Below are 49,637 nucleotides of genomic sequence, written 5' to 3' on the forward strand. Positions count from 1 at the left end.
GGCCTTCGGGCGTGTGGGCGGTCACGACGAGTTGCATCGATGCTCCTTCTCTGCGGCGGCCGGTCTACCAGACCTTCGCCGGCCTCGCGACCGCGTGAGCGCGGGCCGCGACCGCTAAGCTGCCGTCAGCGCGAGGAAATCCGGCGCAAGATGCCGCCCGGTGCAGACGCGATCGAACCCCGGACCTTCGGCAGGTCATCGGAATCATCGCCCGGCTTCGTCGTGACGAGAGGCAGTCTCGCCGCCCCGCGGACGAGGGGTGCTCGGAACGATGGTCTGAACTGCTCTTTGTCAGAGAGCCGTATCACACTCTATGCAAGGCTCCGTGCGTTCCGCGCGTCCCGTTAGCCCAGCGCGGGACAGCGGGCCGGGTGGTGGATCTTGCAGCGGTCGCATGCCCGGCCCGCACGGTGCGGACGTCCTCGCCGTCGGGTTCGGATCACCGGCGGGCCCATGACGAGCCGGGGCGCCGCCGGCCGGTTCGGAGCGAGGCCATGATCACGCTGTACTCCTATCCCGCCCTCTTCGGCGTGGCCGACAACAACGGCTACGGCCTGAAGGTCTTCGCCTTCCTTCGGCTCGCCGGGGTGCCGTTCGTCCATCGACACGTATTCGACGCCGCGGGCGCGCCGCGCGGGCAGTTGCCCTACATCGTCGATGAGGGCGAGACGGTCGGTGACAGCGACACGATCCTGGCGCATCTCGCGCGCCGCCGGGGCGTGGCCCTCGATGCCGCGCTCACGGCGCAGCAGTGCATCACCGCCCTCCTGATCTCGCGCCTGCTCGACGATCTCTACTGGGTGATGTCCTATTCGCGCTGGAAGGACGAGCGGTTCTGGCCGGCCTTTCGCGACGCGCTGCTGCGCGAGCATCCGAGCCTGACGCCGGCGCAGCTGCAGGCGGCCCGGGAGTTCAACGCCCAACGCTACCATTTCCAGGGCATCGGCCGCTACGAGCCGGAGGCGGCCTACGCGCGCGGCCTTGCCGACCTGCAGGCGCTGGCGGGCCTCGTCCCGGAGGCCGGCTACCTGTACGGCCCGCGGCCGGCGAGCAGCGACGCGGCCCTCTACGGCTTTCTCGCCAACATCCTGTTCTCCCCGATCGACACGCCGCTCCGGGGCTTCGTCGCGGCGCAGCCCAACCTCGTCCGGCACTGCACGGCGATCCACGCGGCCGTCGCCTGATCCGCGCGATGCGCAGAGCCGGCCCTGGTTATCGATCCAATTCCCGCATCGATCGATGCCGACAAAGAGTTGGCCACGGGAGAACGGCGGTCCTATGCAGGGGGCAGAATAAAGGGCGCGCCTGCGAGACGGAGCCCGCCCGCGCAGACCATCCGGGCCGCCGCCGTCGCGGGATCCGGATCCGTCTCGCCCCGCCAGGGAGGATCCGGTGCCGGCCGCATCACACGTCCAGAGGACAGGCGACGAGCCCCGGATCATCCGGCTCAGCGAGACGGACAATGTCGCGATCGTGGTCAACGCCTTCGGGCTGCCGCCCGGGACGGTGTTTCCGGACGGGCTGACGCTGCGCGAGTTCGTGCCCGAGGGCCACAAGGTGGCGCTCGCCGACATTCCCGAGGGCGGGGCCGTGCGCCGCTACGGCGAGGTGATCGGCATCGCGCTGCAGGAGATCCCGCGCGGGGGCTGGGTCGAGGAATCGCGCCTGCGCACGCCGCCGGCCCCGCCCCTCGACGCGCTGCCGCTCGCCACCCGCGTGCCCGCCCCGCTGCCGCCCCTCGACGGCTACACGTTCGAGGGCTACCGCAACCCGGACGGCTCGGTCGGCACCCGCAACATCCTGGCGATCTCGACCAGCGTGCAATGCGTCGCCGGCACCCTCGACGTCGCCCTCCGGCGCATCCGCGAGGAGCTGCTGCCGCGCTATCCCAACGTCGACGGCGTGGTCGGGCTCACGCATGCCTATGGCTGCGGCGTCGCCATCAACGCCCCCGAGGCGGTGATCCCGATCCGCACGCTCCAGAGCCTCGCCCGGAACCCGAATTTCGGCGGCGAGGTGATGGTGGTGGGCCTCGGCTGCGAGAAACTGGTCTCCGAGCGGCTGCTGCCGGACGGGCAGAGCGACGGGGTGGTGCGCCTGCAGGACGAGCGCCACCACGGCTTCGGGGCGATGCTCCAGAGCATCATGGCGATGGCCGAGGCGCGGCTGGAGGTGCTGAACCGCCGCCGCCGCGAGACCTGCCCGGCCGCCGACCTCGTGGTCGGGCTGCAATGCGGCGGCAGCGATGCCTTCTCGGGCGTCACCGCCAACCCGGCCCTGGGCTACGCCGCCGACCTCCTGGTGCGGGCGGGCGCCACCGTGCTGTTCTCCGAGGTGACCGAGGTGCGCGACGCCATCCACCTCCTCACGCCGCGGGCGGAGACCGAGGAGGTGGCGCGCGCGTTGATCCGCGAGATGGCGTGGTACGACGCCTATCTCGCGCGCGGCGAGGCCGACCGCAGCGCCAATCCCTCGCCCGGCAACAAGACGGGCGGGCTCAACACCATCGTCGAGAAGGCGCTGGGCTCGGTGGCGAAGTCCGGCACCAGCGCGATCCGGGGCGTGCTCGCGCCCGGCGAGCGGGTGCGCCAGAAGGGGCTGATCTTCGCCGCGACGCCGGCGAGCGACTTCGTCTGCGGCACGCTGCAGCTCGCCTCCGGCATCACCCTCCAGGTCTTCTCCACCGGCCGCGGCACGCCCTACGGCCTCGCCCAGGCGCCGGTGATCAAGGTCGCGACCCGCACCGAACTGAGCCGGCGCTGGTCGGACCTGATCGACCTCGATGCCGGCCGCATCGCCACGGGCGAATCGACCATCGAGGAGATGGGCTGGGAGCTCTTCCGGCTGATCCTCGACGTGGCGAGCGGGCGGCGCGAGCCCTGGTCGGACCATTGGGGCCTCTACAACGACCTGACGCTGTTCAACCCCGCGCCGGTGACCTGAGCCGGGCCGGCCCCCGGGCCTGATCCGCCGCAGCGGCGAGCGCTTCGGCGAAGACCATCACAAGAAGACTGCCTGAGCCGCCTTGTCGCTAAGGAGGAGACGATGGAACACGCCCCCAGCGAACTCGAATCACGCACGATCCGCAAGGTCGCATGGCGGCTCTTGCCGCTCATCGTGGTGATCTACCTCGTCGCCTACATCGACCGCACCAACGTCAGCTTCGCGGCGACGGGCGGCATGTCGCAGGCGCTCGGCCTCACCGCGAAGGATTTCGGCTTCGGGGCCGGCATCTTCTTCCTCGGCTACTTCCTGTTCGAGGTGCCGAGCAACCTCTTCCTCGAGAGGACCGGCGCGCGGCGCTGGATCGCCCGCATCATGATCTCCTGGGGGCTGGTCGCGGGTGCGATGGCCTTCGTCGGCGGGCCGACGAGCTTCGTCGTCATGCGCTTCCTGCTCGGGGTCGCCGAGGCCGGCTTCTTTCCCGGCGTGATCCTGTACTTCACCTACTGGTTCCCGAAATCCTACCGCAGCCGGGTGCTGGCCTCGCTCTACGTCGCGGTGCCGGTGTCGAACGCCGTGACGGCGGCCCTCTCGGGGCTGCTGCTCGGGCTCGACGGCTGGCTCGGGCTGGCCGGCTGGCAGTGGCTGTTCCTGATCGAGGCGGCGCCCGCAATCCTGCTCGCCTTCGTGGTGCTGCGCTACCTCACCGACACGCCCGCCGCCGCGGACTGGCTCGCCCCGGACGAGAAGGCGTGGCTCTGCGCCGCCATCGAGCGGGAGCGCCAGGACCTGCTGCGCCGGGAGCAGGGCCACATGACCCTGCGGCGCGCCTTCACGGACCTGCGCGTCCTGTCGCTGGCGCTGATGTACTTCACCATCGTGACGGCGACCTACGGCATCACCTTCTTCCTGCCCCAGATCGTGAAGGGCCTCGGCGGCTCCCACCTCCAGGTCGGGCTGATCAGCGCCGCGCCCTACATCGTCGGCACGGTCGGGCTGCTCGTCTGGAGCTGGTCGTCCGACCGCATGCGGGAGCGCAAGTGGCACTACATCGTGGCCTGCCTGCTCGGCGCGGCCGGCCTCGCGGCCGCGGGGCTCTACGGCAGCACCCTGATGGCGGTGGCGGCCATCGCGGTCGCGACCATCGGGCTCTACGGCTGCAAGCCGGCCTTCTGGACCATGCCGAGCGAGTTCCTCACCGGCACGGCGGCCGCGGGCGGCATCGCGATGATCAACTCGATCGGCAATCTCGGCGGCTTCGTCGGGCCGGTCGCGGTCGGCTGGATCAAGGATGCCACGGGCGGGTTCGGGGCCGCGCTCGGCTTCCTCACGGCCTGCGCGGTGGTCTCGGCGCTGATCGCCTTCCTGATGGCGCCCGCCCGCTCCCGCCCGGCCCGGGCGCCGGCGGCCCTGCCGACGACCTGAAGCCGCCCCCGCGCCCGCCCCGCGACGGGGCGGACTCCCGTCTCCTCCCGCCGGAGCGTGAACCATGCCGGAATCCCGCGAGACCGTGAGCTGGATCGGGCTGCACGCGGTCACCCTGACGCTCAGGACACTCATCAGCGACGCCAAGGTACTCACCGGCCGCACTTCTGGTGGCTCGAACCGCTGTTCAACGAGCGCCTGGAGGTGCGGGACGGCCGCATGATCGTGCCGACGCGCCCCGGGCTCGGCCTCAGCCCGAGCGGACAGGCCGCCGCCTGGAGCCGGGAGGCGGCGGAGATCGGCCGCCGGGTGCAGGCTCAGCCTCACCTTCGGCGGGCCGAAGAACAACCGCCTCTACAGGGCGAGTTCGCACTCGCTCCACGCGCTCACCGTCGAGGCGCATGGCAGCGGCGGGTGAGGATCAGGCGGGGTCCGCGTCGCGCCCCTCCGTCGCCCGCGCCAGCGCGTCGACCACCGCGGCGACCGCCTCCTCCTCCGAGCCGCCCCCGCGCGTCGCCGCCTCGTAGGCCGCGAGCTGCAGGTCGGCGCTCGCACCCTCGGCCAGGATGCGCCGGGTGCCGGCGAGCGCCTCGGCGCAGCCGAGCGCCGCGGCGTCCTCCGTCACGAGGGCGAGCACGCCCTCCAGGATCTCGGGCAGCGGCACCGCCCGCTCCTGCGCCTGGTCGATCAGCGCGGCGCGCACGCCGTCGCGCTGCGCCCGCCACAGGTTCTCGCGCAGGATCGCCCGGGCCACGCCGTCGAGCCCGGCATGGAGGTCGGGCCGGCGCTCGGCCGCGCGCACGAGGCAGCGGTAGAGCGCCGCCAGCGCCAGCGCGTCGTCGAGCCGGGTGCAGCTGTCGGCGATGCGCAGTTCCAGCGTCGGGAAGCGCACGGAGGGGCGCAGGTGCCACCACAGGAAGCTCGCATCCTCGATCGCGCCCGCCCGCGTCATCACCCGCACGTAGCGCTCGTAGGCGCCGGCATCCGCGAACAGGTCCGGCAGGCCGGTGCGGGGCATCTCGCCGAAGGCGCTGAGGCGGTAGCCGGCGAGCCCCGTCCGGCGCCCCTGCCAGAACGGCGAGGAGACCGAGAGCGCGAGCAGCAGGGGCAGGAACGGCAGCAGCCGGGTCATCAGGTCGATGCGGGCCTCCGGCCGGGCCACCTCGACGTGGACGTGCATCCCGCTCACCACGCTGCGGCGCCCGACCATCTGCACCGCGTCGAGGATGCCGTGGTAGCGCGCGCCGTCGGTGGCGCGCTGCTCGTCCCAGGCGGCGGTCGGATGGGTTCCGGCGGCGAAGACCAGGAGCCCGTGCGCCCGGCCGATCTCGGCGAGCCCCCGGCGCAGGCCCCCGAGCGCCGCGCGGGCGTCGGCGACATCCGACAGCGGCGGTGTCGCGATCTCGATCTGGCTCTGGAGCAGCTCCCGCTCGGCGGCCGGCAGCAGCGCCCGGGCGGCGGCGTGGAAGCCCCTGACCCCGGCCCGCGGCGTGCCGCGGGTCTCGGCATCGGCCAGGAAGAACTCCTCCTCGATGCCGAAGCGGTAGGCCGGGTGCGTCATGGGAGCGGGATCCTTGGCGTAAAGGGGTCGGGGCGGATCCTCGGCATCGCTCGCCGGAGGGGCCGCCGGTTCGGCGGATGATGCAGGATCAGGGGCCGGCGCGCAGGAGGAGAACGGCCGCGAGCATCAGAACCGCGGCCGCGACGACCGCCAGCACCACCGCCCGGTGCACCCCGCGGCCGGTCGGCGCCGCGGCCTCGGCGGCGCGGGGCGCCGCACGCGGCACCGCCGCCGTCTCGAGCGGCACGGATGGGGGCGGCGCCTCGGCCTCGCGCCGTCCGGCGTCCGGGAGGGCGGGGCCGGTCGGCCGGGAGCGCGCCGGCCCCTCGGCCAGCAGGCCCTCGTCGAGGTCGACCGGCACCCCGGCCTCCTCGATCTCGATCACCACCAGGGCGATGTCGTCGGGGCTCATGGCGGCTATCGGCAGCGCGCCGCGCAGATCCCCGGTGGTCAGATGGCCCTGCGCCCGGCCCCTGGCGATCAGGCGGTCGAGGGTCGGCCGGTCGAGGGCAGGCGGCATCGCGAGGGTCCTTCGGGATCGTTCTGGAGCGACCGTCCGGCGGTAGTCCCGGTCAACGCGGCAGAGCCTGGGGCGTTTCGCGCCGGACGGCCACGCCGGCGCCCAGATGCGCAGCGAAGCTCGCGGCATCCCTCCGCCCGACGGGCGGCAGCACTCCGCCCGATGGCGGCGAGGACCCCATGACCGCGCATCCGACGCCCCCCCGCGACCTGCCGCCCGCGGCCCGCATCGATCCCCCGGCGGCGCCCCTGCCGCCGCTGCGCTTCATCCGCACCGTGGTGCGCAACCCGGTCGAGACCTGGCCGCAGGCGGTCTACCGCGAGCCGGCCTACCGCTCGTCCTTCCTCGGCCATCCCACCCTGTTCGTGATGGATCCGGCCCTGATCCGCGAGGTGATGGTCGATCAGGCGGACGCGTTCGAGAAGTCGGAGGTGCTGCGCCGCTCGCTCTCGCCCGCGCTGGGCGACGCGATCCTGACCGCGGACGGGGCGCGCTGGCGCTGGCAGCGCCGCGCCGCCGCGCCGATCTTCCGCAACGAGCGCATCGTCAGCTTCCTGCCCGCCATGATCGGGGCGGCGGAGCGCACGCGCGACGCGCTCGCCGCCCTGCCGGCCGGCAGCGAGGTCGACCTCGCCCGCACGATGATGCGCACCACCTTCGACATCATCGTCGAGACGATGCTGTCGGGCCCCGGCGCCATCGACGCCGCGCGGGTCGAGCGCGGCATCACCGACTACCTCGAATCGACGAGCTGGATCTTCGCCCTGACGCTGATGCGCCTGCCGTCCTGGACGCCGTTCCCGGGCCGCCGGCGCGCCGAGCGGGCGCGCAGCTATCTCCGGGACGAGTTGCTGCGGCTGGTGGCGGAGGGGCGGCGCACCGGCACGGAGGGGCGCAACGACCTGCTCAGCCTGCTGCTCGCCGCCCGCGACGCCGAGACCGGGCAGGCGATGACCGACCGCGACGTCGCCGACAACCTCCTGACCTTCGTGACCGCCGGGCACGAGACCACGGCGCTCGCCCTCACCTGGACCCTCTACCTGCTCGCCCGACACCCCGAGATCGAGGCGCGGGTGGTGGCCGAGATCGCGGCCGTGACGGACGGCGGTCCCCTGCTGCCCGGTCACGTCGAGGCCCTGGCCTATACCCGCCAGACCATCCAGGAGGCGATGCGGCTCTATCCCCCCGCCCCCGTGGTGGTGCGGGCCGCGCTGCAGCCGGTCGAGATCGGCGGCGAGCGCATCGACGCCGGCACTCCTGTGACGGTGCCGATCTACGCCATCCATCGCCACGCGCGGCTCTGGGACGATCCCGACCGCTTCGACCCCGACCGCTTCGCGCCGGAGGCCGTGCGCGCCCGCGACCGCTACGCCTACCTGCCCTTCGGCGCCGGGCCGCGCATCTGCATCGGCATGAGCTTCGCGCTGATGGAGGCGGTGGCGATCCTGGCGGTGCTGGTGCGCGCCCTCGCCTTCCGCCTGCGCCCGGGCTTCGTGCCGACGCTCAAGCAGCGCATCACCCTGCGGCCCGCCGAGGGGATGCCGCTGCGGGTCGGCCCGCGCTGATACAAAAGGTCGTTTTCAACGACCGTTGGTATCCATGGCCCGATGCGTCAGCATCCTGGGCCGTTGGTGCGAGTCATGCGCCCGTCACGGGATCCGCCGAAGGAGGAGCCCGGATGGGGCCGGACCGGCCGGCGCGCCGTCCCGGAGGATGGCCCGCCATGCTGATCGCCCAGATCACGGACCTGCACGTGCGCCCCCGCGGGCGCCCGGCCTACCGCGTCGCCGAGACCACCATGCTGACGGCGCGCGCGCTCGATGCGCTCGCGGCGCTGCACCCCCGCCCGGACGTGGTGCTGGTCACCGGCGACCTCGTCGACCGCGGCCTGCCCGAGGAATACGCGGTCCTGCGCTCCCTGCTCGGCCGCCTGCCGATCCCGGTCTTCGTCGTGCCGGGGAACCACGACCGGCGCGGCCCGCTGCGCGAGGGATTGCCGGCGGCGTGGCTGCCGGGGGCGGACGGGGAGTTCGTGCACTACGTCGTCGACGACTGGCCGGTGCGGCTGATCGGCCTCGACACGGTGGTGCCCGGCGCCGACCACGGCGGGCTCTGCGAGGCCCGCCTCGCCTTCCTGGAAGCGGCGCTCGCCGCCGGGCTGAGCCGCCCGACCGTGGTGTTCATGCACCATCCGCCCTTCGCCTGCGGCATGGCGGCGATGGACCGGATCCGCCTGTTCGACGGCGAGGCGCGGTTCCGGGCGCTGATCGAGGCCCACGGCACCGTCGAGCGGGTGCTGTGCGGCCACCATCACCGGCCGATCCAGACCCGCTATGCCGGCACGCTCGCCCTCGTGGCGCCGGGCGTGGCGCATCAGGTCGCCCTCGACCTCGCCTCCGAGCGCGAGGACCTGCTGGTGCTGGAGCCCCCCGCGTTCCAGCTCCACCGCTACGCGCCCGAGACCGGCCTCGTCACGCACATGGCCTACGTGGAGCGCTTCCCGGGTCCCTACCCGTTCGCAGCCGATCCCGCTTCGTCCTGACCGGACCCCGCCGCGCGGCGCTCGCGCGCCTCGCGCAGGCCGGTCGGCTTGAACACCCCGCTCGCGCTCGCCACGAGGGCATTCGTCTCGGCGCTGCGCACCTCCGCGTCGCAGAACAGGATCGACTGGCCGGCTCGCGCCACCCGCCCCTCGGCCAGGAGCACGCCGCGGCCCGGCGCCAGGAAGCGGGTCTGCATGTCGAGGGTCACCACCGGCCGCCCGGCGGTGAGCCGCGCCACGGTGCCCATCGCGATGTCGAGCAGGGTGCAGAGGATGCCCCCGTGCGCGATGCCGAGGTTGTTGGCGTGCTCCGGGCCGAGCGCGAGGCGAAGCCGCGTGCGCCCGTCCCGGAAGCCGAGCGCCTCGACCCCGCAATGGCGCGCGAACGGGATGTCCGCCCCGAAGATCATGCCGTCGTCGCCACCGTCCATCCGCCCCGAGCCCTCTCCCTGCGTTCGAAAGGACGGTATGGAGAGTTCGCCGTTCTGGCAATCCGATCGAGAGAGATGCCCGAGAGATGTCGATGACCAGCCCGCCCCCCCATGCCTTCGTGCGCACCCGCTGGTGGTGGGTGCGCCACGCCCCCGTGCGCGGCGATGGCGGGCGCATCTACGGCGGCTCGGACATCGCCTGCGATTGCGGCGATGCCCACGTCTTCGCGGGTCTCGCCCCGGTGCTGCCGCGGGGCGCCGTCTGGGTGTCGAGCCATCTCGGGCGCACCCGCCAGACCGCCGAGGCCCTCTGGCAGGCCGGCGACTTTTCCGAGGAGGGCGCGGTCCCGCCGCTCACCGCCCTGCCGGCGCTGGCCGAGCAGAATCTCGGCGACTGGCAGGGCCAGGACCGCGCCCGCTTCTTCGCCGAGCGCCAGCCGATGGCGGCGAGCTACTGGTTCGCGCCCGCCGACGAGCGCCCGCCGGGCGGCGAGAGCTTCGTGGAGATGTGCGGGCGCGTCCACGCGGCCATCGCGGCGGTCACGGCCGCGCATCGCGGGCGCGACATCGTGGCGGTGGCGCATGGCGGCACGATCCGCGCGGCGCTCGCCCTCGCCCTCGCGCTGCCGCCCCAGGGGGGCCTCGCCTTCGCGATCGAGAACTGCTCCCTCACCCGCCTCGACCATTACGATGGCCCGGACGGGACGGGCTGGCGCGTCGGCATGGTCAACGGCCAGCCCTGGCTCGGCGCCGGCCCGGAGGGCGGGCCGGCGGCCTGACGGCTACAGCTCGACGAAGGGCTGGAAGCCCCCGAAGATCATGCGCTTGCCGTCGAACGGCATCTCGGCCATGTCGGCCTGGAGGCGCGGATCGCTCATCACCTTGGCGTTGATCGCGTCGCGGTCGGCGCGCGAGGCGTAGACGATCCACGAGAAGGCCACGGTCTCGTCCTCGGTCGCCTGCACGGCGCGCGGAAAGGAGGTCCGCTCGCCGTAGGGCACGTCGTCGGCGAGGCATTCCACGAAGGCGAGTGCCCCGTGCTCCTTCCAGACCGCCCCGGCCCGGCGCGCCAGCGCCTTGTAGGCCTCGACCTTGTCCTTCGGCACCGCGACCACGAATCCGTCGACGTAGGTCATCCGCGTCTCCCCTGTCTGGGCTTGGTTGCCCGTCCGCAGGACGATCGGCCGGGACCCGATCCGACGCCGGGCCTGGAATTTTCTCGTCAGGCCGGCCCGACCGTCCACGCCGCCCGAGGTTCGGCGCGATCCGAGAGGTCGCGCGCCAAGCCCAGCAGAGCCGACGCCTTCGCGGCATCCGTGTCCGTCCTGAAGCCGTGCACGATCCGGTTCGTCAGGCCGCGCCAATCCGTCAGGTGGCGAAGCTCGCGGTCCGAGATCCTGTCCTCGTCGTAGGCCCGGCGCAGGAGCGTGCCGGGCGCGCTGTCGCGATCGTCCGCGAGCATGCGGCGCAGATTCGCCTCGACGGCGACCCAGGCGAGCAGGAGCGCGTCATCGCCATGTCCATCCGCGATGAGCCGGTCGGCCAAGTCGAGGCGGTCCCGGATCTCCTCGACGGCCACTCGGTCCGTCGCGGCGGGCGCGTCGCTCGGCACAAGCTTCACCTCGAACCGCCAGTCCGGGTGCTGCTCGACGGCTCGCCGCAGGGCGGAGACGGAGCGACGCGGGAGACCGCCGACCTGACCCACCTCGATGACGAGATGCCGGTCCCCCTTCCGCAGCACCACGTCCGGCAGGAAGCCCACGACGTCCTGTGCGGCCCGCGGGTCGCCGACCTGCCAGCCTTGATCGAGGTAATCCTCGATGACCTCTCGGACGGCGATCTGCTCCAGGCTCATGCCCGCTGCTCCTCGAATGCGGCGACGCTGACGACGATCACTTCGCCGAACCTCGTGAACCGCTCGTCATCTTGGATGTCGGCGAAGGCGACGTCGAGATCCGGGGTGGCGTTGACCGATCCCTTCTGCGCCAGGATCCGATGCACCTGCCGATCATCGCCGATGACGGTCCCGTTGAGCGCGTCGATGAGCGGCTTCAGCATGTTGTCGACGTCCGGCTGGGACGGGTCGAAGGGATCGAGGCTCAACCAGTCGATCCGTACCTGCACGGGGGCGGTGACGAGACGTAGGCCCCGCCCCTTCGTGGAGGCCTCGACCGCCTCGGTGAGAGCGGTCGTCACCGTCCCTCGCCACCGCGGCAGCGCCGCGGGCTTGCTGCCGTCGTCGTTGCGCGTCGACACGGGACGGCCGAAGACCCAGTAGGTGAACGGCAGGTCGTGGCCGACCGGCGGTCTGCGTCTGCCCAAGGCGCCCCCCACACCGCTCCGCCCCGGCAGCGTCATCTCGCGATGAAGGACGCGCCGCATGGACGTTCAGCACGACCCTACCGCATCACCTGCCCCTGCGTAAGCAGGAGCGCATGGGCATCGTGCCCGCGCGATCCTCTCATCGAATTCGCGAAACGCCGTTCCGCACCGGTTGACAAGCCGCCGCCGGCCCCCGAACCATGGCGCCAGGGCCCGACGAGAGGCCCGCGCACAAGGATGAACGGGGTGAGGACAACGCTCTTGACCGTGCTGTCGGCCGCAGCACTCGCCGCCGCGTGGCACGGCCCGGCCTCCGCCCAGCAGGCTGCGGCACCGACGCGCTCCGATCAGGCGATCTCCGACAGGGTGGTGAAAATCGGCTTCATCCTCGACATGTCGGGGATCTACGCCGACGTCACCGGGCCGGGCAGCGCCGCTGCGGCGCGCATGGCGGTGGAGGATTTCGGCGGCAGCGTGCTCGGCGCGCCGATCGAGGTGCTGGTGGCCGACCACCAGAACAAGGCCGACGTCGCGGCCGCCACCGCGCGGGCGTGGTTCGACACCGAGAAGGTGGACGCGATCCTCGACGTCGCGGCCTCCGCCACCGCACTCGCCGCCGCCGACATCGCCCGGGCCAAGAACCGGATCATCGCCTTCAGCGGCCCCGGCGCGGTGCGGCTGACCAACGAGGCCTGCTCGCCGGTCTCGATCCACTGGGCCTACGACACCTACGCGCTCTCCAACGTCACCGCCCAGGCCACCGTGAAGGCGGGCGGGGATTCGTGGTTCTTCATCACCGCCGACTACGCCTTCGGCCACGAGCTGGAGCGCGATGCCACCGCCGTGGTGAAGGCGAGCGGCGGCAGCCTGAAGGGCAGCGTGCGCGCGCCCATCAACACCCCGGACTTCTCCTCCTTCCTGCTCCAGGCGCAGGGGTCGGGGGCGAAGATCGTCGGACTGGCGAATGCGGGCCGCGATACCACCAACGCCATCAAGCAGGCGGCGGAGTTCGGCCTGACCCAGAGCGGCCAGAAGCTCGCCGGGCTCCTCGTCTACATCAACGACGTCCACAGCCTCGGGCTCGGCCCGACGCAGGGCATGCTGCTCACGGAAGGCTTCTACTGGGACCTCGACGAGGGCACCCGCGCGTGGTCGAAGCGCTTCTTCGAGCGCACCGGGCGCATGCCGAACATGTCCCAGGCGGGCGTCTATTCCACCGTCACGCACTACCTCAAGGCCGTCCGGCAGGCCGGCACCGACGAGACGCAGGCCGTGATGAAGGTCATGCGGGAGACGCCGGTGAACGATTTCTACGCAAGGGGCGGGCGCATCCGGGAGGACGGGCGCATGGTCCACGACATGTACCTGTTCGAGGTCAAGACGCCCGCGGAATCCACCGGGCCGTGGGACCTCTACAAGCGCGTGGCCACCATTCCGGGCGACCAGGCGTTCCAGCCGCTCTCGGCCTCCCGCTGCCCGCTGGTGAAGAAGTGAGCCTGCGCTGGCGCCGCCGCCCGGAGGGCTCGACCTGGGGCGACTGGGGTCCCGACGACGAGATCGGGCGGCTCAACCTGCTCACCCCCGAGAAGGTGCGCCAGGGCGTCGCCGAGGTGTGCGAGGGCCTGACCTTCTGCCTCAGCCTGCCGCTCGACTATCCGGGCGGCAACGTGCTGAACCCGCGCCGCCACCCGCCGCGCCTCACCCCGACCGTGCGGGCGAACGGGCGCCCGAACATGAACTTCCCGGTCTGCGAGGAGGTGCCCGAGGCCACCGACGTGATCAGCGACGACGTCGCGGTGCTGCACCTGCAGTATTCGACGCAGTGGGACGGCCTCTGCCACGTCGGCTCGCTGTTCGACGCGGACGGGGACGGCGCGGCCGAGCCCGTCTACTACAACGGCTTCCGGGCGGGTGCGGACATCACCGGCCCGTCGGCGCCGGGGGATGCGGCCGCGCCCTCGCGCGCCAAGGCGCTCGGCATCGAGCGGCTGGCGGAGCGCGGCATGCAGGGCCGGGGCGTGATGATCGACCTGCGCGCGCATCTGGGCGATGCGCGCCGGGCGGTCGGCTACGACACGCTGCAAGAAATCATCGACGCGGACGGGGTGGTGGTCGAGCCCGGCGACATGGTCTGCCTGCACACGGGCTTCGCCGAGCGGCTGCTCGGCATGGACCGCGCGCCCGATCCGGCCACGGTCCACGCGCTCGGCGCCGGTCTCGACGGACGCGACGCCCGGCTCCTCGACTGGATCACCGATTCGGGGCTCTGCGCGCTCATCGCCGACAACTACGCGGTCGAGGCCTACCCGGCCGGGCCGATGCGGGGCTGCTGCGCCACGCTGCCGCTGCACGAGCACTGCCTGTTCAAGCTCGGGGTCAATCTCGGGGAATTGTGGCACCTCACGCCGCTCGCGACGTGGCTGCGCGCCAACGGCCGCTCCCGCTTCCTCCTCACCGCCCCGCCGCTGCGGCTGCCCGGCGCCGTCGGCTCGCCGACGACGCCGATCGCGACGGTGTAGGATCCCGCATGACCGCCCATCTCCTCTCCCCCGCGCGCCTGCGCGGCGTCACCCTGCGCAACCGCATCGTCGTCCCGCCCATGTGCCAGTACTCGGCCGAGGACGGGCTGGCGGGCGACTACCACCTCGTCCATTACGGGCGCTTCGCGCTCGGCGGCGCCGGGCTGGTGATCCTGGAGGCCACCGCGGTGGTGCCGGAGGGCCGCATCACCCACGGCGATCTCGGCCTGTGGTCGGACGCGCACGGGGAGGCGCTCGCCCGCACCGCCCGCTTCCTCAAGGGCCAGGGCGCGGCGGCGGGCCTGCAGCTCGCCCATGCCGGGCGCAAGGCCAGCATGCAGCGGCCCTGGTTCGGCAACGGCCCGCTCGGCCCCGACGACCTCGCCCGCGGCGACGCTCCCTGGCCCGTCGTCGCCCCGAGCGCCGTGCCGGTGGACGAGGGCTGGCTGGTGCCGGGCGAACTCGACGCCGCCGCGATGGCGGCCCTGGTGCGGGCGTTCGAGGCCGCGGCAACGCGCGCCGACCGCGCCGGTTTCGACGTGATCGAGCTGCACTGCGCCCACGGCTACCTGCTGCACAGCTTCCTCTCGCCGCTCTCCAACTGGCGCAGCGACGCCTACGGGGGCGACCGCGCCGGGCGGATGCGGTTTCCCCTGGAGGTCGCCCGGGCCCTGCGGGCGGCGTGGCCGGAGGACAAGCCCCTGTTCGTGCGGGTCTCGGCGGTGGACGGGATCGAGGGCGGGCTCACCCTCGACGACACGCTGGCCTTCGCGGGCGAACTGAGGCGCGCCGGCATCGACCTGATCGACTGCTCCTCGGGCGGCATCAGCGGCTCGGCCACCGCCGCGCGGGTGCAGCGGGATTACGGCTATCAGGTCGATTTCGCCGCCCGGATCCGCCGCGAGGCGGAGATTCCCACGATGGCGGTCGGCCTGATCGTCGATCCGCGCCAAGCCGAGGCGGTGCTCGCCGAGGGCCGCGCCGACCTCGTCGCGGTCGGGCGCGAGGCGCTGGCCGATCCGAACTGGGCCTTGCGGGCGCGGCAGGGCTTCGAGGGCTGGCCGGCGCAGGCGGGCTGGTGGCTGGAGCGGCGCGCCCGCGACATCGACCGGCTCGGGCCCTGGGCGCCGTGAGGCGGGGCACCGCCCCGCACCGGGGCGGCCCCGGACCCGCCGTCAGACGAGGGAGGAGAGACATGACCGAGATCGCCGTGATCGGGGCCGGGCTGATGGGGCACGGCATCGCGCTGGTGCTGGCGCTGGGCGGGCACCGGGTGCGCCTCACCGACAGCCGCGCCGAGACCCTGGCGCAGGTGCAGGGCCTGATGGCCTCCGCCCTCGACACCCTGCGCGAGGCCGGCGCCGTCGGCGCCGACTGGACCGCCGAGCGCCTCGCGGGCGCCGTGCGGCTCTCCCCCGACCTCGCCGAGACGGTCGCGGGCGCCCGCCTCGTCATCGAGGCGATCACCGAGAACCCGGAGGCGAAGCGCGCCCTGTTCGGGGAACTCGACCGCCTCTGCCCGCCGGAGACGATCCTGGCGAGCAACACCAGCTACCTCGACGTCTTCCCGCTGATCCCCGCGGCGCGCCAGTCGCGGGCGATCGTCGCCCACTGGTACACGCCCCCCTACATCGTCGACCTCGTCGACGTGGTGCCGGGGCCGCAGACCGATCCGGCGGTGGTGGAAGAGGTGCGCGCCCTCGTCGTCGGCCTCGGCCAGGTGCCGATCGTGCTCAAGCGCTTCATCCCGGGCTACGTCGCCAACCGCATCCAGTCAGCGATCTCGGCGGAGGTCTACCACCTGCTCGACGAGGGCATCGCTACCCCGCGGGAGATCGACGACGCCATCGTGCACGGGCTCAGCCTCCGCATCCCGATCCTCGGCCACCTCGCCAAGGCCGACTTCACCGGCATCGAACTGCTGCGCCACGCGCTCGCCAACGCGAGCTACAGCCCACCGCCCGCCCGCACCCGCTCCGAGGCGCTCGACGCGCTGGTGGAGGAGGGCCGCACCGGCGTGATGGCGGGCCGCGGCTTCTTCGACTGGGGCGGGCGCGACCCGGCCGACCTCTTCCGCGACCGCGACCGCCGGCTGCTGGCCCTCAAGCAGGCCATGAAGGCGGTCGGGCGGATGGAGGGGCGCTAGCGGAGCCGGCGCGGACGCGCCGGCTCCCGGCGCTGTCGCAAGCCGCCGCGGCGACGCTATAACGGGGGCGAGATCACCGAAGGGGGCGACGCCCCCTCCCCATCCCGGGCGGCCCATGTTCGACTTTCCCGTGCTCATCGGCGACATCGGCGGCACCAACGCGCGCTTCGCCGTGCTGGAGCGGCCGGACGATGAGCCGGCGGCCCTCGCCCATGTCCGCACCGGCGACTATCCGGACCCGAGCGCCGCGATCCGCGCGGCCCTGACGGGGGCGCCCACGGCGCCGCCCCGCTCCGCGCTCCTCGCGGTGGCCGCGCGGGTCGACGGGCCGGCGGTGCGGCTCACCAACGCCGCCTGGGTGATCGAGGGCGCGCGGATCGGCGCGGATTTCGGCCTCTCCGCCTGCACGATCGTCAACGATTACGTGCCGGTGGCGGCGGGTGCCGCCGCCCTCGACCCGGCCGGGCCGGATCGCGGCATCCTCGCCCCCATCGGTCCGGTGCTTCCGCCCGGGCGCGGCGCCCGGCTGGTGCTGGGGCCGGGCACGGGCTTCGGCGCCGCGGCGCTGGTGCCCTACGGCGAGCAGCTCGCCATCGTGTCGACCGAGGCCGGCCACACCGATTTCGGCCCCAGCGACGAGGCCGAGGCTCAGCTCTGGCCGCACTTGGAGCGGGTCGAGGGCCGCGTCACGGTCGAGACCCTGCTCTCCGGCCCCGGCCTGTCGCGGCTCTACGCGGCGCTCGGCGGCGGGCGCCACGCCGACCCCGCGGCCGTCACGGCGGACGGGCTCTCGGGCCGCGATCCGGCGGCCGTCCAGGCCCTGGCGCTGTTCGCCAAGCTGCTCGGCCGGCTCTGCGGCGACCTCGCCCTGATCTTCCTGGCCACCGGCGGCGTCTATATCGGCGGCGGCATCGCCCCCCGGATCCTGCCGGTGCTGAACCAGGGCGGATTCCGGCGCGCCTTCGCGCACAAGCCGCCCTTCGCGGCTCAGATGGCGCAGATCCCCACCTGCGTCATCACCATCGCGGACCCGGCCTTCACGGGCCTCGCCGCCCTCGCCTCGCGCCCGGCCTGCTTCGCCTATGACGGGCAGGCCTGGCGCGCCTCCGCCTGATCGGCGTCGAGGGCGACCACGTCCGGGCAATCCTCCTCGCCGGGCCGGCGGGGCAGGCGCCGGATCGCGAGCGCGGCCGGGCCGAGCAGGCGCACGAAGCGCTTCGAGGCGGCGAGGTCGAGAGCCTCGCGCTTGGCCCGCCCCTCGATGCGCGCGAGCGCGTTCATGGCCGGCCCCAGCACGGTGAACTCGGCCCGGTGGCCGTCGTCGAAGACGCCCACCAGCACCTCGCCCGCGTGCAGCACGGCCGTGAGGTCGAGGGGCGGCAGGCGGCGGGCGGCGCGGGCCCGGTTGACCTCGCGGATCTCCGCGCGGATCGCCCGCGCGCAGGCCAAGGCCGCGCGCGCCTGCGCCTCCGGCGGACCGGCGAGGAACAGCGCCAGCACCCCGTCGCCCACGTACTTGTCGACGATGCCGCCCTCGCGCGTGACGGCGGCGTGGGCGGCGGCGCGCACGGCAAGCAGCCAATCGGCCACCTCGCGCCCGCCGAAGGCCCGGGTGAGGGCCGAGAAGCCCCGGATGTCGAGGGCGAGCAGGCAGGCGTGGCGGGCATCGAGCGGAGTCGCGCCATCCGGCCGCACGAGGTCGATGCCCGCCGGCACGAAGCGGGCGAGCTGCGCCCGCTCCTGCTCCAGGCGCAAGGCCCTGGCGACCGCGCCGCGCAGGCGCACCACCCCGTCGATCACGAACAGGCTGGCGGCCACGAAGGCGAACAGGCCGAAGGCCTGGTGCCCGAGGGTGACCGCCGGCCCGAACACCGCGAGGTCCGGCCGCGCAAGCCCGACGATCAGGACGGAAGCCCAGGCGGACGAGACCACGAGCGCGAACACGACCGTGTGCCAGACCCGCAGGGTCAGCCCGGTCTGGAGCAGGAGCAGGAAGGCCGGCAGCCGGCTCACCGTGTCGGCGGGGTCGCCCGGCCCGTCCGAGCCCGCCACCATGTGCTCGATCACGACGTAGACCGCGAGCCCCGCGTCGAGCAGCGTGGAGAGCCAGGCGAGGCGCTCCCCGTCGCGACGCGGCGCCGTCAGCGCGAGCCAGACCGAGCTGACGGCGTAGCCGGCGAGCACGAACCAGTGGCTCCCGGCATGGATCGAGCCGTCGTGGGTCTGGGCGGCGGCGAGCAGCACCAGGAAGGTGACGAGGCGCAGCGCCAGCGCGCGGGGACCCGATGCGGCCGCCAGCGCGACCGCCAGCGTCTCCCGCGTCCTCTGCTCCCGCACGTCCCGTCCTCCGCCCGAAGCGACGCTCTTACGCTGCGTCGCCCCGCGGCGTCGAGTGCGCGACCCGGCCTCGGGGACGCGTGCGGCGAAGCCGCGCTGCGGCGACGAAGGCGCCGCCAGGTCAGTAGCCCTTCCAGAGGCCCGGGGTCGCGAGTTCGACGAGGTGCCCGTCCGGGTCGCGGAAGTACAGGCTGGTGCCGCCCCGCGGCCAGGTGGTGCGGCCTTCGATCTCGATGCCGGCGGCGGGAAGATGCGCCTCCCATTCGGGCAGGGCCTCGGCCGGGATCGACAGCGCGACGTGGAGCGGCCCCTGGCCGTCATGGGGCGGGATGGTGCCGCCGGGCGTCTCGATCGGGTGCAGGGAGCCGCCGCGCGGGAACAGCAGCAGCACGCCGCGGCCGGCGACGTCGAAGGCGCGCATGCGGTGGTCGGCGTGGAGGCAGGGCAGGCCCATCGGCCCGCCCCAGAAGGCGGCGGCGCGCTCCAGGTCGTCCACGTACAAAACGGTCTCCAGGACGCCTGCGATCGTCGGCATCGTCTCCTCCGGGCGGTCCGGAGGGCGTCCCTCCGGCCATGCAGCCTGCGCCGAGATGGGGCCGGTTCGGCGCGCGGTGCAAGCACGAGCGCCTCGGCGGGGTGGCCTGCGCCGTTCCGCCGAGGGCGCGGGGGAGCCGGGCTCCCGCGCGCGTCAGGCCGCGGCCGGGTTCACGGCCTCCTCGGCGAGTTCGGAGAGAATCTCGTCGGTGTTCTCCTCCTCGACCAGGGTCTCCTTGATGAGCCCTTCCGCCTCCGAGAGGCCGAGCTGGCGCGCCCAGGCCAGCAGGGTGCCGTAGCGGGTGATCTCGTAATGCTCCACCGCCTGCGCGGCGGCGATCAGGCCGGCATCCCCGGCCTCGTCCCCGCCGAACTCGCGCATCACCTCCTCGCCCTCGGCGAGGATGCCCTGGATGGCCTGGCAGGTGACGCCCTCGGGCTTCTGGCCGAGGAGGCGGAAGACCTGATCGAGGCGCTTCACCTGCTCGCGTGTCTCCTCGATGTGGACCGCGAAGGCGCCGCGCAGGGCCTCGGTGCGGGCGGCCTGGGCCATCTTGGGCAGCGCCTTCAGGATCGCGGTCTCGGCGAAGTAGGTGTCCTTGAGCTGGTGCAGGAAGAGGGCCTTGAGGTCCTTGCCGGCCATCGTGGTACTCCCAATGGGTACTGTGCACCCCGGCAACTCGGGCTCCGGGGGATCGTTCCGGGCATCGGGCCGCATCGGCCTTGACCGCTCGCCCGCGGCAGGGCGTCGTTGCGGAATCACGCGTGCTCACGAGACCCGCCGAGAGACCCGACATGCCCTCGCTGCCCGATCCCGACACTCTGCTCGCCCTGCTGCGCCGGGCGGCCGGGCAGGTCCGCGCCTCCACCGCACGCGCGCTCGCCGCCGAGGCGCGGGCGGAGGCGATCGCCCGGCAGGTCGATCCCCTGCTCGACCGGGTGGAGGCGGAGCTGCGCGAGGCCGCCCAGCGGGTCGAGGCCGCGCGGCGCGAGGCGGCGGAGGCGCAGGCGCGGGTCGGCGCGGCCGAGGCGCTGCTCGCCGCCGAGCGCGAGCGGAGCCGCTGTCTGGAGGTCCGGGCCGAGGCGGCCGAGGCGCGGATCGCCCGGGCGCAGGCCGCGCTCGCGGATGCGGCGCCCGCCCGCGGCAACGGCCTCGACGCGGGGCTCGCCCTGCACTGATCCCACACGGGGCCGCCGCACCACAACGGCACGGCGGGCTTGCGGTCATCCGGCACACCCACACGTCGAGACTCCGCCGAGGCACGGCGCGCCCTCCTCGGCACGCGGGCCGAGAGCGGCGGCCGGGCCGGGCGGCACCGGCATCTCGCCCGGGTGTTTCTCGGCCCGCGGGCGGCACGCCGCTCTGGGCCGCCCGCATCGCCCACCGCCTGCCGCATCATTGCACGGCCGTGGTGGTCGGGCGCGACGCCGGCGCGTCCATCTTCGCCGCCCTTCTGGAGGCGGTCGAGGCGCGGCACCGCGAGGCTCTGCGCGCCGCGTGGCAGGCCGGGGCGTGTTGCGGCGCGGTCACGCCCTCGCGACGGGATCGGCCCCGCAGGCGGCCGCGATGTCGGCGCGCAGTGCCTCGATCAGGCGGCGCAGGCCCGGATGCGCGGCGCTGGCGCGGGACCGGCCGCCGAGGCCCGAGACCGGCGCGATCAGGCGCAGGGAATTGGTGACGAAGAGCGCGTCGGCCGCCTCCAGCGCCGCCGGAGTGAGGGACCGCTCGGCGGCGGTGAGGCCGAGGGCCGGCGCGAGCCCGAGCACGGCGGCGCGGATGATGCCGGGCAGCACGCCGTCGGCGAGCGGCGGGGTGACGAGGGTGTCGCCGAACAGCGCGAACAGGTTGCCGGTGCCCGCGCAGGCCACCTGCCCGCGCGTGTTGAGGAACAGGGCCTCGTCGCAGCCCGCCCGGGCCGCCTCCTCGGCGGCGAGCACCGCGTCGAGGTAGCCCAGGGTCTTGTGGCGGGAGGCCGGCGAGGTGTCGTTGCGGCGGATGCCGGTCGGGTGCAGCGAGAGCGGCGCGAAGGCCGGTCCCGGGTCGAGCGGGGCGGCGCTCGCCATCAGGGTCGGGCGCGGGGTCTGCGGCGGGCGCAGGCCGCGCGGACCGGCGCCCCGCGTCGCGGTGGTGCGCACGGCCGCGCGCGGATGCCCCGCCGCCACCGCCCGCATGGCGGTGGCGACCGTGCCGGGATCCAGGGGAAAGCCCAGGGCCTGCGCCGAGGCGACGAGGCGCGCGACGTGCTCGGCCTCGCGGTAGAAGCGGCCGTGGAGCGCGAGCGCGGTGTCGAACACCCCGTCGCCGAGCAGGAGGCCGCGGTCGGCAAGGTCGAAGGGCGCGACCGAGCCCGCGTGAAGGCGCCCGTCAAGCCACCGCATGCGCATGGGTCTCCCGCCACGCCCGCGCCAGGGCGAGAAAATTGGAGAACAGCGCGTGGCCGTGCTCGGTCAGCACCGATTCCGGATGGAACTGGATGCCGTAGGTCGGGTGGTGGCGGTGCGACAGGGCCATCACCTCCCCCTCGGGCGAGACGGCGTCGATGCCGAGATGGCGCTCCAGCCCGGGCTCGGGCGCCACGATCAGCGAGTGATAGCGCCCGACGCGCATCGGCGAGGGCAGACCCCGGAACAGCCCGCGCCCGTGATGGGTGACCGGGGAGGCCTGCCCGTGCAGGGGCTGCTGCGCGCGCACGACCCGGCCGCCGAAGGCCGCGCCGATGCATTGGTGGCCGAGGCAGACCCCCAGCAGCGGCACCTCGCCCGAGAGCGCGCGCACCGCGTCGAGCGACACGCCGGCCTCGGCCGGGCTGCACGGCCCGGGGGAGATCACCACAGCCTCGGGCGTCCGCGCCCGGATCGCCGCCACGTCGAGGGCGTCGTTGCGCGCGACCTCCACGTCGGCGCCCAGTTCGGCGAGGTAGCGCACCACGTTGAAGACGAAGGAATCGTAATTGTCGATGACTAGGATCATCCGGGAAGCCTCGCGCCGCGGACCCGTCCGGCACGGTCCGGCAGGATGCGCCAGAGCGAGCACCGTGCCGAGGGAAGCGCCGTGGGGATGGATGTGGGGTGCGGGCGCCGCCCGCGAAACGCTCACCCGTCGTCCGGGAAGGCCGCGAAGACCCGCTCGGCCTTGGTCAGGGTCTCGCGGTACTCCGCCGCGGGGTCGGAGAGCAGCGTGACGCCGCCGCCCGCCTGCAGCACCGCCTGATCGCGGTCGAGGAGCACCGTGCGGATGGCGATGCTGGTGTCGAGGCTGCCGTCGAACCCGAGCCAGCCGATCGCGCCGCAATAGAGTTCGCGCGCATCCCCCTCGACCTGCGTGATGATGTCCATCGCCCGCAGCTTCGGCGCGCCGGTGATCGAGCCGCCGGGAAAGCAGGCGGCCAGGAGGTCGAGGGCGTCGGCGCCCTCGCGCAGGCGCCCGGTCACCGCCGAGACGAGGTGGTGGACCCCCGCATAGGTCTCCAGGCCGCACAGGGTCGGCACCGCGACGCTGTGCGGCGCGGCGATGCGCGAGAGGTCGTTGCGCAGCAGGTCGACGATCATGACGTTCTCGGCCCGCTCCTTGTCGCTGGCGAGGAGCGCCTCGGCCCGCGCCCGGTCCTCGGCCGGGTCGGGCGAGCGCGGCGCCGTGCCCTTGATCGGCCGCGTCTCGATGCGGCGCCCGTCCAGGCGCAGGAACCGCTCGGGCGAACTCGACGCCACCGTCAGCCTGCCGCATTCGAGATAGGCCGCGAAGGGGGCGGGGTTGCGCGCCCGCAGGCGGCGGTAGAACGCGAAGGCGTCGAAGCCCGGCGGCAGGCGGGCGGCGAAGCGCTGGGCGATGTTCGCCTGGTAGATGTCGCCGGCGCGGATGTAGTCGCGCACGGTCTCGACCGCCTGCTCGTAGGTGGCCTGCGTGAAGTTCGAGCGCCACGCGAGCGGCGGCACGGCCTGCCGGGGTACCTCCGGCTCGGGAGTGGCGAGCAGGGCTTCGAGCGCGTCGAGACGCTCGCCCGCTTGCCGCGCCCGCTCGCCCGGATCGGTGGCGGGAAACCCGGAGGCGATCAGCCGGCAGGTGCCCTCGTGGTGATCGAAGGCGACGACCGCGTCGTAGAGGTTGAGCATCAGGTCGTCGCACAGGCCCGCCCGCCGCGGCGGCGGCGCCACGCGCTCCAGGCTCCCGCCGAAATCATAGGCGAGGTAGCCGATCGCCCCGCCCTGGAACGGCGGCAGGCCGGGACGGGCCTCCGTGCGGTAGGGGGCGAGGATCGCCCGCAGGACCGAGAGCGGCGCGCCGTCGCGCGGGGCGCCGTTCCAGAAGGCCCGGCCGCCCCGGACCGAAAAGCGGCCGAACGGCTCGGCCGCGAGGTAGGACCAGCGCCCGAGATCCGGATGGCGCATGGCGCTGTCGAGGACGGCGAGCCCCGGCCGCCCCCGCAGGCGCGCGGCGGCCGCGACCGGATCGACGAAGGGAATCTCACGGCTCCACATGCGGAGGTGATAGCCGAGCCGCAGGCGTGCGGGGAATCCGCCCGAAGGTCACGGGTGGGGGTGCGCCTTGCTGGCGCGCCGGCGCGCACCACTTCGCTGCGGATGGCGGCTGCAGCAACCGGTTTCCTCGAAATCGACGGCGAGATGGCGGCGGCCATCCGCCGCCACGACTGGTCCGCCTCGCCGCTGGGCCCGATCGAACGCTGGCCCGACGTCCTGAAGACGACGGTCGCCCTGATGCTGGGCTCCCGCTTCCCGCAGGCGATCGTGTGGGGGCCCGAACTGATCACGCTGCACAACGACGCCTTCATCCCGATCCTCGGCCACAAGCCGGCGGCGCTCGGCCGGCCGTTCAGCGCGGTCTGGGACGAGGCCTGGGACGAGATCCGGCCGATGGTCGAGGCGGCCTTCGCCGGCCGGGCGACCTTCCTGGAGGATTTCCCGCTCCTCGTCGCGCGCGGCGGCCATCCGGAGCGGGCCCATTTCACCTTCTGCTACAGCCCGATCCGCGATCAGCAGGGCCGCGTGGTCGGCATGCTCGACACCGTCACCGAGACCACCGGGACGGTGGTCGCCGCGCGGCAGCTGGAGTTCCTCGACCGCCTGGGCCGCGCGGTCGCGAACGCCCGCGACCCCGACACCGTCATGGCCACCACGACCCGGATGGTGGCCGCGCATCTGCGGCTGTCGAACTGCGCCTATGCCGACATGGACCCGGACCAGGACGGCTTCACCATCCGGGGGGATTGGGCCGCGCCCGGTTCGCCCAGCATCGTCGGCCATTACAGCCTCGCCGCCTTCGGCCGGCTCGCCGTGCGCAACCTGCGGGCGGGCGAGCCGCTGATCGTCAACGACAACCGCGCGGAGCTGGCGCCCGAGGAGGCGGCGACCTTCCAGGCGATCGGCATCAGCGCCACGATCTGCATGCCGCTGGTCAAGGACGGGCGCCTGATCGCCCTGATGGCGATCCACGACCGCGTGCCGCGCGTCTGGTCGCCCGACGACCTCGCGCTGATCCGGGCGGTGACCGAGCGCTCCTGGGCGCATATCGAGCGCGTCCGGGCCGATGCCGCCGTGCGCGCGGCGGCCGAGGCGCTGGCCGGCCTCAACGCCACGCTGGAGGAGCGCGTCCGGGAGCGCACGGCGCAGCTCGTCGAGGCGGAGGCGGCGTTGCGCCAGTCGCAGAAGATGGAGGCGGTGGGCCAGCTCACCGGCGGCGTCGCCCACGACTTCAACAACCTGCTCACCATCATCCGCTCCTCGGTCGATTTCCTGCGCCGGCCCGACCTCGCCGAGGAGCGCCGCCGCCGCTACATCGACGCCGTCTCCGACACGGTGGACCGGGCCGCCAAGCTCACCGGGCAGCTCCTCGCCTTCGCCCGGCGCCAGACCCTCAACCCCGAGGTGTTCGAGGTCGGCGCGCGGCTGCGCGCGGTGGCGGACATGCTCGACAGCGTCACCGGCGCGCGCATCCGGGTCGTCACCGTGCTGCCGGACGAGCCCTGCCACGTCCGGGCGGATCAGAGCCAGTTCGAGACGGCGCTCGTCAACATGGCGGTGAACGCCCGCGACGCGATGGCGGGCGAGGGCACGCTCACCCTGCGGCTCGACGGCCGCCGGCCTCTGCCGCCGATCCGCGGCCATGCCGGATCGCGGGAAACCTTCGCGGCGGTGTCGCTCACCGATACGGGGGCCGGCATCCCGTCCGAGGTGCTCCCGCACATCTTCGAGCCGTTCTTCACCACCAAGGAGGTGGGCAAGGGGACGGGCCTCGGCCTCAGCCAGGTCTACGGCTTCGCCAAGCAGTCGGGCGGCGACGTCGACGTGGCGAGCGCGGTCGGCCAGGGCACCACCTTCACCCTCTACCTGCCGCGAGCCCAGCCCGAGGGCGACCGGGCCCCGGATGCCGAGGCCCCCGGCCTGGGCCCCGAGACCGGCGGCGGGCGGGTGCTGGTGGTGGAGGACAACGTCGAGGTCGGGCGCTTCGCCACCCAGATCCTGCAGGATCTCGGCTACGAGACCGCCTTGGCGGCCAGCGCCGAGGCGGCGCTGGAGCGGCTCGGCCCCGAGGCGGCCGGGTTCGACGCGGTCTTCTCCGACGTGGTGATGCCCGGCATGGGCGGGCTCGCCCTCGCGCGGGAGCTGCGCCGGCTGCGGCCCGACCTGCCGGTGATCCTGGCCTCCGGCTACAGCCACGTGCTGGCGCAGGAAGGCGGCCACGGCTTCACGCTGCTGCACAAGCCCTATTCGGCCGAGCAGCTCGCGCGCCTGCTGCGCGGCCTCGTGCGGACCGGGAGCGCGACCGCCGGCCGCCCGTGACGCCCGCGCCGCCCCGTGCTATGGGGCCGGCCCGATACCCGCCCCCGCCCGCCTCGAACCTGCCCGCGCCGTGACCGGCCGCGGGACGGATCAGCCGCCCCGTTCCGCCAGAACCACACCCATGACCGTTGCCCCCAAGATCTCCTTCGTGTCGCTCGGCTGCCCCAAGGCGCTGGTCGATTCCGAGCGCATCCTCACGCATCTGCGGGCGGAGGGCTACGAACTCGCCCGCAAGCACGACGGGGCCGACGTCGTCATCGTCAACACCTGCGGCTTCCTCGATTCCGCCAAGGCCGAGTCGCTGCAGGCGATCGGGGACGCGATGGCCGAGAACGGCCGGGTCATCGTCACGGGCTGCATGGGCGCGCAGCCCGAGGAGATCCGCGACAAGTACCCGAACCTGCTCGCCGTCACCGGCCCGCAGGCCTACGAGTCGGTGGTGGCGGCCGTGCACGAGGCGGTGCCGCCCGCCCACGACCCCTTCCTCGACCTCGTGCCGCCGCAGGGCGTGAAGCTGACGCCGCGGCACTACGCCTACCTGAAGATCTCCGAGGGCTGCAACAACCGCTGCAGCTTCTGCATCATCCCGTCCCTGCGCGGCGACCTCGTCAGCCGCCCGGCCGGCGACGTGCTGCGCGAGGCCGAGAAGCTGGTGAAGGCCGGCGTCAAGGAACTCCTCGTCATCTCGCAGGACACCAGCGCCTACGGGGTGGACCTGCGCTACGCGCCGAGCCCCTGGCGCGACCGCGAGGTGCGGGCGCGGTTCGCCGATCTGGCCGCCGCGCTCGGCGAGTTCGGGGTCTGGGTTCGGCTGCACTACGTCTACCCCTACCCGCACGTGGACGAGGTCATCCCGCTGATGGCCGAGGGCAAGGTGCTGCCCTACCTCGACATGCCGCTCCAGCACGCGAGCCCGAGCGTGCTCCGGCGCATGCGCCGCCCCGCCAACCAGGAGAAGATGCTGGAGCGCATCCGCGCGTGGCGCGGCGTGTGCCCGGACCTCGCCATCCGCTCGACCTTCATCGTCGGCTTCCCGGGCGAGACCGAGGCCGAGTTCGAGGAATTGCTGGCGTGGCTCACGGAGGCGAAGCTGGAACGCGTCGGCGCCTTCCCGTACGAGCCGGTACGGGGGGCGGCGGCCAACGACGTCGCCGCCCAGGTGCCCGAGGAGGTGAAGGCCGAGCGCTACCGCCGCTTCATGGAGACCCAGGCCGCCATCTCCCTGCGGCTGCAGAAGGCCAAGGTCGGCAAGCGCCTGCCGGTCCTGATCGATGCGGCCGGTCCCACCGTCGCCACGGGCCGCACCAAGTACGACGCTCCCGAGATCGACGGCAGCGTCCACGTCGCCTTCCGGCGCCCGGTGCGCGTCGGCGACATCGTGACAGTGAAGATCGAGCGCGCGGACGCCTACGACCTGCACGGTGTCGCCGTCTAAGCAGATTTCGCAAAAGTGGTCGCCGGTTTTGCGATAAAAATCTGCGAAGAAACAAGAACCTAAGCGGACGAAGCGTTGGCTTGCCAACGCAAGTCTGCTTAGACGATGGGCGCGCCGGACGACCCCGGCACCGCCCGGGCGCGCAAGCTCGCGGCCAAGCGCGCCAACGAGCGCATCAGGCTGCTGGCGGGCTTCCTCAACGCGCTCGCCATCGCGGTGGTGGGCGCCGGCTTCATCGTGCCGGTCATCGGCCAGCCCGATCGACTCCTGTCGCCGAATCTCGCTTGGCTCGTGCTGGGGAGCATCCGACATCTCGTGGCGCAGGGCGTGTTCGCCTTCCTGCGCAGTGAGGATTGAGCGATGATCACGTGGACGCTCACCGCGCAACTCGCCGTCTTCGTCGGCGTCATCAGCGTCGCCGGGCTGCTCTACGCGCGCCACATCGCCCACAGCTTCGACCGCAAGTGGGGCCGGCCGGACGATCCGCGCTGAGCCGCGCTCAAGGCCCGACCGCGTCCATCCGCACGCGCCGCACCCCCGCCGCGTCCATCGCCGCGTAGGCCCGCGCCAGCGACCCGCCCTGGTCGATCGCCCGGCAGGCCTCCTCCACCAGCACGGCCTCGAAGCCCGCCGCCCGCGCGTCGAGCGCGCTCCAGCCGACGCAGTAATCGGTCGCCAGCCCACACAGCACGACCCGGGCGACGCCCCGCTCGCGCAGGTAGCCCGCGAGCCCCGTGGGGGTCGTCCGGTCCGCCTCCAGGAAGGCCGAGTAGCTGTCGATCCCGGGCCGGAACCCCTTGCGGATCACGAGTTCGGCCCCGGGCAGGTCGAGGCCGTCGGCGAGATCCGCCCCGGGCGTGCCCATGACGCAATGGTCCGGCCACAGCACCTGCTCGCCATAGGCCAGCCGGACCGTGTCGAACGGCGCCCGGCCGGGGTGGCGCGACGCGAAGGAGGCGTGGTCCGGCGGGTGCCAGTCCTGGGTGAGGACGACGTGGGCAAAGCGCCGCCCGAGCGCGTTGACGGCCGGCACCACCGCGTCCCCGTCCGGCACCGCGAGGGCGCCGCCGGGCAGGAAGTCGCGCTGGACGTCCACCACCAGGAGGATGTCGGCCTCGCCGGGGGTGATCACGGCAGCAGCACGGTGGCGCCCGTGGTCTGGCGCCCGGCGAGGTCGCGGTGGACCTGCACCGCGTCGGCGAGCGGGGCGCGGGAATGGACCGGGATCGTCACCGCCCCGCTCGTCACGACGCCGAACAGGTCCTCGGCCATCGCCTCCAGGGTCGCACGGTCGGCCACATGCGTGAACAGGGTCGGGCGCGTGGCGTAGAGCGAGCCCTTCTGCCCGAGCAGCGCGAGGTTGAAGTCCGAGATCACCCCCGAGGCGTTGCCGAAGCTCACGAACATCCCGAACGGCCGCAGGCAGTCGAGGGAGGCCGGATAGGTCGCCTGGCCGACGCCGTCGTACACCACCGCGCAGCCCTTGCCGTCGGTGATCTCCTTGACGCGGGCGGCGAAATCCTCGTCGCGGTAGAGGATGACGTGGTCGCAGCCGTTCTGGCGCGCGAGCTCCGCCTTGTCGGGGGAGCCCACCGTGCCGATCACCGTCGCGCCGAGATGCTTGGCCCATTGCGTGGCGATGAGCCCGACGCCGCCCGCGGCGGCGTGGAACAGGATCGTGTCGCCGGCCTTGACCGGGTAGGTGCGGCGCAGGAGGTACTGGGCGGTGAGGCCCTTGAGCATCATCGCGGCGGCCGTCGCGTCGTCGATCCCCTCGGGGACCTTCACGGCCATGCGCGCCTCGACCACGACCTCCTCGGCATAGGTGCCGGAGGCCGAGCCGTAGGCGACCCGGTCGCCCACCGCGAGGCCGCTCACGCCCTCGCCCACCGCCACGACCTCGCCCGCGCCCTCGTTGCCGGGGGTGAAGGGCAGCTGCGGCGCCTTGTAGAGGCCGGAGCGGAAGTAGATGTCGATGAAGTTGACGCCGACGGCCGTCTGGCGGACGCGGATCCGGCCCGGACCCGGCGCCCCGACCTCGACTTCCTCGTAGCGCATCACCTCGGGACCGCCGTATTCGTGCACGCGGATCGCCTTCGGCATCGGTGTCCTCCCCTCGTCCGTATCGTGGGCGATCTTAGGAGGCGCGACGGTTTCGGCAATGGCGCGGCGGGCCCCGACGCCCCATCTCACCCCACGATCGGCACAGGACCGATCGGCGAGGGAGACCTTTTCGTGAGCGACGACCCGGTCTTCGACGTGGCGGTGGTGGGCGCGGGCGCGGCCGGTCTCGCGGCGGCGCTGGCGCTGGCGCGCGACGGCCTGCGCGTCGCCCTGGTCGGCCGGCACGCGCCGGTGGCGGACGGGCGCACCGTGGCGCTCCTCGACGGCTCGGTGCGGCTCCTCACCGCGCTCGGCGCCTGGGAGGCGGTGGCGCCCGCGGCGGCGCCGCTGGCCGAACTCCACCTCATCGACGACACCGGCAGCCTGTTCCGTCCCCCGCCCGCCCGCTTCGTCGCCGCCGAGATCGGGCTCGACGCGTTCGGCTGGAACGTCGAGAGCGCGCGGCTCGTCGAGGCGCTGCGGGCCTGCGCCCGGGCCTGCCCCGGCCTTTCGCTGATCGAGCGCGACGGCGCGGGCGGGCACGTCCCGGGCGAGACGGCGGCGGACCTGCCCCTGGAGGGGGGCGGCACGCTGGCGGCCCGGCTGATCGTCGCGGCGGACGGCGCGCGCTCGCCCCTGCGCGAGGCGGCCGGCCTCCCGGTGCGCCGCTGGAACTACCCGCAGGCCGCGCTGACCACGATCCTGTCGCACGCCTGCCTCCACCGGGACGTCTCCACCGAGTTCCATACCCGCCGGGGGCCCTTCACCCTGGTGCCGCTGCCGGGCGGGCGCCGCTCCAGTCTCGTCTGGGTGACGGGCGAGGGGGAGGCCGCGCGGCTCGCTGCCCTGGACGACGCGACGCTGGCGCGGGCGGTGGAGCGGCAGGCCCAGGCGATGCTCGGCCGCATGGCGATCGACGGGCCGCGGGGGATGGTGCCGATGCGCGGCCTCCTCGCCTCCCCGCCGGTCGGCCCGCGGCTGGCGCTGATCGGCGAGGCGGCGCACGTCTTCCCGCCGATCGGCGCCCAGGGGCTGAACCTCGGCCTGCGCGACGCCGCCGCCCTGCGGGACACGGTGGTGGAGGCCGTGCGGGCCGGGCGCGACCCGGGCAGCGCCGCGGCGCTCTCGGGCTTCGCCCGCGGGCGCGGGCTCGATGCGCGGCTGCGCACCGGTGCGGTCGACGCGCTCAACCGCAGCCTGCTGTCGGGCCTGCTCCCGGTCGATGCCCTGCGCGGCGCCGGCCTCCTCGCCCTGTCGACCATCGCCCCCTTGCGCCGGGCGGTGATGCGCGAGGGCATCCTGCCCCGCCTCGGCACCCCGAGCCTGATGCGGGCGTGACGGCCGGGGCCCGGACCCGCCCGGCGCCCGCGCGCCGCACCCCTTGCCTCCCGCGCCCGCGCCCCGCACAAGGCCGGCCATGCTCCGCGTCAACGACCTCACCTACCGGATCGGCGACCGCCTGATCCTCGATCGCGCCGGATTCGCGATTCCCGACCGCGCCCGGGTCGGGCTCGTGGGGCGCAACGGCGCGGGCAAGACCACCCTGTTCCGGCTCATCCAGGGCGAGATCGCCACCGAGGGCGGCACCGTCTCGGTGCCCAAGGGCACCCGGATCGGCGGCGTGGCGCAGGAGGCGCCGGCCGGCCCCGAGACCCTGCACGCGGTGGTGCTCGCGGCCGATACCGAGCGCACGCGCCTGCTGCGCGAGGCCGAGACCGCCGACGGCCTGCGCCGGGCCGAGATCGAGACCCGGCTCGTCGACATCGACGCGCATTCGGCGCCCGCGCGCGCGAGCGCGATCCTGCACGGCCTCGGCTTCGACGCGGCGGCGCAGAGCCGCCCCTGCTCGGACTTCTCGGGCGGCTGGCGCATGCGCGTGGCGCTCGCCGCCGTGCTGTTCTCCGAGCCCGACCTCCTGCTCCTCGACGAGCCGACGAACTACCTCGACATCGAGGGCACCCTCTGGCTCTACGACTACCTCGAGCGCTATCCGCGCACCGCGATCATCATCAGCCACGACCGCGACCTGCTCGACACCTCGGTCGACCACATCCTCCACCTCGACCGCGGCCAGCTCACCCTCTACCGGGGCGGCTACACCTCCTTCGCGCGCCAGCTCGCCGAGAAGCGCACCCTCCAGGCCAAGGCCCGGGCCAAGCAGGAGGCCGAGCGCGCCCACCTCCAGAGCTTCATCGACCGCTTCAAGGCCAAGGCCACCAAGGCGCGCCAAGCCCAGTCGCGCATGAAGCGGCTCGCCAAGATGGAGCCGATCGCCGCGCTGATCGAGGACGAGGCGCCGGTGATCCACCTGCCGAGCCCCCCTCGCCCGCTCTCCCCGCCCCTCGTGGCGATGGAGCGCGTCGCGGCCGGCTACGGCGAGCGCACGATCCTGTCGGGCCTCAGCCTGACGCTGGCGCCCGACGACCGGGTGGCGCTGCTCGGCGCCAACGGCAACGGCAAGTCGACCTTCTGCAAGCTGATCGGCGGGCGCCTCGGCCCCCTCGCCGGCGAGGTGCGGCGCTCCGCCAAGATGGAGGTCGCCTACTTCGCCCAGCACCAGCTCGACGAGCTCAGGCCCGCCGAGAGCGCCTACGCGCATGTGCGCGACCTGATGCCGGACGCGCCCGAAGCGAAGGTGCGCGCCGCCGCCGCCCGGCTCGGCTTCCCGGGCCAGAAATCCGACACCCCGGTGGCGCAGCTCTCCGGCGGCGAGAAGGCCCGGCTGCTGATGGGCCTCGCGGCCTTCGCCGGCCCCCACCTCCTCATCCTCGACGAGCCGACGAACCACCTCGACATCGAGAGCCGGCAGGCGCTGGTCGAGGCGATCAACGACTACGAGGGCGCGGTCATCCTAGTGAGCCACGACCGCTTCCTGATCGAGGCCTGCGCCGACCGGCTCTGGCTGGTCTCGAACGGCAGCGTGAAGCCCTTCGACGGCGACATGGACGATTACCGCCGCCTCGTGCTCGCCGGGCCGGAGCCCGAGACCAGGTCGGCGGAGCCGGCGGGCGGCGCCCGGGCGGTCGAGCGGCGCAGCAACGCCGAGCGGCGGGCGGCGCTCGCTCCCCTGCGCAAGCGCCTGGAGACGATCGAGGCGCGGATGGCCAAGCTCTCGGACGCCATCGCCAAGATCGACGCGGCGCTGGGCGACGGCAGCGCCTTCCGCACCGATCCGGCCAAGGCGGGCGACCTCGCGCGGATGCGCGCCGAGGCCGCGACCGCGCTCGGCGCCGCCGAGGAGGAGTGGCTGGGGCTCAGCGGCGAATTGGAGGCCGCGGAGGCCTGACGGCCCCGGGGGCGCGCGGTCAGTCGGCCGCGAGCCGCAGCCCGAAGCCGATCAGCAGCGCCGCGAAGAGGCGGCGCTGCAGCGCCTGCCACCGCGGATGGCGGACGAGCGCCCGGCCGAGGCCCGCGCCCGCGCTGGCGAGCACGAGATCGAACGCGAGGCCGGTGCCGACCAGGATCGCGCCCAGCAGCACGGCGCGGCCCGCCCCGTGGCCGAGCTCCGGCCGGATGAACTGCGGCAGCAGCACCGAGCAGAAGAGCAGCGCCTTGGGGTTGGCGATGTTCGTGACGAAGCCGCGCCGGAGCGCGGCGGCGCGGGAGCCGGCCCGGTCCCCGCCGGCCGCGAGCCGCTCCGGCGCGAGGGCATCGGCCCGCAGGAGGCCGAGGCCGAGCCAGACCAGGTAGGCCGCCCCGGCGAGGCGCACGGCGTCGAAGGCCCACGGCACGGCCCGCAGCAGGGCGGCGAGCCCGAGGACCGCCAGGGTCACGTGGGCGGCGCGCGCCAGCGCGAGCCCGGCCGCGGTCGCCACCGCCCGGGCCCGGCCGCCCAGGGCGCCGGTCTGGAGCACCAGCACCATGTCCGGCCCCGGCATCAGGTAGGCGACCGCGAGCGCGGCCACGAACATCCAGAGATCCGTATCCATCATGGCGAACCCTTCGGCCGAGACCCGCGAGCGGCAGCGAGCGGCGGAGCCTAGCGCGCGGGGCTGCGGCAGGTCCTTGCGAAGTCTGCTGCGTGCAAGAGCCGTCGTGGCATGATCTGCTGCCGGCGGGTGCGATTCGGGTGGACGATGCCGGCATGAAGCTCGACGCGATCGACAGGCGCATCCTGGCGGCCCTGCAGCGGGATGGCCGGATGACGAACGTGCAGCTCGCCGAGGCGGTGGGGCTGTCGCCCTCGCCCTGCCTGCGCCGGGTCCGGCTGCTGGAGGAGGCCGGGGTGATCGGCGGCTACCATGCCGCCCTCGACCGGGCCGGGCTCGGCCTCGGGCTGACCGTGTTCGTCGGGATCAAGGTCGAGCGCCACCGCGACGAGTCGGCGGCGGCCTTCGAGGCGGCGGTGCGGGCGCTGCCGGAGGTGGTCTCCTGCCACCTCGTGTCCGGGGAGACCGACTTCCTGCTGCAGGTGGTGGTGCCGGACCTCGCGGGCTACGAGCGCCTGCTGGTCGGCAGCCTGCTCCGGCTCCCGGGCGTCAGCGACATCCGCAGCAGCATCGCGATTCGGACCGTCAAGGCCGAGAGCCCCCTGCCCCTCGACCATCTCCCGGCCGCGCGCCCCGAGCGGCCCCGTTAGGTTTTCCTTAACCCTGATCCACCCATCGTCGGCCCGACCGAGTCACCAACCGCGACGGGACGATGCGCATGGACCACTTCGAGCACAGCGTGCGCGAGCGCGCCTACGCGCTCTGGGAGCAGGACGGCCGGACCATGGGCCGCGACGAGCATTACTGGCGCCTCGCCGAGCAGGAACTGCAGCAGGCGGTCCCCGCGGCCGAGCCGGTGACGGTGCAGCCCAAACCCGCCAAGGCCTCCCCCAAGGCCGCGGCCAAGGCGCCCGCCAAGGAAGCCACCAAGTCGCCCGTGAAGACGGCGGCCAAAGTGGCGACCAAGGCGGCGGAGGCCGTCAAGGCCGCGCCGAAGCGCCGTCGGGCACCCGCCGCCGAGGGCGCCGTCGTTCATTGAGGGGGTTCGGGGAGGCGCGGCGGACCGGTCACGCCTCCTCGGCCGCACTCAGCGCCTCGACGCTGCGCAGATAGGCCGCGGCGTCGAACTTCTTCAGCGTGTTGGCGCCGAGATAGCGCACGGTGCCGAAGATCGGCCGCCGGCCCCAGGGCCTGTCGTGCAGGCCGAACAGCCACGCCACGTTGGTGAAGGAATTCGGGTCGCGCCCGTCGAGGAAGTAGCGGTTGTTGAGCCGCAGGGTCCGCCGGAACGCCTCCTGCGGCGAGGGCGACCATTCGAGGATCTTCTTGCCCCAGTACATGCGCAGGTGGTTGTGCATGTAGCCGGTCTCGCGCATCTCCCGCATCGCGGCGTTCCAGTGCCGGTCGTGCGTGCGGCCCTCCTCCAGCGCGGCCTCGTCGTAGAGCGGGTCGCGCGGGTCGCCCGCGTGCGCAGCGAGCGCCTTGCGCGCCCAGTCGGGCACCGCGGCCTCGTATGCGGCGTAGTCCGGCTGGTAGTGCACGTGGTTCATCGCCAGCTCGCGCCGCACGATCAGCTCCTCGAGATAGGCGGCCTTGTCCTCGGCGCCGCCGGTCCGGGCGCTCCTGACCGTCAGGGCGATCGCCACGGGCGAGATCTGCCCGAAATGCAGGTAGGGGCTCATGTGCGAGGCCGCCCCCGCCTCGGGCCGGTTGCGCACCGTGCCGTACTGCGCGAAGGGGCCGGCGAGGTAGGCGTCGAGCCGCCCCCACGCCTCCTCTTCCCCGCCGCGGAAGCGGCGCACCGGCGGCACCGCGCGGTCGAGGGTCATGGCGGCGAGCGCCGCCTCGGGATCCGCGACGTCGAGGTCGCTCGTCAGCGCGAGCCCGTCCGCCGGGTGCGCGACCCGGCGCGGGCGCAGGGGCTCCAGATACGCGTCCCAGAGCCGGTGCAGCTTCGGCCGCAGGGTGCGGGCGGCGAATTCGTGCTTGGTCGAGGCGGTCTCGACCGGCACCACCACGTCGCCCTCGACCTGCACCACCCGGCGGTCGAGGCCGGCGCCGATCTCGCCGTACCAGCGCTTCTGGATCGCCAGATAGCCCCGGTCGAGCACCACCAGGGCGGCGTCGCGCCCGAGGTCGATCGCCGCCGCGGCGGGCGTGGCGCGGCGCAGCACGAAGGCGATGCCCCGGCGCGCCAGCCCCACCTTCGCCTGTGCCAGCCCCTGCAGCAGGAAGGCGTAGTGCCGGGCATTGGCCTCCGGGAAATGCGCGCCGCCGTCGAGCAGCCCGAACCCCACCACCACGGGCAGCCCCAGGCGGTTGGCCTCCTCCACGGCGAATTCGAGGGCCGGATTGTCCCGGCTGCGCATCGATTGCTGCATCAGGTAGAGCACGTAGGCGCCCGGCCCCGGCTCGGCCTCGTTCAGAACCCGGATCCGCCCCGACTGAATCGCCATCGCGCCCTCCCGGCAGGGAAGCTTAGGCGCGGATCGCCCGCCGGCCAGCCTCCCGGCGTGGCCATACCGGAGTTGCGACAAAATTCGGCAGCGCTGCCACCAATCCTGGCTTGCGTTCCAGGATCCGCATCCTATCTTGTTGCAGTGCGGGATCGCGATGGCGTCGCGGTTCCGCTGCCCTCCTTGGGCGTTTCCTCCCTAGACTTGGGCCGCACCGCGTGTGCGGCCTTTTTTCTGCGCGCCGCCGGCCTGCTGCGCTCTGGCCCGCCGCGTGCATCGCCGCAGGCGGACAGGGAGATGGCATGCAGAGCTTTACCTTGCGGATCGAGCAGACCGGCAGCGGCCTCGTCTGCATCACCAGCCCCGAGATCAAGAGCCTGTTCGTCGCCGACGAGACCCTCGACGGCGCCCTTCAGGCGGTGCCGGGCCTCGTGAAGGCCCTCACCCGCCAGGAGCCCCACGCCGGGCGGGGCGGCGAGGAGCCGGCGGAGTGACGCGGCCGGGCTCGAGACCCGGCGGCGATCCGGGAGCGTTGGCGGCAGGCCCGTTCACGCCCCCTCGGCCTCACCCCCGCGCCCGCGCCCGGATCATGAAGTTGTCGTAGGTGTACTCCGCCACTTGGAACCAGAGGTATTCCTCGTTGCGGAAGCTCTTGAGGGAATCGTAGGCGCGCTTGAAGTCGGGATTCTTGGCCGAGAGATCGGCGTAGATCTCGTTGGCCGCCTTGAGGGCCGCCTCCATGATTTCCTGCGGGAAGGGCTTGAGCTGGGCGCCGCCGCCGACGAGGCGGCGCAGCGCGCCCGGGTTGCGCGCGTCGTACTTCGCCTGGAGATCGCCGTTGACCTGCGCGGCAGCACCCTGGGCGATCGCCCGGTAGGGCTTGGGCAACTCGCCCCATTTCTGAGCATTGAACCAGAAATGCAGCATCGCCCCGCCCTCCCAGAACCCCGGGTAGTAGTAGAACGGCGCCACCTTGTTGAGGCCGAGCTTCTCGTCGTCGTAGGGGCCGATCCACTCGGCGGCGTCGAGGGTCTTGGCTTCGAGCGCGGCGTAGAGGTCCGGCCCGGCCTGGCCCTGGGGCACCACGCCGAGCTTGGCCAGCACCTGGGCGCCGAGCCCGGCGATGCGGAACCTGAGGCCCTGCAGGTCGGCGACGCCCTTCACCTCGCGCCGGAACCACCCGCCCATCTGGGTGCCGGTGTTGCCCCCCGGCAGCGCGTAGAGCTTCTGCCGCGCGAAGACCTCGTTGAACAGGTCGAGCGCCCCGCCCTGGAGCATCCAGGCGTTCTGCTGGCGCGCGTTGAGCCCGAACGGCGCCGCGGTGGCGAGCGCGAAGGTCGGGTCGCGGCCGGTCTCGTAATAGGCGGCCGAATAGGCCATCTCGACCGTGCCGTTCGCCACCCCGTCGAGCAGGGCCGCCGACTCGCCCCCGGGGGCGGGCGCGACCTCGATCTGGAAGCGCCCGTCGCTCGCCTCGCCGACGAGGCGCGCGAACATCTCGGCCGCGCCGTAGAGCGCGTCCAGGCTACGCGGGAAGGCCGAGTGCAGGCGCCAGCGCAGCTCGGGGGCCGTCTGCGCCACGGCCGGCGCCGCGAGCGTGGTGACCAGACCGGCGCCGGCAAGGCCGGCCCCGGTGAGGCCGGCCGTCAGGACATCGCGACGTTTCATGCTCTCTCCCGCACCTCGTCCATCGTGTCGCGGGAGACACCTAAGCAACATTCGCCCAAGTGGCCACCGTCCGTCGCGCCGCTGCGCCTGCGCGCACCCTCGAACCCGCGTCCGCGCTGTGCTAGGGGATGACCGTGACGCCCGAACCGATCTCCCTTCACACCGTCTGCGGCCTGGAAGAGCTGGGGCACCACTCGGCCCGGGGCGTGACGCACGTGCTCTCCATCCTCGATCCGGGCTGGCCCGAGCCGGACGCCTTCGGCGGCTACGACACGCATCACCGCACGACGCTGCGCTTCCACGACATCATCGAGCCCGTGGCGGGCCAGATCCTGCCCCGGCCCGAGGACGTGGCGGCGATCCTGCGCTTCGGGCGCGATCTGCGCCGCGAGCGGCGGCACGAGCCGACGCACCTGCTGATCCATTGCCACGCGGGCATCTCGCGCTCGACCGCCGCCATGACGATGCTGCTGGCGCAGGCCCATCCCGACCTCGACGAGGCGGCGGTGGTGGCCCGGGTGCACGATCTGCGCGAGAAGGCGTGGCCCAACGCCCGCATGATCGCCTTCGCGGACGAGGCGCTCGGCCGTAAGGGCCGCCTCTCGGAGGCGGTGCGCCGCCTGCACGCCCTGCAGCTGCGCGTGCGGCCCCATCTCGACGGGCTGATGCGGGAACTCGGGCGCGGTCGCGAGGTGGACGCGGCGCTGGAGCGATAGGGCCAGACCTCCCGCGACCCGGCCGCGACACAGCCGCTCTCCTATTCGCTCGATCCCGCCGATTCAGGGCATCTCCACCACGACGCTACCCGTCGCACGACGGAGCGCCTCCATGCAGGCCGTCGCAGGTGATGGGGGCTTCCTTCCTCTACGGCGTCGAAAGCACGCTGGTAAGTCAACTCCTTGTAGAGACTGCAGTATACTTTAACCAGAAGTTGTTATCGCTATACATCACACGAAAAATCCTATAGATGGCCGGCATTCCCATGAAGGATCGCCGGGCCATGGATCATCGTAATGAAATTATTGCCAAGTTATCGCCTGGTAAATCATTTGCGGAAGTCGGAGGGCTTTGGGGGCTGGCAAATGAAAAAGTATCCGTTGCTCACGCGGCTGGAGCAACAGATCTATGCATGATAGATATCTGGAAGCCTCACGATAACTGGTGGGTTTCATTCCGTAATCATTGTAAAGAGCGAAATATTCCTTACATCAGAGAGATTATTGGCAGTATTGATAATGTCGACATCGTCAGGCAGGTTGGCGTCTACGATGTCGTCCATTGCAGCGGTGTACTGTACCACTGCCCAAATCCGATTCTCACTATCAGCCATCTCGCGGCAATTACGAGGGACATTCTGCTCCTCGGGACAGCTGTAATGCCGGCATCCGTTGTCAATGAGGCCGGATCCGTGCAGCTCGACAAAGATCATGCCATCTTCGTACCAAGCATAACTGAAGAAAAACGTAAAGTATACGAAAAATATATTTCGGAAGCGTATGGAGGTGGGGCTTGGGGCATCAATAATCCCGTCGACGATTGGTATTTCTCAAGTGGTGCACCGAACTACGGACCATGGTGGTGGCTCTGGACGCATGATTATGTTCGCGGATTGATCGAAGCATCCGGCCTTAAAGTCATCGAGGAATTCGATCAATTCAATGGAACGGGGCGCCTGTTTGCCTGTGCCAAGCAGTACATCGGTACCGAGAATTTCGGCCAATACTGACTAGACGAACGTGCCGTCAGCAAGAAAAGACAGGGCGATGATACAGGCAAAGATTGCATCCGGTGAGACGCGCGTTCCGGGTACCGGGTTGCGCATCGCCATCGTGACGGAGGAGTTCGCCGGCGTGACCGGAGGCGGAGGCATCGGCACCTGCGCCCGTGGACTGTGCATTGCCCTGAGCGACGCCGGCTACGAGGTCGAGGTCGTCATCACCCACGGCGACTTTCGTCAACCGGTCAAGTATCAGAATGTCGGCTCGCACCAAGTCAAGCTCATCTCGCTGGCGCACTTGTTCGCCGCTCGCCATTACGGCCCAGGCGACAGCATCACCAAAGCTTACTTTGCATACGAATACCTCGCTGGCGAAGATTACGACATCGTCCACTGCAACGAGTGGCGGGGTAGCGGCTACTTCCTCGCCCTGGCCAAGCGGCAAGGCCTCGTTCGCTCCTACATCATCACGCACACCCATGGTTCGTCCGAATGGGTGCGCAAGCACAACAGCCGCCTTCCCGACCTGCACGACCTCGAACTCGAAGCGATCGAACGCGCGCAGATCGAGAACTCCGACCTCGTCGTCAGCCCGAGCCGCTATCTCCTTGACTGGTACCAGCAGGGTGGCGTCAGGCTGCCCGAGCACGTCGTCATCAACTGGATCCTGCCGCAATGGGTCGAGCGGGCCGATCAGGCCCGACCCACGGTCGCGCCTCTCAGCACCAGTCCGGTCCGCCCCGGTACCATCAACGAACTCATCTTCTTCGGCCGCCACGAGCCGAGAAAGGGCTTTCCGCTCTTCCTCAAGGCCGTGGCGAGCAGGCCCGAACTCTCGGGCCTGTCGCTGACGTTCATCGGTCGCTTCGATCGGATCGAGCGTGAGTTCACCGGATCGATGGCGCTCCGCCATCTCGCTGGCCACGCCGGACGCATCAAGTTCATCAACACACTCGCCCAGAAGGAGGCACTCGACTACATCGGCAAGCGGCCGCATGCCCTGTGCGTGATGCCCTCGCTGATCGAGAACAGTCCTTGCACCGTCGGCGAGTGCTTCACGCTCGGCGTGCCGTTCATCGCCGGCCGGGTTGGAGGAACAGGCGAATTGCTGCGGGCTGACAGCGTGGAGGACGCTCTCTGCCCGACAGAGGTCGACGCGCTGGCGGAGGCACTCCAAAGCGCCGTCTTGAACGGCATGCCCACGCTCATCTCGACCCTCGACCCCGAGGCGATTGTCGCGCGCTGGACCGAACTCCACAAGCAGATCCGCCGGAGACTGGCGGACGTCCAGGCTGCAACGCAGTTGACCGCGCCGACGCCGCTCGTCACGATCTGCCTCGTGCACTATGAGCGCCCGTCCCTGCTGCGACGGGCGCTCAAGGGCATCGCCGCTCAGACATACGGGGCCATCGAAGTCGTTCTGGTGGACGACGGCAGTCGCTCGAAGGCCGCACAGGCGATGCTGGAGAGCATCACGACCGAGGCGTTTCCTTTTCCGATCAAGGTCGTGCGCAGCAAGAACCGCTATCTGGGCGCGGCCCGCAATCTTGCCGCTCAGCATGCGCAGGGTGAGTGGCTGATCTTCCACGACGATGACAACATCGCGGAGCCGCACCAAGTCGAGACGTTCGTTCGGGCTGCGCTCAACGGCGGCTACGATGTGCTGACGAGCCAATACCTCGTCTTCGAGGATTCCGATGGCCCCGAGAGTGCGACCGTCAGGTTCTTCCCGATGGGACTTGGGGGGACGTTCTCGTTCTTCCGCAACCGGTTCGGCGATGCGAACTGCCTCATCAAGCGCGAAGTTTTCCAGGCGATCGGGGGCTTCACCGAGTTGCGCGGTGTCGGTTGGGAAGATTGGGAACTGTTCCTGAAACTTCACCTCGCAGGCTACCGCATGGCGCTGGTGCCCGAGCCGCTGTTCCGCTACCGCGTGAGCGGGGACGGGATGCTGGCGACAGGAAGCCTCCATGCCAACAATCGTCGGATCTTCGATGCCGCCGCACATGCGACGGCCTTCGACGTCAACCTGCTCGAATATGCACGCCGGGCCGAGGTCGAGCAGCTTGTCCTCGACAAGACCTGGGACATGTTGGGACGCCAACAATTCGGCGAGTTGCGCCGGAATCTGATGGCGGCAGACCCTAATGGAGATCCGGCGCGGGAGAAGCTGTTCGACCTTGCGGTCAGCCTCGGCCGCATCGATGACGCCGTGGAACTCGGCCTCACAAGTCCATCCCTGCGAGAAAAGCTGTTCGATCTCGTGCGCTACAGCCGTAATCGGCGATTTACTCGGCTCGAAGTGACGGCGAGGACCGAGGTGCTGACGCCTGATGGCGCGGGCGCAGTCTATGTCGAGGGCTGGCTGTCCGATCCTGGGTTGTGTCTCCAGGATCGCTCGGTCAGGGTCGGCTCCGACCTGTACCGGATCGCCGTTTGCTCCCGCGTGACACGGCATGATGTCAGCCGCTGGTTGAAGATGAGCGACGAACTCTTGCTGGGCTTCCGGGCCATCCTCTTGAGGCTGCCTCCAGAGGACGGACCTCCTCCGAAACCTGACACCCCTCGGAGCGTGCGGCCAAATCCGCTTCGGTTCCCGATCCTGTCGCGCCGCAGAGCGGCGCCCTCGTCAGAAAAATCAGCCAGATGGAGTCCCCCCGGGCTTGAACTCGCCAACGGCACGCAAGGCGGACCGCCCATTGTCATCATCCCGGACGGCAAGCCACTCGATGTGACGGCCATCAAGGGACACGTCGATGCCATCGAGTCTGGCTCCTACTACGATGTCACGAGCCTGAAGCGGGAGGGGCGAGAGTTCACCGGACGCCTGGAGATCGCCGTTGCGCAAGCCTCTCGCGTCCTCGCCTGCCGCTTCCCGGACGAAGTTTCCGAAGCGCAGTTCATGAGTGACGGTCTCAAGTATCTCGATTTCGAGAGCCTGGATCTTACATCGCATCAGGATGAGGGACCAAAGAGCGCTCTGTTCGTCACCTCACACCAGGGGGCTATCAGTGTGACAATCTACGAGAAGCACTATGCGGGCTGAGGGCTGGCCCTCAGTCCCCCTCCCCCAGCACGTAGCGCGCGACCGCCCGCGCGAACCCGTCCGCGTCGTTCGCCTCCGTGACCACCCGGGCGGCGCGCTTCACCGGGTCCGCGGCGTTGCCCATCGCGATGCCGAGGCCGCTCGCCGCGAACATCGCGACGTCGTTCTCCATGTCGCCGAGGGTCGCCACCTCGGCCGCCGGAATCCCGAGGTCGTGGGCGAGGCGGGCGACGAAGCGGCCCTTGTCGGCCCCCGGCGGGGTGACGTCGAGGTAGTAGGTCTGCGAGCGGTGCACGGCGGCGCGGGCGCCGAGTTCCGCGGCGAGCGCGGTCTCGCAGGCGGCGAGCCGCGCGGCGTCGCGGCTCACCCCGACGAGCTTGGCGGCGCGGTCGAGCAGGGGCGCGAGGTCCGCTGCCACCCGGGGCTCGGCCTGCAGCGTGCGGCGCTCCAGGTCGGTGTAGGGCGCGGACGGGTCGCTGAGCCACCACGCGCCGTCGGCGAAGACCCAGAGGTCGATGCCGCCTTCCGCGAAGCGCTCCGCCGCGATCCGGGCCGCCGCCTCGGGCACGAAGGCCTCGGCGAGCACCGCGAGGTCCGGCCCGACGATCGTCGAGCCGTTGAAGGCGCCCAGCGGCAGGGTGAGCCCCAGCGCCGCCACCAGCGGGCGCAGGCCGACCGGCGGGCGGCTCGACGCCACCGTGAAGGCGATGCCGCGCGCCCGCAGCCGCTCCACCGCCGCGACCGTCGCGGGGGTCAGCGTCTTCTCCGGCGTCACCAGCGTGCCGTCGACGTCCGAGACCACGAGGCGGATCGGCATGTCAGATCTCCCGGTGCGCCGAGGCGGGTTCGGCCGCGACACCGGCCCGCGCCGGTATAAGCGCGGGCGCCAGCACCCGCTCGCGCAGCGTCTGGGGGCCGAGCGTCAGGGCGAAGAAGTCGTACTCGCCCGGCAGGTCGTTCGACATCAGGAACTGGAAGTGCATCCGGAACGGCCGGTAGCTGATGCGGGCGTAGACGTCCGGTTCGAGCAGCTCGCGGAACTTGGCCGAGCGGATCAGCGGGTTGGCCACCCGCGGCACCGGCGGCAGGGCGAGGTCCTGCACCGGGTTGAAGCCCGGGAAGTTCATCCAGTCCTGCGGCGCCTGGTAATCCGCCCAGACCACCCGGTCGCTCGCCACGAGGCTGGCGATCTCGGCCCGCAGCCGCCTCGCCCGGGGGTTGATCGCCACGAGCGGCAGGCCGGCGCCCAGCGTCAGGAGGGAGAGCGTGCGCCCGGGCCCGCGCGCCAGCACCCGCGCGGTCAGCTCGACGGCGGTGAGCGCTCCCGAGGAATGCCCGACGATCATCACCTCGTCGGCCTCGGTGTCGGCGAGGCGCGCCGCGACGTGATCGGCGAAGGCCGCGAGCCGCGCCTCGTAATCCGGCCGCCAGCCGTTGCTGTGCTGCCAGTTGAACACCCAGTCGGTGATGAGCTGGCGCAGGAAGATCCGGTCGAGGAGCGGCGTCGCGGCGACGAGCAGGCCGACCGCCCCGAGCGCGCCCAGGCCCACGGCCGCGAGGCCCGGCAGCGTGCCCCCGGCCGCCCAGGCGAGACCCTGCCCGAGCGCGACGCCCAGGGCCGCCCCCAGGCCCACGAGGAGGAGCGTCATCACGAACGGGTACAGGATGACGTTCCCGTACTTCCAGTTGAGCCCGTAGAGCCGGAAGAGCTTGCCCGTGACGAGCGCGTGCAGGATGCCGGCGGTGAGGAGCAGCATCGAGAGCAGCATCGGCCGCGCGAAGTCGCGCCGCACGAGGTCGTCCCAGAGCAGCACCTCGTAGGTGGTGTCGGTGGTCCAGCCCTCCCGCCCGGCCTCCACCGTCCAGCTCTGCACGGTCCCCTCGGCGCGGGCCGGCGAGGTGCGCCGCCGCGGCAGGTCGAACCGCTTGGCGTAGCGCGACAATTCCCGCACGAACAGCGCCCGGTAGCGCTTGGACGCCTCCGGGTCGTAGCCCGGCAGGTAGAAGACGTGGCGCCGCCGCACCGGGCCGGGGGGCGCCTCCGGCTGCGCCAGATCGGGCGGCGTGAAGCTGATCTGTCGTTCCACGCGCGTCCCTCGCCCGTCGTGCCGGGGCGGGTCTTAACGCTTCGTGACGCACCGGTCCAACCGCGGCCCGCCTGTGGTGATCGGGGACGAGGCGCGGGCCGGCGGGCTGCCGGGTCGACTGTGACACCCGGGCCACGGACAGGCCGGGCGGAACGGGGTAGGAGCCAAGCTCACGCGGATAAGGACGAGCCACCCCCGGATGCGCCCTCTGCCGATCGCCCTCTGCGCCGCCCTCGCGGTGTCCGGCTGCAGCGGTCTCCTGCCTGCGGCGGGGCCCACGACCAGCGCGGTGGTGGACGGGGCCGACATCGCCACCGACCAGGGCCTGTTTGCCCGCTACGAGATCATCGACGTCGACGCCGCGGTGGTCGAGGGTCTGCGCGGGCGCCCGCTCGACAGCCTGCTCGCCTCCTTCGGCGACCGCCGGCCCTCGGTCGAGCCGATGATCGGCGTCGGCGACACCGTCTCGGTGACGATCTGGGAGGCGAGCACCGGCGGCCTGTTCTCGGGCTCGCTGTCGGCCGACCGCTTCTCCGCCGGCTCGAAGTCCGCCACCATCCCTCCCCAGATCGTCACCCGCGACGGGGCGATCACGGTGCCGTATGCGGGCCGGATCCAGGTGGCGGGCAAGCGCGTGCAGGACGTGCAGGCGCAGATCGAGCAGGAACTCGCCGGCAAGGCCATCGAGCCGCAGGTGATCGTCACCGTGGTGCAGCCCGCCAGCACCGCCGTCACGGTGACGGGCGAGGTGACGGCGGGCGCGCGCATCCCGCTCTCCACCAAGGGCGACCGCCTGCTCGACGTGGTCGCCGGGGCCGGCGGCGTGCGCGCTCCGGTGAGCGAGACCTTCGTGCGGCTCTCGCGCGGGCCGACCACCGCCACCGTGCCGCTCACCGCGGTCGTCTCCAACCCCCGCGAGAACATCTACCTGCGCCCGGGCGACACCCTCACGCTGGTGCGCGACCCCCAGACCTTCCTGGCGGTGGGCGCCACGGGGGCGAATTTCGAGATCCCGTTCAGCGCCGAGGGCATCACCCTGGCGCAGGCGATCGCCAAGTCGGGCGGCCTGCGCGACTTCCAGGCCGACCCGGCGGGCGTGTTCATCTTCCGCTTCGAGCCGTCCACGGTGGTGCGCCGCCTGCGGCCGGCCAGCCCCCTGCTCGGCACGCCGCAGGTGCCGGTGGTCTACCGCTTCAACCTGCGCGACCCGAACAGCCTGTTCGTCACCCAGGCGTTCCGGATGCGCAACCGCGACCTCGTCTACGTGTCGAACGCGCCCTTCACCGAGGTCCAGAAGGTCCTCAGCGTGTTCTCCACCATCACCGCCCCGGTCGCGGCCAGCGCCTCGGTCTACCAGTCGACGCGATGACAAAAGGGGGCCGGCGGGCCCCCTTCCGGTTCGCCCGCGAGGCGAACGTCTGGTTCGCGAGCGAGGCGAACGTCTGGTTCGCCGGACGGGCGACCATGCGGTTCGCCCGAAGCGGGCGACCGCCAGGGCCGGCTCAGCGGCTGAACTTCTTGTACTTGATGCGGTGGGGGATGGTGGAATCCACCCCGAGCCGGCGCTTCTTGTCGGTCTCGTAATCCGCGAAGTTGCCCTCGAACCACTCCACGTGGCTGTCGCCCTCGAAGGCGAGGATGTGGGTGGCGATGCGGTCGAGGAACCAGCGGTCGTGGCTGATGATCACCGCGCAGCCGGCATAGTCCTCCAGCGCCTCCTCCAGCGCCCGCAGCGTGTCGACGTCGAGGTCGTTGGTCGGCTCGTCGAGGAGCAGCACGTTGGCGCCGCTCTTGAGGATCTTGGCGAGGTGCACCCGGTTGCGCTCGCCGCCCGAGAGCACGCCGACCTTCTTCTGCTGGTCCGAGCCCTTGAAGTTGAAGGCGCCGCAATAGGCGCGCGAATTGATCTCGCGCTTGCCGAGATAGAGGATGTCGTTGCCGCCCGAGATCTCCTGCCAGACGGTGGCGTCCGGGTTGAGCGTGTCGCGCGACTGGTCGACGTAGCCGAGCTTGACGCTCTCGCCGATGCGGATCGTGCCGGTGTCGGGCGTCTCCTGGCCGGTGATCATGCGGAACAGCGTGGTCTTGCCCGCGCCGTTCGGCCCGATCACCCCGACGATGCCGCCCGGAGGCAGCTTGAAGCTGAGGTCGTCGATCAGCAGGCGGTCGCCGAAGGCCTTGCCGAGCCCCTCGAAGTCGATGACGTTGTTGCCGAGCCGCTCGGCGATCGGGATGACGATCTGGGCGGTGGACGGCCCCTTCTCCTGCGACTTCGCCACGAGCTCCTCGTAGCGCGCGATGCGGGCCTTGGACTTGGCCTGCCGGGCCTTGGGCGAGGCCGACACCCATTGCTGCTCGCGCTCGAGGGTGCGCTGGCGCGCCTCCTCCTCGCGGCCCTCCTGCGCGAGGCGCTTCTGCTTCTGGACCAGCCAGGACGAGTAATTGCCCTCGTACGGGATGCCCCGGCCGCGGTCGAGTTCGAGGATCCAGCCGGTGACGTTGTCGAGGAAGTAGCGGTCGTGGGTGACGATCAGGATCGCGCCCGGATAGGCCCGCAGGTGCCCTTCGAGCCACGCCACGGTCTCGGCGTCGAGGTGGTTGGTCGGCTCGTCGAGGAGCAGCAGGTCGGGCTGCCACAGCAGCAGCTTGCACAGGGCGACGCGGCGGCGCTCGCCGCCCGAGAGGGTCGCCACCGCCACGTCGTCGCCGGGACAGCGCAGCGCGTCCATCGCCTGGTCGACCTTGGAGTCGAGATCCCACAGGCCCTTGGCCTCGATCTCGTCCTGCAGGCGGGTCATCTCGTCCGCCGTCTCCTCGGAATAGTTCATCGCGAGGTCGTTGTAGCGGTCGAGGATGGCGCGGCTCTCGGCGACGCCCTCCATCACGTTCTCGCGCACGGTCTTGTCGGGGTCGAGGCGCGGCTCCTGCGGCAGGTAGCCGACCCGCGCGCCCTCGGCCACGAACCCGTCGCCGGTGTAGTCGGTGTCAATGCCCGCCATGATGCGCAGCAGCGTCGACTTGCCGGCGCCGTTGACGCCGAGCACGCCGATCTTGGCGTCCGGGTAGAAGGACAGGTGCACGTTGTCGAGCACCTTCTTGCCGCCCGAATAGGTCTTGGTCAGACCCCGCATGTGGTAGATGAATTCACGGGCCATCGGGTGATCCTTGAGGAGCGCGGCCCGCGCTCGCGCGCCGGGCCCGGGCGGGCCGCCGGCGCGGGCGTCCGCGCGATCAAATCGGGGTGGCCCCCGCGATACCAGGGCGGCCGGGGGGGTGCAAGGCGGACCCCCGGAGGCCCTCACGCGAACGGGTTCTTCACGCTCTCCGTCCTCGCCTCCGGCCGCGGCGCCTCCTCCGGGAGATCCTGGCCTTCGAGGGCCGTCACCACCGCGTCGAGGATCGCCCGGAGCGTTCGCGCGCGCTCCAGGCTCCGGCGGTCGCGGGCGAGTTCGAGCGCGCCGTGCAGCAGCACCCGCTCGGTGCCGTTCTCGACCGTGAGGTCGCCCAGCGTCTGCGCGGCGGCGTCGTCAGCGAAGGGGGTGAGCGGCAAGGGGGTGAAGGGCTTGGTGGTCTTCGGCATGGCAGCCTCGGAATCGGGACCTCAGAACAGCGAGCGGAGGAACTCGCGCCACGCGCGCCGCGCCATCCGGTTCAGCTCGGCGGTGAGCCAGTCGAGGAAGGAGGGCTCGGGCTTGCGGCGCGGGCCGCGGGCGAACTCGTCGCGGCGCGGCTCCGGCAGCGGCAGGACGCGCCCGCGCGCCGCCGCGGGCAGGCTGGGGAACACCTCGATGCCGGCGATCTCGGCGAGGCGCGCGGGCGAGACCGCCTCCCAGGTCTCGGCGGCGGTGTTGGGCGCGAGATAGATTCCCGCCTCGCCCCGGCCGGGATCGTAGACCGCCTTGAACAGGTGGGTCGGCACCAGCACCCGGCCCTTGAGCGACTGGACGTTGCCCCCCTGGAAGACCGGCCCCGTGACGACGTAGAGATTGCCCCGCTCCACCGCGAGCGCCCGCACGGCGCTCTCGATCCCGGCCCAGAGGTGGCGGTTGAGGTCGGGGTTCTGCGGCACGATGTTGGCGAGGCTGAAGGATTCCTGCTGCGCCTCCGGATCCGGCATGTCGCCGGAGGGCGCGAGATGGCCCCGGTCGAAGCCGCTGCCGGCATAGTCCGCGAGCTGGGCGCGGGCCGCCGGGGGGAGGCGCGGCTCCTCGTGGAAGGCGTCGACCCGGTCGGTCTTGCGGGCCGCCTCGACCTGCGCCCGGTCGAGATGCTCGGCGGCGTAGAGGGGCGTGCGCGAGAGCCCCGAATGCATCACCGCGAAGGCTTGGTAGCACAGGGCCTGGGTGTTGGCGGCGAGCCGCGGGTTCGTCAGCACCGGCGGCTGCCCGCCCGCGAAGAAGTGCGGGCAGCCCGCCGCGGCGGGGCCGGCCGTCACGAGGACGGCCAGGACGAGCGGAAGCGCGGGACGGCGCAGCATCGGGGCGCTCAGAAGCAGACCCGGACCCGGCGCGGCCCCTCGGGCGTCGGGCGCCAGCGCCACCCGCAGGGCGGCCGGTAGAGCGGGTTCCAGACGCAATGCAGGAAGAGGTCGCAGGTGGTGCCGCCCGGCGCTGCGGCCGGGGCGTTCGGGGGCGGCGCGACGGGACGCCGCGGCTCGGCCGCGGTCGCGCAATCCCCGGCGGCCAGGATGAGGCCGGCCGTCACCAAGGCCGTCGTCACCGAGGCTGTCCTCACCGGGGCCGTCGTCGCTCGCATCCGCACTCCATCCTGGGGGCAACTGTCCTGGCCTGGGGGCAAGTGTCCTGGGGACGATTGCGGGCCGCCTCGCTGTGCCGAACTCTAACCCACGCCGCCGCCACTGTCCCGGCGCCCGTGAGACGATCGGATCAAGGAGGGGTTCAGAATGGTCTTGAGACTTGTTACAAACCGCACCGCGGCGCCCGGGACGAATATGACATCAGAATGGCAACGCTGCTCCGTTCGGCTATAACGGGCTTCAAATGTGACGCCCGCGGCGGCGGACCATCCCGAAGCCCTTCGGGACGCGAGCAGGGCCGTCGCACCACAGAACAGCGAGTTACGAACTTGTCAGCACTGGTTCTCCCCCTCCTCGATCGGGTT

At 72.2% G+C, this 49,637-nt stretch carries 49 protein-coding genes and 2 pseudogenes (1 of these 51 only partly in view); 27 read left to right on the forward strand and 24 right to left on the reverse strand.

Annotated elements, in window-relative coordinates; genetic code table 11:
* Positions 1–37, reverse strand: partial view of a hypothetical protein gene (locus MFF61_RS02855; protein ID WP_238233608.1) — the beginning only. It extends 155 nt beyond the left edge of the window; the window shows 37 of its 192 coding nt (coding positions 1–37); the start codon lies at positions 35–37; its stop codon lies off the left edge, out of view.
* 457 nt (positions 38–494) lie between these two features.
* Between MFF61_RS02855 and MFF61_RS02860 the strand changes: the two genes are divergently transcribed.
* The 5 genes and pseudogenes from MFF61_RS02860 to MFF61_RS02880 form a co-directional block, all read left to right on the forward strand.
* Positions 495–1,184 carry a glutathione S-transferase family protein gene (locus MFF61_RS02860; RefSeq protein WP_238233609.1) on the forward strand — a complete coding sequence of 230 codons (690 nt, stop codon included), beginning with the start codon at positions 495–497 and terminating at the stop codon, positions 1,182–1,184.
* Between the two features lie 208 nt (positions 1,185–1,392).
* The gene (gene garD, locus MFF61_RS02865) at positions 1,393–2,943 is read left to right on the forward strand and encodes a galactarate dehydratase (protein WP_238233610.1); all 1,551 of its coding nucleotides are present in this window, start codon (positions 1,393–1,395) and stop codon (positions 2,941–2,943) included.
* Between the two features lie 102 nt (positions 2,944–3,045).
* Positions 3,046–4,368: an MFS transporter gene (locus MFF61_RS02870; protein ID WP_238233611.1), complete on the forward strand. Its 1,323-nt coding sequence runs from the start codon at positions 3,046–3,048 to the stop codon at positions 4,366–4,368.
* 162 nt (positions 4,369–4,530) lie between these two features.
* Positions 4,531–4,671 (forward strand): annotated as a pseudogene (locus MFF61_RS02875) (L-talarate/galactarate dehydratase); the annotation flags it as partial.
* A gap of 16 nt (positions 4,672–4,687) precedes the next feature.
* Positions 4,688–4,786: pseudogene (locus tag MFF61_RS02880) on the forward strand (SMP-30/gluconolactonase/LRE family protein); the annotation flags it as partial.
* Between the two features lie 3 nt (positions 4,787–4,789).
* On the opposite strand, the gene MFF61_RS02885 reads toward MFF61_RS02880, so the two are convergent.
* A complete protein-coding gene (locus MFF61_RS02885; RefSeq protein ID WP_238233612.1) occupies positions 4,790–5,929 on the reverse strand; it encodes a carboxylate-amine ligase in 1,140 nt (379 codons plus the stop codon).
* An 88-nt stretch (positions 5,930–6,017) separates the two neighbouring features.
* Positions 6,018–6,449 carry an RNA polymerase sigma factor region1.1 domain-containing protein gene (locus MFF61_RS02890; RefSeq protein WP_238233613.1) on the reverse strand — a complete coding sequence of 144 codons (432 nt, stop codon included), beginning with the start codon at positions 6,447–6,449 and terminating at the stop codon, positions 6,018–6,020.
* Between the two features lie 179 nt (positions 6,450–6,628).
* Between MFF61_RS02890 and MFF61_RS02895 the strand changes: the two genes are divergently transcribed.
* Both MFF61_RS02895 and MFF61_RS02900 read left to right on the forward strand, forming a co-directional pair.
* Complete coding sequence (locus tag MFF61_RS02895; protein ID WP_238233614.1) at positions 6,629–8,014, forward strand: cytochrome P450; 1,386 nt, start codon at positions 6,629–6,631, stop codon at positions 8,012–8,014.
* A 158-nt stretch (positions 8,015–8,172) separates the two neighbouring features.
* On the forward strand, positions 8,173–8,991 hold the full coding sequence (locus MFF61_RS02900) for a phosphodiesterase (protein WP_238233615.1): 819 nt from the start codon (positions 8,173–8,175) through the stop codon (positions 8,989–8,991).
* Here the strand turns inward: MFF61_RS02900 and MFF61_RS02905 are convergent.
* On the reverse strand, positions 8,958–9,422 hold the full coding sequence (locus tag MFF61_RS02905; protein ID WP_238233616.1) for a PaaI family thioesterase: 465 nt from the start codon (positions 9,420–9,422) through the stop codon (positions 8,958–8,960). The two genes, MFF61_RS02900 and MFF61_RS02905, sit on opposite strands and share 34 nt — an antisense overlap.
* 92 nt (positions 9,423–9,514) lie before the next feature.
* On the opposite strand from MFF61_RS02905, the gene MFF61_RS02910 reads away from it, so the two are divergent.
* Positions 9,515–10,201, forward strand: a complete 687-nt coding sequence (locus MFF61_RS02910; RefSeq protein WP_238233617.1) for a histidine phosphatase family protein — start codon at positions 9,515–9,517, stop codon at positions 10,199–10,201.
* A 3-nt stretch (positions 10,202–10,204) separates the two neighbouring features.
* Here the strand turns inward: MFF61_RS02910 and MFF61_RS02915 are convergent, their stop codons facing one another.
* The 3 genes from MFF61_RS02915 to MFF61_RS02925 all read right to left on the reverse strand — a co-directional run bounded on the left by MFF61_RS02915 (position 10,205) and on the right by MFF61_RS02925 (position 11,804).
* Positions 10,205–10,558 carry a DUF1428 domain-containing protein gene (locus tag MFF61_RS02915; protein WP_238233618.1) on the reverse strand — a complete coding sequence of 118 codons (354 nt, stop codon included), beginning with the start codon at positions 10,556–10,558 and terminating at the stop codon, positions 10,205–10,207.
* 86 nt (positions 10,559–10,644) lie between these two features.
* Positions 10,645–11,277: a hypothetical protein gene (locus tag MFF61_RS02920; RefSeq protein WP_238233619.1), complete on the reverse strand. Its 633-nt coding sequence runs from the start codon at positions 11,275–11,277 to the stop codon at positions 10,645–10,647.
* A complete protein-coding gene (locus tag MFF61_RS02925) occupies positions 11,274–11,804 on the reverse strand; it encodes a RusA family crossover junction endodeoxyribonuclease (protein WP_238233620.1) in 531 nt (176 codons plus the stop codon). The genes MFF61_RS02920 and MFF61_RS02925 overlap by 4 nt, the downstream gene beginning before the upstream one ends.
* A 177-nt stretch (positions 11,805–11,981) precedes the next feature.
* Here MFF61_RS02925 and MFF61_RS02930 point away from each other — a divergent pair, with 177 nt between their 5' ends.
* From MFF61_RS02930 to MFF61_RS02950, 5 genes are all read left to right on the forward strand, one after another.
* Entirely contained in the window at positions 11,982–13,238 is a 1,257-nt protein-coding gene (locus MFF61_RS02930) for an ABC transporter substrate-binding protein (RefSeq protein WP_238233621.1), read from the forward strand.
* Positions 13,235–14,263, forward strand: coding sequence for a cyclase family protein (locus MFF61_RS02935; RefSeq protein WP_238233622.1), 1,029 nt, complete (start codon positions 13,235–13,237; stop codon positions 14,261–14,263). Before MFF61_RS02930 ends, MFF61_RS02935 begins: the two co-directional genes overlap by 4 nt.
* Positions 14,264–14,271: 8 nt before the next feature.
* Positions 14,272–15,396 (forward strand): NADH:flavin oxidoreductase/NADH oxidase, encoded by a 1,125-nt coding sequence (locus tag MFF61_RS02940; RefSeq protein WP_238233623.1) that lies wholly within the window; start codon positions 14,272–14,274, stop codon positions 15,394–15,396.
* A gap of 62 nt (positions 15,397–15,458) precedes the next feature.
* Entirely contained in the window at positions 15,459–16,409 is a 951-nt protein-coding gene (locus tag MFF61_RS02945) for a 3-hydroxyacyl-CoA dehydrogenase family protein (protein ID WP_238233624.1), read from the forward strand.
* A 115-nt stretch (positions 16,410–16,524) separates the two neighbouring features.
* Positions 16,525–17,523 carry a glucokinase gene (locus MFF61_RS02950; RefSeq protein WP_238233625.1) on the forward strand — a complete coding sequence of 333 codons (999 nt, stop codon included), beginning with the start codon at positions 16,525–16,527 and terminating at the stop codon, positions 17,521–17,523.
* On the opposite strand, the gene MFF61_RS02955 is transcribed toward MFF61_RS02950, so the two are convergent.
* The 3 genes from MFF61_RS02955 to MFF61_RS02965 form a co-directional block, all read right to left on the reverse strand.
* On the reverse strand, positions 17,490–18,746 hold the full coding sequence (locus MFF61_RS02955) for an adenylate/guanylate cyclase domain-containing protein (RefSeq protein ID WP_238233626.1): 1,257 nt from the start codon (positions 18,744–18,746) through the stop codon (positions 17,490–17,492). The genes MFF61_RS02950 and MFF61_RS02955 overlap by 34 nt on opposite strands.
* A 121-nt stretch (positions 18,747–18,867) precedes the next feature.
* Positions 18,868–19,281: a VOC family protein gene (locus MFF61_RS02960; protein WP_238233627.1), complete on the reverse strand. Its 414-nt coding sequence runs from the start codon at positions 19,279–19,281 to the stop codon at positions 18,868–18,870.
* A 153-nt stretch (positions 19,282–19,434) separates the two neighbouring features.
* A complete protein-coding gene (locus tag MFF61_RS02965; RefSeq protein ID WP_238233628.1) occupies positions 19,435–19,923 on the reverse strand; it encodes a YciE/YciF ferroxidase family protein in 489 nt (162 codons plus the stop codon).
* Between the two features lie 122 nt (positions 19,924–20,045).
* Between MFF61_RS02965 and MFF61_RS02970 the strand changes: the two genes are divergently transcribed.
* Positions 20,046–20,459 carry a hypothetical protein gene (locus tag MFF61_RS02970; protein WP_238233629.1) on the forward strand — a complete coding sequence of 138 codons (414 nt, stop codon included), beginning with the start codon at positions 20,046–20,048 and terminating at the stop codon, positions 20,457–20,459.
* 348 nt (positions 20,460–20,807) lie between these two features.
* Here the strand turns inward: MFF61_RS02970 and MFF61_RS02975 are convergent, their stop codons facing one another.
* The 3 genes from MFF61_RS02975 to pabB form a co-directional block, all read right to left on the reverse strand.
* A complete protein-coding gene (locus tag MFF61_RS02975; protein WP_238233630.1) occupies positions 20,808–21,659 on the reverse strand; it encodes an aminotransferase class IV in 852 nt (283 codons plus the stop codon).
* Entirely contained in the window at positions 21,646–22,251 is a 606-nt protein-coding gene (locus MFF61_RS02980; protein ID WP_238233631.1) for an anthranilate synthase component II, read from the reverse strand. Before MFF61_RS02980 ends, MFF61_RS02975 begins: the two co-directional genes overlap by 14 nt.
* 122 nt (positions 22,252–22,373) lie before the next feature.
* The gene (gene pabB, locus MFF61_RS02985) at positions 22,374–23,756 is read right to left on the reverse strand and encodes an aminodeoxychorismate synthase component I (protein WP_238233632.1); all 1,383 of its coding nucleotides are present in this window, start codon (positions 23,754–23,756) and stop codon (positions 22,374–22,376) included.
* A 144-nt stretch (positions 23,757–23,900) separates the two neighbouring features.
* On the opposite strand from pabB, the gene MFF61_RS02990 reads away from it, so the two are divergent.
* From MFF61_RS02990 to MFF61_RS33820, 4 genes are all read left to right on the forward strand, one after another.
* On the forward strand, positions 23,901–26,075 hold the full coding sequence (locus tag MFF61_RS02990) for an ATP-binding protein (RefSeq protein WP_238233633.1): 2,175 nt from the start codon (positions 23,901–23,903) through the stop codon (positions 26,073–26,075).
* Between the two features lie 121 nt (positions 26,076–26,196).
* Positions 26,197–27,510, forward strand: coding sequence for a 30S ribosomal protein S12 methylthiotransferase RimO (gene rimO / locus MFF61_RS02995; protein WP_238233634.1), 1,314 nt, complete (start codon positions 26,197–26,199; stop codon positions 27,508–27,510).
* Between the two features lie 105 nt (positions 27,511–27,615).
* A complete protein-coding gene (locus MFF61_RS03000) occupies positions 27,616–27,867 on the forward strand; it encodes a hypothetical protein (protein ID WP_238233635.1) in 252 nt (83 codons plus the stop codon).
* 3 nt (positions 27,868–27,870) lie between these two features.
* Positions 27,871–28,002 (forward strand): hypothetical protein, encoded by a 132-nt coding sequence (locus MFF61_RS33820; protein ID WP_283205960.1) that lies wholly within the window; start codon positions 27,871–27,873, stop codon positions 28,000–28,002.
* Between the two features lie 7 nt (positions 28,003–28,009).
* Here the strand turns inward: MFF61_RS33820 and MFF61_RS03005 are convergent, their stop codons facing one another.
* Both MFF61_RS03005 and MFF61_RS03010 read right to left on the reverse strand, forming a co-directional pair.
* A complete protein-coding gene (locus MFF61_RS03005; RefSeq protein WP_238233657.1) occupies positions 28,010–28,639 on the reverse strand; it encodes a nicotinamidase in 630 nt (209 codons plus the stop codon).
* Positions 28,639–29,613: a quinone oxidoreductase family protein gene (locus MFF61_RS03010; RefSeq protein ID WP_238233636.1), complete on the reverse strand. Its 975-nt coding sequence runs from the start codon at positions 29,611–29,613 to the stop codon at positions 28,639–28,641. Before MFF61_RS03010 ends, MFF61_RS03005 begins: the two co-directional genes overlap by 1 nt.
* Before the next feature lie 132 nt (positions 29,614–29,745).
* Between MFF61_RS03010 and MFF61_RS03015 the strand changes: the two genes are divergently transcribed.
* Together MFF61_RS03015 and MFF61_RS03020 are read left to right on the forward strand one after the other, a co-directional pair.
* Positions 29,746–30,951, forward strand: a complete 1,206-nt coding sequence (locus MFF61_RS03015; protein ID WP_238233637.1) for an FAD-dependent oxidoreductase — start codon at positions 29,746–29,748, stop codon at positions 30,949–30,951.
* A gap of 79 nt (positions 30,952–31,030) precedes the next feature.
* Complete coding sequence (locus MFF61_RS03020) at positions 31,031–32,899, forward strand: ABC-F family ATP-binding cassette domain-containing protein (protein WP_238233638.1); 1,869 nt, start codon at positions 31,031–31,033, stop codon at positions 32,897–32,899.
* A 19-nt stretch (positions 32,900–32,918) separates the two neighbouring features.
* Here the strand turns inward: MFF61_RS03020 and MFF61_RS03025 are convergent, their stop codons facing one another.
* Complete coding sequence (locus MFF61_RS03025) at positions 32,919–33,545, reverse strand: LysE family translocator (protein WP_238233639.1); 627 nt, start codon at positions 33,543–33,545, stop codon at positions 32,919–32,921.
* Between the two features lie 152 nt (positions 33,546–33,697).
* On the opposite strand from MFF61_RS03025, the gene MFF61_RS03030 reads away from it, so the two are divergent.
* The gene (locus MFF61_RS03030) at positions 33,698–34,192 is read left to right on the forward strand and encodes an Lrp/AsnC family transcriptional regulator (RefSeq protein WP_238233640.1); all 495 of its coding nucleotides are present in this window, start codon (positions 33,698–33,700) and stop codon (positions 34,190–34,192) included.
* Positions 34,193–34,260: 68 nt separating this feature from the next.
* Positions 34,261–34,581 (forward strand): DUF2934 domain-containing protein, encoded by a 321-nt coding sequence (locus MFF61_RS03035; RefSeq protein WP_238233641.1) that lies wholly within the window; start codon positions 34,261–34,263, stop codon positions 34,579–34,581.
* A gap of 28 nt (positions 34,582–34,609) precedes the next feature.
* Here MFF61_RS03035 and MFF61_RS03040 read toward each other — a convergent pair whose 3' ends face one another.
* Positions 34,610–35,998: a deoxyribodipyrimidine photo-lyase gene (locus MFF61_RS03040; RefSeq protein ID WP_238233642.1), complete on the reverse strand. Its 1,389-nt coding sequence runs from the start codon at positions 35,996–35,998 to the stop codon at positions 34,610–34,612.
* A 302-nt stretch (positions 35,999–36,300) separates the two neighbouring features.
* Here MFF61_RS03040 and MFF61_RS03045 point away from each other — a divergent pair, with 302 nt between their 5' ends.
* Positions 36,301–36,492, forward strand: a complete 192-nt coding sequence (locus MFF61_RS03045; protein WP_238233643.1) for a hypothetical protein — start codon at positions 36,301–36,303, stop codon at positions 36,490–36,492.
* Between the two features lie 70 nt (positions 36,493–36,562).
* On the opposite strand, the gene MFF61_RS03050 is transcribed toward MFF61_RS03045, so the two are convergent.
* Complete coding sequence (locus MFF61_RS03050) at positions 36,563–37,666, reverse strand: TRAP transporter substrate-binding protein (RefSeq protein ID WP_238233644.1); 1,104 nt, start codon at positions 37,664–37,666, stop codon at positions 36,563–36,565.
* Between the two features lie 134 nt (positions 37,667–37,800).
* Between MFF61_RS03050 and MFF61_RS03055 the strand changes: the two genes are divergently transcribed.
* The 3 genes from MFF61_RS03055 to MFF61_RS03065 all read left to right on the forward strand — a co-directional run bounded on the left by MFF61_RS03055 (position 37,801) and on the right by MFF61_RS03065 (position 42,429).
* The gene (locus MFF61_RS03055) at positions 37,801–38,382 is read left to right on the forward strand and encodes a tyrosine phosphatase family protein (RefSeq protein ID WP_238233645.1); all 582 of its coding nucleotides are present in this window, start codon (positions 37,801–37,803) and stop codon (positions 38,380–38,382) included.
* A 251-nt stretch (positions 38,383–38,633) separates the two neighbouring features.
* Positions 38,634–39,392 (forward strand): class I SAM-dependent methyltransferase, encoded by a 759-nt coding sequence (locus MFF61_RS03060; protein WP_238233646.1) that lies wholly within the window; start codon positions 38,634–38,636, stop codon positions 39,390–39,392.
* Positions 39,393–39,429: 37 nt separating this feature from the next.
* The gene (locus tag MFF61_RS03065) at positions 39,430–42,429 is read left to right on the forward strand and encodes a glycosyltransferase (protein ID WP_238233647.1); all 3,000 of its coding nucleotides are present in this window, start codon (positions 39,430–39,432) and stop codon (positions 42,427–42,429) included.
* A 10-nt stretch (positions 42,430–42,439) separates the two neighbouring features.
* On the opposite strand, the gene MFF61_RS03070 is transcribed toward MFF61_RS03065, so the two are convergent.
* Together MFF61_RS03070 and MFF61_RS03075 are read right to left on the reverse strand one after the other, a co-directional pair.
* Positions 42,440–43,246: a Cof-type HAD-IIB family hydrolase gene (locus MFF61_RS03070; RefSeq protein WP_238233648.1), complete on the reverse strand. Its 807-nt coding sequence runs from the start codon at positions 43,244–43,246 to the stop codon at positions 42,440–42,442.
* A gap of 1 nt (position 43,247) precedes the next feature.
* On the reverse strand, positions 43,248–44,516 hold the full coding sequence (locus MFF61_RS03075; protein ID WP_238233649.1) for a lipase family protein: 1,269 nt from the start codon (positions 44,514–44,516) through the stop codon (positions 43,248–43,250).
* Positions 44,517–44,715: 199 nt separating this feature from the next.
* Here MFF61_RS03075 and MFF61_RS03080 point away from each other — a divergent pair, with 199 nt between their 5' ends.
* Positions 44,716–45,885, forward strand: a complete 1,170-nt coding sequence (locus tag MFF61_RS03080) for a polysaccharide biosynthesis/export family protein (RefSeq protein ID WP_238233650.1) — start codon at positions 44,716–44,718, stop codon at positions 45,883–45,885.
* 133 nt (positions 45,886–46,018) lie between these two features.
* Here MFF61_RS03080 and ettA read toward each other — a convergent pair whose 3' ends face one another.
* From ettA to MFF61_RS03100, 4 genes are all read right to left on the reverse strand, one after another.
* Positions 46,019–47,671, reverse strand: coding sequence for an energy-dependent translational throttle protein EttA (ettA, locus tag MFF61_RS03085; RefSeq protein ID WP_238233651.1), 1,653 nt, complete (start codon positions 47,669–47,671; stop codon positions 46,019–46,021).
* Positions 47,672–47,814: 143 nt separating this feature from the next.
* On the reverse strand, positions 47,815–48,096 hold the full coding sequence (locus tag MFF61_RS03090) for a hypothetical protein (protein ID WP_238233652.1): 282 nt from the start codon (positions 48,094–48,096) through the stop codon (positions 47,815–47,817).
* Between the two features lie 21 nt (positions 48,097–48,117).
* The gene (locus MFF61_RS03095; protein ID WP_238233653.1) at positions 48,118–48,993 is read right to left on the reverse strand and encodes a DNA/RNA non-specific endonuclease; all 876 of its coding nucleotides are present in this window, start codon (positions 48,991–48,993) and stop codon (positions 48,118–48,120) included.
* A gap of 8 nt (positions 48,994–49,001) precedes the next feature.
* Complete coding sequence (locus tag MFF61_RS03100; protein WP_238233654.1) at positions 49,002–49,235, reverse strand: hypothetical protein; 234 nt, start codon at positions 49,233–49,235, stop codon at positions 49,002–49,004.
* Positions 49,236–49,637 lie beyond the last annotated feature (402 nt).

The sequence above is a fragment of the Methylobacterium isbiliense genome (assembly GCF_022179325.1).
Classification (GTDB): Bacteria; Pseudomonadota; Alphaproteobacteria; order Rhizobiales; family Beijerinckiaceae; genus Methylobacterium; species Methylobacterium isbiliense.

What these genes read in the sequence shown, in the direction of transcription:
- MFF61_RS02925 (WP_238233620.1), bottom strand. Translation starts at nt 11,804, where the DNA reads ATGCGGCGCGTCCTTCATCGCGAGATGACGCTGCCGGGGCGGAGCGGT.
- MFF61_RS03095 (WP_238233653.1), bottom strand. Translation starts at nt 48,993, where the DNA reads ATGCTGCGCCGTCCCGCGCTTCCGCTCGTCCTGGCCGTCCTCGTGACG.
- MFF61_RS02930 (WP_238233621.1), top strand. Translation starts at nt 11,982, where the DNA reads ATGAACGGGGTGAGGACAACGCTCTTGACCGTGCTGTCGGCCGCAGCA.
- MFF61_RS02900 (WP_238233615.1), top strand. Translation starts at nt 8,173, where the DNA reads ATGCTGATCGCCCAGATCACGGACCTGCACGTGCGCCCCCGCGGGCGC.
- MFF61_RS02905 (WP_238233616.1), bottom strand. Translation starts at nt 9,422, where the DNA reads ATGGACGGTGGCGACGACGGCATGATCTTCGGGGCGGACATCCCGTTC.
- MFF61_RS02950 (WP_238233625.1), top strand. Translation starts at nt 16,525, where the DNA reads ATGTTCGACTTTCCCGTGCTCATCGGCGACATCGGCGGCACCAACGCG.
- MFF61_RS02980 (WP_238233631.1), bottom strand. Translation starts at nt 22,251, where the DNA reads ATGATCCTAGTCATCGACAATTACGATTCCTTCGTCTTCAACGTGGTG.
- MFF61_RS02915 (WP_238233618.1), bottom strand. Translation starts at nt 10,558, where the DNA reads ATGACCTACGTCGACGGATTCGTGGTCGCGGTGCCGAAGGACAAGGTC.
- MFF61_RS02965 (WP_238233628.1), bottom strand. Translation starts at nt 19,923, where the DNA reads ATGGCCGGCAAGGACCTCAAGGCCCTCTTCCTGCACCAGCTCAAGGAC.
- MFF61_RS03030 (WP_238233640.1), top strand. Translation starts at nt 33,698, where the DNA reads ATGAAGCTCGACGCGATCGACAGGCGCATCCTGGCGGCCCTGCAGCGG.
- MFF61_RS02910 (WP_238233617.1), top strand. Translation starts at nt 9,515, where the DNA reads ATGACCAGCCCGCCCCCCCATGCCTTCGTGCGCACCCGCTGGTGGTGG.
- rimO (WP_238233634.1), top strand. Translation starts at nt 26,197, where the DNA reads ATGACCGTTGCCCCCAAGATCTCCTTCGTGTCGCTCGGCTGCCCCAAG.
- MFF61_RS02920 (WP_238233619.1), bottom strand. Translation starts at nt 11,277, where the DNA reads ATGAGCCTGGAGCAGATCGCCGTCCGAGAGGTCATCGAGGATTACCTC.
- MFF61_RS02975 (WP_238233630.1), bottom strand. Translation starts at nt 21,659, where the DNA reads ATGCGGTGGCTTGACGGGCGCCTTCACGCGGGCTCGGTCGCGCCCTTC.
- MFF61_RS02890 (WP_238233613.1), bottom strand. Translation starts at nt 6,449, where the DNA reads ATGCCGCCTGCCCTCGACCGGCCGACCCTCGACCGCCTGATCGCCAGG.
- MFF61_RS02940 (WP_238233623.1), top strand. Translation starts at nt 14,272, where the DNA reads ATGACCGCCCATCTCCTCTCCCCCGCGCGCCTGCGCGGCGTCACCCTG.
- MFF61_RS03090 (WP_238233652.1), bottom strand. Translation starts at nt 48,096, where the DNA reads ATGCCGAAGACCACCAAGCCCTTCACCCCCTTGCCGCTCACCCCCTTC.
- MFF61_RS33820 (WP_283205960.1), top strand. Translation starts at nt 27,871, where the DNA reads ATGATCACGTGGACGCTCACCGCGCAACTCGCCGTCTTCGTCGGCGTC.
- MFF61_RS03000 (WP_238233635.1), top strand. Translation starts at nt 27,616, where the DNA reads ATGGGCGCGCCGGACGACCCCGGCACCGCCCGGGCGCGCAAGCTCGCG.
- MFF61_RS03060 (WP_238233646.1), top strand. Translation starts at nt 38,634, where the DNA reads ATGGCCGGCATTCCCATGAAGGATCGCCGGGCCATGGATCATCGTAAT.
- pabB (WP_238233632.1), bottom strand. Translation starts at nt 23,756, where the DNA reads ATGTGGAGCCGTGAGATTCCCTTCGTCGATCCGGTCGCGGCCGCCGCG.
- MFF61_RS02945 (WP_238233624.1), top strand. Translation starts at nt 15,459, where the DNA reads ATGACCGAGATCGCCGTGATCGGGGCCGGGCTGATGGGGCACGGCATC.
- MFF61_RS03040 (WP_238233642.1), bottom strand. Translation starts at nt 35,998, where the DNA reads ATGGCGATTCAGTCGGGGCGGATCCGGGTTCTGAACGAGGCCGAGCCG.
- MFF61_RS03070 (WP_238233648.1), bottom strand. Translation starts at nt 43,246, where the DNA reads ATGCCGATCCGCCTCGTGGTCTCGGACGTCGACGGCACGCTGGTGACG.
- MFF61_RS03010 (WP_238233636.1), bottom strand. Translation starts at nt 29,613, where the DNA reads ATGCCGAAGGCGATCCGCGTGCACGAATACGGCGGTCCCGAGGTGATG.
- MFF61_RS03065 (WP_238233647.1), top strand. Translation starts at nt 39,430, where the DNA reads ATGATACAGGCAAAGATTGCATCCGGTGAGACGCGCGTTCCGGGTACC.
- MFF61_RS03080 (WP_238233650.1), top strand. Translation starts at nt 44,716, where the DNA reads ATGCGCCCTCTGCCGATCGCCCTCTGCGCCGCCCTCGCGGTGTCCGGC.
- MFF61_RS02960 (WP_238233627.1), bottom strand. Translation starts at nt 19,281, where the DNA reads ATGCCGACGATCGCAGGCGTCCTGGAGACCGTTTTGTACGTGGACGAC.
- MFF61_RS03035 (WP_238233641.1), top strand. Translation starts at nt 34,261, where the DNA reads ATGGACCACTTCGAGCACAGCGTGCGCGAGCGCGCCTACGCGCTCTGG.
- MFF61_RS02990 (WP_238233633.1), top strand. Translation starts at nt 23,901, where the DNA reads ATGGCGGCGGCCATCCGCCGCCACGACTGGTCCGCCTCGCCGCTGGGC.
- MFF61_RS03020 (WP_238233638.1), top strand. Translation starts at nt 31,031, where the DNA reads ATGCTCCGCGTCAACGACCTCACCTACCGGATCGGCGACCGCCTGATC.
- MFF61_RS03025 (WP_238233639.1), bottom strand. Translation starts at nt 33,545, where the DNA reads ATGATGGATACGGATCTCTGGATGTTCGTGGCCGCGCTCGCGGTCGCC.
- MFF61_RS02885 (WP_238233612.1), bottom strand. Translation starts at nt 5,929, where the DNA reads ATGACGCACCCGGCCTACCGCTTCGGCATCGAGGAGGAGTTCTTCCTG.
- ettA (WP_238233651.1), bottom strand. Translation starts at nt 47,671, where the DNA reads ATGGCCCGTGAATTCATCTACCACATGCGGGGTCTGACCAAGACCTAT.
- MFF61_RS03045 (WP_238233643.1), top strand. Translation starts at nt 36,301, where the DNA reads ATGCAGAGCTTTACCTTGCGGATCGAGCAGACCGGCAGCGGCCTCGTC.
- MFF61_RS03050 (WP_238233644.1), bottom strand. Translation starts at nt 37,666, where the DNA reads ATGAAACGTCGCGATGTCCTGACGGCCGGCCTCACCGGGGCCGGCCTT.
- MFF61_RS02860 (WP_238233609.1), top strand. Translation starts at nt 495, where the DNA reads ATGATCACGCTGTACTCCTATCCCGCCCTCTTCGGCGTGGCCGACAAC.
- MFF61_RS02895 (WP_238233614.1), top strand. Translation starts at nt 6,629, where the DNA reads ATGACCGCGCATCCGACGCCCCCCCGCGACCTGCCGCCCGCGGCCCGC.
- MFF61_RS02870 (WP_238233611.1), top strand. Translation starts at nt 3,046, where the DNA reads ATGGAACACGCCCCCAGCGAACTCGAATCACGCACGATCCGCAAGGTC.